General features: G+C 74.9%; 40 protein-coding genes and 1 pseudogene (2 of these 41 running past the window's edge). 21 read left to right on the top strand and 20 right to left on the bottom strand.

What is annotated here, in order from left to right; translation table 11 throughout:
• The 4 genes and pseudogenes from AC07A4_RS15590 to AC07A4_RS15575 all read right to left on the bottom strand — a co-directional run.
• Window positions 1–1030, bottom strand: partial view of a S8 family peptidase gene (locus AC07A4_RS15590; RefSeq protein ID WP_478598149.1) — the 5' portion only. The gene continues 179 nt to the left of window position 1, outside the view; the window shows 1030 of its 1209 coding nt (coding positions 1–1030); its start codon is at window positions 1028–1030; its stop codon lies beyond the left edge, outside the window.
• A gap of 272 nt (window positions 1031–1302) precedes the next feature.
• On the bottom strand, window positions 1303–2427 hold the full coding sequence (locus AC07A4_RS15585) for a CDP-alcohol phosphatidyltransferase family protein (RefSeq protein ID WP_478598146.1): 1125 nt from the start codon (window positions 2425–2427) through the stop codon (window positions 1303–1305).
• A 277-nt stretch (window positions 2428–2704) separates the two neighbouring features.
• A pseudogene (mgt, locus tag AC07A4_RS15580) lies at window positions 2705–4041 on the bottom strand (macrolide-inactivating glycosyltransferase).
• 11 nt (window positions 4042–4052) lie between these two features.
• On the bottom strand, window positions 4053–4472 hold the full coding sequence (locus AC07A4_RS15575) for a MarR family winged helix-turn-helix transcriptional regulator (RefSeq protein ID WP_478598924.1): 420 nt from the start codon (window positions 4470–4472) through the stop codon (window positions 4053–4055).
• A 158-nt stretch (window positions 4473–4630) separates the two neighbouring features.
• On the opposite strand from AC07A4_RS15575, the gene AC07A4_RS15570 reads away from it, so the two are divergent.
• The gene (locus tag AC07A4_RS15570; protein ID WP_478598143.1) at window positions 4631–5680 is read left to right on the top strand and encodes a hypothetical protein; all 1050 of its coding nucleotides are present in this window, start codon (window positions 4631–4633) and stop codon (window positions 5678–5680) included.
• Window positions 5681–5727: 47 nt separating this feature from the next.
• On the opposite strand, the gene AC07A4_RS15565 is transcribed toward AC07A4_RS15570, so the two are convergent.
• From AC07A4_RS15565 to AC07A4_RS15555, 3 genes are read right to left on the bottom strand one after another with little or no spacing between them, the layout of a single operon-like run.
• Window positions 5728–7017 carry an ABC transporter substrate-binding protein gene (locus tag AC07A4_RS15565; protein ID WP_478598141.1) on the bottom strand — a complete coding sequence of 430 codons (1290 nt, stop codon included), beginning with the start codon at window positions 7015–7017 and terminating at the stop codon, window positions 5728–5730.
• Window positions 7017–7856 (bottom strand): carbohydrate ABC transporter permease, encoded by an 840-nt coding sequence (locus tag AC07A4_RS15560; RefSeq protein WP_478598138.1) that lies wholly within the window; start codon window positions 7854–7856, stop codon window positions 7017–7019. Before AC07A4_RS15560 ends, AC07A4_RS15565 begins: the two co-directional genes overlap by 1 nt.
• The gene (locus tag AC07A4_RS15555) at window positions 7853–8698 is read right to left on the bottom strand and encodes a carbohydrate ABC transporter permease (RefSeq protein WP_478598921.1); all 846 of its coding nucleotides are present in this window, start codon (window positions 8696–8698) and stop codon (window positions 7853–7855) included. The genes AC07A4_RS15560 and AC07A4_RS15555 overlap by 4 nt, the downstream gene beginning before the upstream one ends.
• Before the next feature lie 309 nt (window positions 8699–9007).
• Between AC07A4_RS15555 and AC07A4_RS15550 the strand changes: the two genes are divergently transcribed.
• The gene (locus AC07A4_RS15550; RefSeq protein WP_478598136.1) at window positions 9008–9865 is read left to right on the top strand and encodes a phosphotransferase; all 858 of its coding nucleotides are present in this window, start codon (window positions 9008–9010) and stop codon (window positions 9863–9865) included.
• 223 nt (window positions 9866–10088) lie between these two features.
• Here the strand turns inward: AC07A4_RS15550 and AC07A4_RS15545 are convergent, their stop codons facing one another.
• From AC07A4_RS15545 to AC07A4_RS15530, 4 genes are all read right to left on the bottom strand, one after another.
• Window positions 10089–10811, bottom strand: coding sequence for an exonuclease domain-containing protein (locus AC07A4_RS15545; protein ID WP_478598134.1), 723 nt, complete (start codon window positions 10809–10811; stop codon window positions 10089–10091).
• Between the two features lie 114 nt (window positions 10812–10925).
• Window positions 10926–12164, bottom strand: coding sequence for an SAV2148 family HEPN domain-containing protein (locus AC07A4_RS15540; protein ID WP_478598131.1), 1239 nt, complete (start codon window positions 12162–12164; stop codon window positions 10926–10928).
• 128 nt (window positions 12165–12292) lie between these two features.
• Entirely contained in the window at window positions 12293–13618 is a 1326-nt protein-coding gene (locus AC07A4_RS15535) for a copper amine oxidase (RefSeq protein WP_478598129.1), read from the bottom strand.
• 53 nt (window positions 13619–13671) lie between these two features.
• Entirely contained in the window at window positions 13672–14469 is a 798-nt protein-coding gene (locus AC07A4_RS15530; RefSeq protein ID WP_478598127.1) for a Tat pathway signal sequence domain protein, read from the bottom strand.
• Between the two features lie 161 nt (window positions 14470–14630).
• Here AC07A4_RS15530 and glgX point away from each other — a divergent pair, with 161 nt between their 5' ends.
• From glgX to AC07A4_RS15515, 3 genes are all read left to right on the top strand, one after another.
• Window positions 14631–16742, top strand: coding sequence for a glycogen debranching protein GlgX (gene glgX, locus AC07A4_RS15525; RefSeq protein ID WP_478598124.1), 2112 nt, complete (start codon window positions 14631–14633; stop codon window positions 16740–16742).
• Between the two features lie 143 nt (window positions 16743–16885).
• The gene (treY, locus tag AC07A4_RS15520; protein WP_478598121.1) at window positions 16886–19426 is read left to right on the top strand and encodes a malto-oligosyltrehalose synthase; all 2541 of its coding nucleotides are present in this window, start codon (window positions 16886–16888) and stop codon (window positions 19424–19426) included.
• Between the two features lie 146 nt (window positions 19427–19572).
• Window positions 19573–20832, top strand: coding sequence for a M14 family zinc carboxypeptidase (locus AC07A4_RS15515; protein WP_478598119.1), 1260 nt, complete (start codon window positions 19573–19575; stop codon window positions 20830–20832).
• A 21-nt stretch (window positions 20833–20853) separates the two neighbouring features.
• Here AC07A4_RS15515 and AC07A4_RS15510 read toward each other — a convergent pair whose 3' ends face one another.
• Window positions 20854–21414, bottom strand: a complete 561-nt coding sequence (locus AC07A4_RS15510) for an FHA domain-containing protein (protein ID WP_478598116.1) — start codon at window positions 21412–21414, stop codon at window positions 20854–20856.
• Between the two features lie 162 nt (window positions 21415–21576).
• Between AC07A4_RS15510 and treZ the strand changes: the two genes are divergently transcribed.
• Window positions 21577–23331 carry a malto-oligosyltrehalose trehalohydrolase gene (gene treZ, locus AC07A4_RS15505; RefSeq protein ID WP_478598113.1) on the top strand — a complete coding sequence of 585 codons (1755 nt, stop codon included), beginning with the start codon at window positions 21577–21579 and terminating at the stop codon, window positions 23329–23331.
• 29 nt (window positions 23332–23360) lie between these two features.
• Window positions 23361–24338 carry an aldo/keto reductase gene (locus AC07A4_RS15500; RefSeq protein WP_478598110.1) on the top strand — a complete coding sequence of 326 codons (978 nt, stop codon included), beginning with the start codon at window positions 23361–23363 and terminating at the stop codon, window positions 24336–24338.
• A 47-nt stretch (window positions 24339–24385) separates the two neighbouring features.
• On the opposite strand, the gene AC07A4_RS15495 is transcribed toward AC07A4_RS15500, so the two are convergent.
• Window positions 24386–25513 (bottom strand): M24 family metallopeptidase, encoded by a 1128-nt coding sequence (locus AC07A4_RS15495; protein ID WP_478598107.1) that lies wholly within the window; start codon window positions 25511–25513, stop codon window positions 24386–24388.
• A gap of 182 nt (window positions 25514–25695) precedes the next feature.
• Window positions 25696–26316, bottom strand: a complete 621-nt coding sequence (locus tag AC07A4_RS15490) for a LysE family translocator (protein WP_478598105.1) — start codon at window positions 26314–26316, stop codon at window positions 25696–25698.
• Between the two features lie 177 nt (window positions 26317–26493).
• Here AC07A4_RS15490 and AC07A4_RS15485 point away from each other — a divergent pair, with 177 nt between their 5' ends.
• Complete coding sequence (locus AC07A4_RS15485) at window positions 26494–27249, top strand: metallophosphoesterase (RefSeq protein ID WP_478598102.1); 756 nt, start codon at window positions 26494–26496, stop codon at window positions 27247–27249.
• Between the two features lie 130 nt (window positions 27250–27379).
• Here AC07A4_RS15485 and AC07A4_RS15480 read toward each other — a convergent pair whose 3' ends face one another.
• Window positions 27380–28075 (bottom strand): PDZ domain-containing protein, encoded by a 696-nt coding sequence (locus tag AC07A4_RS15480; RefSeq protein WP_478598100.1) that lies wholly within the window; start codon window positions 28073–28075, stop codon window positions 27380–27382.
• A gap of 102 nt (window positions 28076–28177) precedes the next feature.
• On the bottom strand, window positions 28178–29968 hold the full coding sequence (gene phsA / locus AC07A4_RS15475) for an O-aminophenol oxidase PhsA (protein ID WP_478598919.1): 1791 nt from the start codon (window positions 29966–29968) through the stop codon (window positions 28178–28180).
• A 419-nt stretch (window positions 29969–30387) separates the two neighbouring features.
• Here phsA and AC07A4_RS15470 point away from each other — a divergent pair, with 419 nt between their 5' ends.
• From AC07A4_RS15470 to AC07A4_RS15425, 10 genes are all read left to right on the top strand, one after another.
• Window positions 30388–30849 (top strand): hypothetical protein, encoded by a 462-nt coding sequence (locus AC07A4_RS15470; protein WP_478598097.1) that lies wholly within the window; start codon window positions 30388–30390, stop codon window positions 30847–30849.
• 1168 nt (window positions 30850–32017) lie between these two features.
• Window positions 32018–33859 (top strand): hypothetical protein, encoded by a 1842-nt coding sequence (locus AC07A4_RS15465; protein WP_478598094.1) that lies wholly within the window; start codon window positions 32018–32020, stop codon window positions 33857–33859.
• 9 nt (window positions 33860–33868) lie between these two features.
• The gene (locus AC07A4_RS15460; protein WP_478598091.1) at window positions 33869–39379 is read left to right on the top strand and encodes a CHAT domain-containing protein; all 5511 of its coding nucleotides are present in this window, start codon (window positions 33869–33871) and stop codon (window positions 39377–39379) included.
• Complete coding sequence (locus AC07A4_RS15455; RefSeq protein WP_478598088.1) at window positions 39376–39723, top strand: hypothetical protein; 348 nt, start codon at window positions 39376–39378, stop codon at window positions 39721–39723. The genes AC07A4_RS15460 and AC07A4_RS15455 overlap by 4 nt, the downstream gene beginning before the upstream one ends.
• Before the next feature lie 38 nt (window positions 39724–39761).
• On the top strand, window positions 39762–40244 hold the full coding sequence (locus tag AC07A4_RS15450) for a nucleotide exchange factor GrpE (RefSeq protein ID WP_478598085.1): 483 nt from the start codon (window positions 39762–39764) through the stop codon (window positions 40242–40244).
• Complete coding sequence (locus AC07A4_RS15445) at window positions 40241–42382, top strand: Hsp70 family protein (protein WP_478598082.1); 2142 nt, start codon at window positions 40241–40243, stop codon at window positions 42380–42382. Before AC07A4_RS15450 ends, AC07A4_RS15445 begins: the two co-directional genes overlap by 4 nt.
• A complete protein-coding gene (locus AC07A4_RS15440; RefSeq protein ID WP_478598079.1) occupies window positions 42379–44358 on the top strand; it encodes an Hsp70 family protein in 1980 nt (659 codons plus the stop codon). The genes AC07A4_RS15445 and AC07A4_RS15440 overlap by 4 nt, the downstream gene beginning before the upstream one ends.
• Before the next feature lie 170 nt (window positions 44359–44528).
• Entirely contained in the window at window positions 44529–46133 is a 1605-nt protein-coding gene (locus AC07A4_RS15435; RefSeq protein WP_478598077.1) for a hypothetical protein, read from the top strand.
• Window positions 46130–46675 carry a hypothetical protein gene (locus tag AC07A4_RS15430; protein ID WP_478598074.1) on the top strand — a complete coding sequence of 182 codons (546 nt, stop codon included), beginning with the start codon at window positions 46130–46132 and terminating at the stop codon, window positions 46673–46675. Before AC07A4_RS15435 ends, AC07A4_RS15430 begins: the two co-directional genes overlap by 4 nt.
• A gap of 3 nt (window positions 46676–46678) precedes the next feature.
• Window positions 46679–48763: a hypothetical protein gene (locus AC07A4_RS15425; RefSeq protein WP_478598072.1), complete on the top strand. Its 2085-nt coding sequence runs from the start codon at window positions 46679–46681 to the stop codon at window positions 48761–48763.
• Window positions 48764–48783: 20 nt separating this feature from the next.
• Here the strand turns inward: AC07A4_RS15425 and AC07A4_RS15420 are convergent, their stop codons facing one another.
• The 4 genes from AC07A4_RS15420 to AC07A4_RS15405 form a co-directional block, all read right to left on the bottom strand.
• A complete protein-coding gene (locus tag AC07A4_RS15420) occupies window positions 48784–50136 on the bottom strand; it encodes a protein kinase domain-containing protein (protein ID WP_478598069.1) in 1353 nt (450 codons plus the stop codon).
• Between the two features lie 22 nt (window positions 50137–50158).
• Entirely contained in the window at window positions 50159–51079 is a 921-nt protein-coding gene (locus AC07A4_RS15415) for a protein phosphatase 2C domain-containing protein (RefSeq protein WP_478598066.1), read from the bottom strand.
• The gene (locus tag AC07A4_RS15410; RefSeq protein WP_478598917.1) at window positions 51076–51735 is read right to left on the bottom strand and encodes a vWA domain-containing protein; all 660 of its coding nucleotides are present in this window, start codon (window positions 51733–51735) and stop codon (window positions 51076–51078) included. The genes AC07A4_RS15415 and AC07A4_RS15410 overlap by 4 nt, the downstream gene beginning before the upstream one ends.
• A 148-nt stretch (window positions 51736–51883) precedes the next feature.
• Window positions 51884–54373, bottom strand: a complete 2490-nt coding sequence (locus AC07A4_RS15405; RefSeq protein ID WP_478598063.1) for a GTPase-associated protein 1-related protein — start codon at window positions 54371–54373, stop codon at window positions 51884–51886.
• 144 nt (window positions 54374–54517) lie between these two features.
• Here AC07A4_RS15405 and AC07A4_RS15400 point away from each other — a divergent pair, with 144 nt between their 5' ends.
• The 3 genes from AC07A4_RS15400 to AC07A4_RS15390 form a co-directional block, all read left to right on the top strand.
• Window positions 54518–55330, top strand: coding sequence for an alpha/beta fold hydrolase (locus AC07A4_RS15400; RefSeq protein ID WP_478598914.1), 813 nt, complete (start codon window positions 54518–54520; stop codon window positions 55328–55330).
• Window positions 55327–56640, top strand: a complete 1314-nt coding sequence (locus AC07A4_RS15395) for a cytochrome P450 (RefSeq protein ID WP_478598060.1) — start codon at window positions 55327–55329, stop codon at window positions 56638–56640. The genes AC07A4_RS15400 and AC07A4_RS15395 overlap by 4 nt, the downstream gene beginning before the upstream one ends.
• Window positions 56641–56729: 89 nt before the next feature.
• A protein-coding gene (locus AC07A4_RS15390) for a DUF1266 domain-containing protein (protein ID WP_478598057.1) crosses the window boundary here: on the top strand, window positions 56730–57671 show its 5' portion. The gene runs 321 nt beyond the window's last position; only the first 942 of its 1263 coding nucleotides appear in the window; its start codon is at window positions 56730–56732; its stop codon lies off the right edge, out of view.

Here is a 57671-nt window from a genome sequence, read left to right as displayed (position 1 = left end):
TGGTCTTGGTGGCGTCGTCACCGGTGTTCCAGGCGGACGTGATGTCCGAGCCCGGGGCGTAGAGGTCCACCACGGAGCCGAAGTTGGAGAAGTCCGACTGCTGGTCGTCCTTCGTGGAGGAGGCGACGGTGATGGCCTCCTTGACGCGGGCCGGGGAGCCCTGGCCCGCGTCGCTCGACTCGTTGCCCGCGGCCACCGCGTAGGTGACGCCGGAGGCGATGGACTTGCGGACGGCCTCGTCCAGGGCCTCGTCGGCGCCGCCGCCGAGGCTCATGTTGGCGACGGAGGGGCCCTGGTGGTTCTTGGTGACCCAGTCGATGCCCGCGACGACCTGCTCGGTGGTGCCGGAGCCGTTGTCGTCCAGGACGCGCACCGCGACGATCTTCGCCTTCTTGGCGACGCCGTGCGCCGTGCCCGCGATGGTGCCCGCGACGTGGGTGCCGTGGCCGTTGCCGTCGTCGGCGTTGTCGTCGTTGTCGACGGCGTCGAAGCCGGAGACAGCGCGGCCGCCGAAGTCCTTGTGGCTGACGCGGACACCGGTGTCGATGACGTACGCGGTCGCGCCCTCACCGGCCTTGTCCGGGTACGCGTACTTCTTGTCGCCCGCCGTGTCGGCCTGGTCGACGCGGTCCAGGCCCCACGACGGCGGGTTGTCCTGGGTGGCCTTGATGCTGAACTTCTTGTTCTGGACGACCTTGCCGACGGCCGGGTCGGCGGCGAGGTGCTTGGCCTCGGTCTCCGTCAGGCCCTTGGCGGAGAAGCCGTTGACGGCCGAGGAGTAGGTGCGGCTGAGGTCGCCGCCGTACTCCTTCGCGAGGTCGGCCTTGGCGTCGCCGCTCGTCTTCTCGTCGAGGAGCACGATGTAGCTGCCTGCGACCGCGCCCTTGGCGTCGGTGCCGTAGACCTTGCCCTCGGCGGGGGTCGAGGCACCGGCGAAGGCGCCGGTGAAGACGGTCACGCCGACCGCGGTGGCGGTGGTGGCTATCGCCGCGGTGAGCTTCATCGTGCGAGCGCGCTTGTGAGCTGCCATGAAGAGGGGTCTCCTCGTGGTGCGTTGTGGGGGGATGTGGGGGGTTCAAGCTTTTGTTGCCGCGCCCGGGTCGCTCCGGAAGAACTGAAGATCGCCGGGCGTTGGGACGAAACCCTGTCTGAATGACGCGCGCAGATCAACCCCTTCGAGCAGCTGTGACTTGTTCAACAAGGTTCTGTAATAACAAAACGGGCCCCCTTCGACAGTTCGGGCACAGCCCGTTCACACGACGTCCGCGTCCGCCCCCCTCGGAGGGCGGACGCGGGAGGCGGTCAGACCCCGGGCGCCGCGGGCGCGGCCCGGTCGAAGTCGTTGAGCGTGCGCGTGAAGTCCCGTGTCGAGAGGAGCAGCTTGTAGACGATGGCCAGCTCGAAGACGAGCAGCAGCGCCCCGGACACGATCGTCGCCGGAACCACCGCGTCGCACAGCGGCCCGATGATGAACACGCCCATCTGGAACTCGACCCCGCTCACGAGGTGCGTACGGATACGGTGCCGCAGCAGGAAGGAGCGCGCCCGCAGGTACAGCGGGAAGCGGTGCCGGAACTCCTGGTGGAGGTCGATGACCTGAGGGGACCGCCGGGGCCTCGGGGCCCGCGCGCCCGCGCCCACCCCGGCCGGAACGGCCTGTCCGGCCGCCGCCTCGAAGCCCTCGAAGCCCCCGGCCCGCTCGGCCCCGGCGCCCTCGGTGTCGTAGGCGTCGTCGGCGCCTTCGGCGTCCCGGGCGTCCCCCGCCGCTCCGGCCTTCGCCGCCTCCAGGTCGCGCTCCACGTCCGCCTCGGGGTTCTCCCGCAGCAGGTCCTCCATGAAGGCGAGCTCGGCCTGGTTCTCGGCGCGCCGCGCCGCCCGCACCCGCGCCTTGATCTGCTTGCGCATGGTGTGCCGGACCTTGAAGATCTCCAGCGAGTTGATGTACCGCAGCGTGTCGAGCCCGACCACCGCGAGGGCGAGCCAGACGTACACCACGTCCCCGGTGCGCTCGTACTGACCGCCCATCAGGGCGACCCCGCACACCATCACGCGGATGCGGTCGAAGACGAAGTCGAGCCACGCGCCGAACACAGAGCCCTGGCCGGTCAGGCGCGCGACCTTGCCGTCCATGCAGTCCAGGATGAAGCTCAGGTGGTAGATCACGGCGCCGAGCGCCAGCCACTTCCAGTCACCGAAGGCGAAGCACGCCGCGGAGCCGAGCCCGAGCAGGAACGCCCCCCAGGTGATCTGGTTCGGCGTGATGCGGGTGCGCAGCGCGGTCTGGCGGACGAGTGGCGTGGCGACGGGGTCGACGAGCAGCACGGTCCACCACGCGTCCCGCTTCTTCTGGGTGACGCGGCGCACCTCGGCGAGGGGCGGTATCTCCCCGCGGGCGGACGCGTCGCGTGGTGGTGACTGGAGTGGCATGAGGCAACTTCCTGGCGTTGGACTGAAGTTCACCTCACGCTAAGAACACGTTCCCGGAAGGTACAAGAAGCGCCGGGCGCAACCTTTGACCGGGGGTAAAGGTCCAACCAGCGGGCCGGGTCAATGGACTTTCCAGGACACGCGTGCGTTACCTGAGCGTTACCAAATGACCCAGCCGTTACCCAATGGCCTAACGGAGCGTTATGTCACGCCGTGTCGGACAGCTCCCGCTCCGCTCTCAAGCAGTGCCAAATCGCCCTGAAGTACCACCAGCCGGTCACTCCCCCGCACGCCCCGCCTTCACGTTTCCGTCACGCCGGGCGCGCACGATTCCCCCTCGCCCCTCCCTGGTCGCCCGCTCGATCTCCTCCTCGATCAGGTCGGCCGCCATTTTCGTGCCGCCCTCCCCCGCCATGCCCGCGCGCACCTCGTCAAGCCTGCGCGCCACCTCGGGGTCGTCCACGAGCGCGAGCACCGCCGCGCGCAGCGACGCCGCGTCGGCCTCCTCCATCGGCAGGTGGCGGGCGACGCCGAGGGCCTGGAGCAGGTCCGCGTTGCCGAACTGGTCGACGGCCTGCGGCACGGCCACCATCGGCGTCCCGGTGGCGAGTCCCTCCTGGCTGCCACCCGCGCCCGCGTGCGTGATGAACGCGTCGGCCTTCTTCAGGACCGCCAGCTGCGGCACCCAGGAGTGCACCTCGACGTTCGCGGGCACCTCGCCCAGGTCGCCCGCGTCGACGTGCCGGCCGATCTGGAGCACCACGTGCCAGCCAGGCAGCCCGCCGAAGGCCTCGACGCACGCGCGGTAGAACTCAGGACGCTTGGTGAAGGACGAGCCGAGGGACACCAGGAGCACCTTCTCCGCGTCCGCCGGGCGCTCCCAGTCGCCCTGCGCCGCGCGGTCGCCCTGGCAGGCGCCGACGAACGTGTGCACGCCCTCGTCGACCCGGTCGGCGTGCGGCTGGAGCGCCTTGGGGATCAGGACGAGGGAGCGGGGCGGGCGGCCCACGAACGGGTCGGGGTGCTGCTCGATCCCGTTCTCCCGCAGCCAGGACGCGAAGCGCGCGTAGTACGCCCGCCCGCGCTCGGTCGCGCGGGGCTCCGCCCACATCGGTTCGGCGACCTCCTCCTCGTACCCCTCCCAGGCCACCAGGTTCGGCGACAGCGAGATCTCGGGCACGCCCCAGCGGCGGGCGAGGACGCGGGCCGGATACGAGGTGATGTCGTGCAGGACGACGTCGGGCTCGTCGCCCTCGTAGGCGGCGGCGAGCTGCGGCAGCGCGTGGATGGCGTCGTTCAAGAACGGCTCGACGTTGTCCAGGAGGGTCTCACCCCAGGCCGAGGGGTCGTCGTCGGCGCCGGGCAGGGTGGTGGTGTAGAGCACGGGCTCGGCGCCGGTCTCGGCGACCTTGTCGGCGAAGGCGTGCGGGATCGCGTACGTGACGCGGTGGCCGCGGGCGACGAGCTCCCGGATCACCTCGAGGCTCGGGTTCACGTGCCCGTGGGCGGCGATGGAGAACATGGCGATATGGGCACGCTGGCGTGTGGTCATGCCCTGACCTTAGCGAGACGAGACGTCTCGTACAAGTTTTTTCGTCGCCCGCCCCACCTCACGAGCCCGCCCCTTACTCCGCGCGACCAACCCCCGGCCCGTCCGCCTCGTCCGGCGCCCCCGCGTTGTAGCGCAGCAGATACTCCGCGAACCGCTCCAGATCCGGCCCTTCCCAGCCCGCGAGCCGCTCCCGGACCGCGATCCGGCGGCTGTCCCTGACCTGCCCGAGCAGCCCGGCGCCCCGCTCGGTGAGGTGCAGGACCTGGACGCGGTGGTCAGCCGGATCCTGGCGGCGCTCGACCAGGCCCGCCTTCTGCAGGGCGGCGACCTGTCTGCTGATCGTCGACTTGTCCAGCGTGTAGTGCGCGGCCAGGTCCGTGGCCCGGCAGCCCTGCCGGTGCTCCAGATGGCTCAGGAGCGTGAAGGAGACCAGCGAGAGCTCGGGGTGCATGCGCGCGGCGGTGGCGCGCGCCCGCCGGGCGAACGCCGTCATCTCGCGCTGGATCGTCTCGATCGCCTCGTCCCGGTCGGACACGCCGCCCGCCTCCTCGCCCCGTCCGCCCACGGCCGCGTTTCCGTCCGGCCGACCAATAGTTGTAGAGTACAACATGCACTGAGAGTTGTATATGCCAACTATCTGGAGAGGTCCGTATGCCTGCGCCTGCCCGTGGCCCCCTGCGCCACGTCCTCGTCCACCTCCTGACCCCGCTGCTGATGTGCCTCGGCATGGGCCTGGCCTATATGAGCGCCTTCGTCACGCCCGAGCCGCACGACCTGCCGGTCGCCGTCGTCGGCACGGACGCCCGGGCCCAGGGCGCGGCGCACGCCCTGCGGGCCGCCGCGGGCGACGCGCTCGACGTACGGACCCTGGCCTCGCGGGCCGGTGCCGTCGAGGACCTGAAGTCCCTGGAGATATCCGGGGCCTACCTCCCGGACGCGAAAGCACCCGAACTGCTCGTGGCCTCGGCGGGCTCCGACATGAGCGCGCTCGCCGCCGAGAAGGTCTTCACGCGGGTCGCGGCCGCGCAGGGCGCGCCCCTGAAGGTCACCGACGTGGCGCCCCCGGTCGCCGACGACCCCACGGGCCAGGGCCTGTTCTTCCTGCTCGTCGCGGTGAGCATCGGCTCGTACGCCTCCGTCGCGGTGCTCGGCGGCGCGGGCGGCGCCCTGCGCACGCGGGCCCGGGCCGGGCTCGCCGTCGGGGTCTCTTTCGCCGTGAGCCTGATCGGCGCCGCGCTCGCCGGGCCCGTCTTCCACCTCGCGCACCACGGCCTGTGGGGCGTGTGGGCGCTGTCCTGGCTGTACTCGGCGGGCATCCTGCTCATCGGCGTCGGCCTGCACACGTTCCTGAAGCGGTGGACGACGCTCGCGATGATGGTCCTGTTCGTGATGCTCAACTTCACCAGCTCCGGCGGGCTCTTCCGGCCCGAGCTGCAGAACGGCTTCTACGGCTCGCTGCACTCCTTCTGGAACGGCGCCGGATTCGTCGAGGGCGTCCGCGCGCACCTCTACTTCGACGGCCACGGCCTCGGCCGGGCGGCCCTGACCCTGGTGGCGTGGCTGGCCGCGGGCCTGCTGCTCACGGCGGCGGCCGGGCTCGTGGAGCGGCGGCGGGCCGCGCGGGCCACCGCCCCCGCGGCCCCGGACCCGGCCGCCGCCGCGGAGGCCGAGGAGGAGATGGAGGAGTCGGTCGGCGTGTGAGGGACGGCGTGGGTACGGGGGCAGCCCGGGGGGGGCGGGGCGCGGGGTCAGCGCTGGTAGCGGCGCAGGACCAGGTTGCCGTCCTTGACCAGGCGCTCGCGCAGCTCGTCCAGGCCGATCGCGCCGCTGTAGTACTCCTGGAGCGCGGGCGTGGCGACCTTGTCCTTCCACTCCGGGTAGCCGCGCACGGACTGGGCCGGGGCGGGGCAGAGGAAGCGGGCGAGCGCCGTGCCGGTGGCCCAGTCGTCCTTCGCCGTGCGCAGCGCCGGGTCCCCCAGCGCCTGGGTGCCGGTGGGCAGCATCCAGTCGCCGCGGGCGAGCCGCACCATGTTCGCGGGCCGCAGGAAGAAGTCGATGAACGCCGCCGCCTCCTTCTTGTGCGGGCTGTCCTCGGCGATCGACAGGGTCTGCGGGCTGACGCCCTGGACGAGCCCGTCGGCCCCGGCGGGCGCGGGGAGCACCTGCCAGTCGAAGCCCTTCGGCGCCTGCTGGACGATCTGCTGGCGGTAGGAGAAGCCGAGCGGCACCATCGCGTACTTGCCGCCGAAGAAGCCGGGCAGCGTGTCCGAGCCGCCCATGCCGAGCGTCGCCCCGGACGCGCTCCCGTCCACGTTGACCTGGTCGTGGATGGTGCGCGGCACCACCGCGTCGGCGTCCTCGAAGCGGATCTCGGCCTTTCCGTCCGGGCGCCGGTGGAACAGCTGGCCGCCCGCCGAGAGCGACAGGTTGAGCGTCGCCGACACCGGGTCCTTCAGCGGCCAGGCCACCCCGAACCTGCCCTTGCCGCTGCCGAGCTCCCGCGTGATCGAGCGGAACTCCGGCCAGCTCCACGGCTTGTCGGGGGTCGGGACGCGCACCCCTGACTCCCTCAGCCAGGCCGCGTTGGCGATGAGCACGCGCGGCTCCTGGAGGAACGGCACGCCGTACACCTTGCCGCCGAAGGTCGCGGTGTCCCAGCTCGCCCGCGGGATGTCGGCCCTCAGCCGCCGGGGCAGCAGGTCGGTGAGGTCCGCGAGATAGCCGCCGTACGCGAAGTCGGCGAGGTCGTCGGAGGCGTCGTGGATGACGTCCGGGGCCTCGCCGCCCTCGAAGGAGGTGAGCAGCTGGTCGTGGACGCTCGTCCAACTCCCCTGGACGTACTCCACCTTGACGTCCGGGTGGGTGGCGTTCCAGCGGGCCACCAGCTCCTTGTTCGCCGCGACGGACTCCTGTTGCCAGGCGAGGGACTGGAAGCGCAGGGTGATCCTGCCGCCGGAGTCCTCGTCGCCGCCCGAGCAGCCCGCGAGCAGCAGGACGAGCGCGGCGGCCACCGCCCCCACGACGCGCGCCCGCCGCATCAGCTCTTCACCGCCCCGGCCAGCATGCCGCCGGTGATCCGCTTCTGGATGAGGGCGAACACCACGAGCGAGGGCAGGGTCGCGAGGAACGCGGCGGCGGCGAGCGGCCCGAGGTCGGCCACGCCCTCCGCGCCGAGGAAGTGCGTGAGGACGACCGGCAAGGTCTGTTTCTCCGGGGTCTTGAGCAGCACGAGGGCGAAGAAGAACTCGTTCCAGGCGGTGATGAAGGCGAACAGGGCCGTCGCCACGATGCCCGGAGCGAGCAGCGGCGCGGTGACCGACACCAGCGTGCGCAGGCGTCCGGCGCCGTCGACCGCCGCGGCCTCCTCCAGCTCCACCGGCACGGCGCGGACGTACCCGACGAGCATCCACAGCGCGAACGGCAGCGCCCACACCACGTACACCATGATCAGGCCCGGCAGCGAGTTGATCAGGTGCAGGTTCTTCAGGACGAGGAACAGCGGAATGATCACCAGGACGAACGGGAACGCCTGGCTGACGACGACCCAGCCGGTCGCGGCCCGCGCCAGGAGCGTGCGGTGCCGGGCCATCACATAGGCCATCGGGGTCGCGATGACGACGGCGATCGTGGCCGCTCCGAGGGCGGCGACCAGGGAGTTCCCGGCGGCTTCGAGGAGCGGCTGCTCGTCGAAGGCCTGGCGGTAGTTGGCGAGCGTGGGGTCCTTCGGGATCCACGTCGGGTGCAGGCTGCCGAGCTCGCGGGCCGGTTTGAAGGACGTGGAGAGCAGCCACAGGAACGGGAACACGAGGAAGACGAGGTACGCGAGCAGCGCCACGTACTGGCCCACGCGCGCGGGTCTGCTGGTCCGTGCCGTCATCGTTCGTCGGCTCCCCTCAGTCGGCCCACGAGATACACGGCGAGCAGCACCGAGATCACCGCGACCATCACACAGCCCATCGCCGCCGCGTAGCCGAACTGGCCGTAGCGGAACGCCTCCTCGTACGCGAACAGCATCGGAAGGCGGGTGCGGCCGCCCGGGCCGCCGTTGGTGAGCACGTACACCAGGGCGAAGGAGTTGAAGTTCCAGATGAAGTTGAGCGCCGTGATGGCGAGGGCGATGGGCCGCAGGGCGGGCCAGGTGACGGTGGTGAAGCGGCGCCAGGCGCCCGCGCCGTCCATCGCGGCCGCCTCGTGCAGCTCGCGCGGCACGTTCTGCAGCCCGGCGAGCAGCGCCACCGTGGTCTGCGGCATGCCCGCCCACACGCCGACGACGATGACGGCGGGCAGCGCGGTGCCGAGGCCGGTCAGCCAGTCGCGCCCGTCGCCGAACCCGAGGTCGCGCAGCGTCTCGTTGAGGACGCCCGCGTCGGGGTGGTAGACGAGCCGCCACATGATGCCGACGACGACCTCGGGCATCGCCCACGGGATGATCGCGAGGGAGCGGGCCAGCCAGCGGAAGCGCAGGTTCTGGTTGAGCAGGAGCGCGAGGCCGAGCGCGAGCAGGAACTGCGGCACGGTCACGCCGACCGCCCACAGCAGACCGATCCGGAACGAGTCCCAGAAAAGGGTGTCGTGCCGCAGGTCCTGGAAGTTGAGGAGCCCGATCCACTCGGTGGGTTCGGTGCGGCCCGACTGGGAGTCGGTGAAGGCGAGCGCGATGCCGTAGAGCAGCGGGCCGACGCTCAGGACGAGGATCGGGAGCAGCGCGGGAAGGACCAGGAACCAGGCGCCGTGGGCGCCGTGGTCGACGGCCTTGCCGGGGCCCCGGGAGCCGCTGCCAGGCCGCTCCTTCTCCCTCTCCTTCGCCGGGTTCGCCGAGGTCACCACTTCGGCTCCTTTGGGCGGTTGATAACGGTTTGGCCACCCTGGCGGCCTCCGTCATCGTGCTGACCCCGCCGGGCTACGTCAAGCGACCGCGCACGCCGAAAGCCCACCTGGCCTGTATGAATGCGACACTTGCCGCGCGAGCGGCGGCGAAGCGGCCGCCTACGGAGGGCCGGCTCACGGCACGGGCGCGGGAGGCGACGGATGGACGAGGCACGGGCGCGGAAGGTCCTGGAGGCGGTGGACCTCGACGCGGGCGGCGCCGAGCTGCTCGCGCTCGGCGAGAACGCCGTGTTCGCGGCGGGCGGGCTGGTGGTGAAGGTCGGGCGGGACGCGCCGGAGCTCCTTGAGCGGGCGCGGCGCGAACTGGCCGTCGCCGCCTGGCTGCTCGACGCCGGGGTGCCCGCCGTGCGGGCCGCCGAGCCGGAGCCCCGCTCCGCCCTGGGGCATCCGGTGACGCTCTGGCACCGGCTTCCCGCCGCCGCCCGGCCTGCCCGCCCCGCGGACCTGGCCGCGCTCCTGCGCCTGGTGCACGCCCTGCCCGCGCCGCCGTTCGCGCTGCCCCGGCGGGAGCTGCTCGGCGGTGTCGAGCGGTGGCTGCGGCTCGCGGGCGACGCGATCGACCCGGCGGACGCGGCGTACCTCCGGGAGCGGCGTGACGGCTTCGCCGCCGCGGCCGCCGCGCTCGTGCCGCGGCTCGCGCCTGGTCCGCTGCACGGGGACGCGCTGCCGCGCAACGTCCTGGTGGGGCCGGAGGGGCCCGTCCTGGTGGACCTGGAGACGTTCTCCTTCGACCTGCGCGAGCACGATCTCGTGGTGATGGCGCTGTCCCGGGATCGGTACGGGCTCGGGGACGACGCGTATGCCGAGTTCACCCGGGCGTACGGGTGGGACGTGCGGGAGTGGGAGGGGTGTGCGGTGTTGCGGGGGGCGCGGGAGACTGCCAGCTGTGCGTGGGTGGCGCAGCATGCGCCCGGGAACGGGGCGGCGTTGGCCGAGTTCCGGCGGCGGGTGGGGTCGCTGCGCGCGGGCGATGCGGCGGTTCGTTGGCACCCGTTCTAAGCCTCGCGGCACGCCCCAGACCCGCCCCTTCCCGAACCGGGTGCTGCCGCCCCCGTCCCCCCGCTCAAAACCAATCGGCGCTCCGCGCCTCGTCCTCAAACGCCGGACGGGCTGAAACTGGCAGGCTCTAGCCCGTCCGGCGTTTGAGGACGAGCGCGCCAGCGCGATGGAGGGGCGGGTGGGCGGGGAAAAGAGCCCGTCCGGCGAGTGAGGACGAGCCGCGTCAGCGGTGATGGGCCGCCAGCTCCCGCAGGGGCCACGTGCCGTCGACGGTCGCGTCCGCGTCCCCCTTGCGCCGCAAGAAGGCCTGGAAGTCGGCCGCCCACTCGGCGTACCACTCCACCTGGCGGCGGTGGAGCTCCGCGGGGCCGAGGTCGGCGACCTTGGCGTGGCGGTCGGCTATCGCGGTCGCGAGCCGGGCCGCGGCCAGGGCGTCGGCGCGGGCGTCGTGGGCGGTGTCGAGCACCACGCCGTACTCGGCGCAGACCGCTTCCAGGTTGCGCTTGCCGCGGCGGTAGCGGTCCACCGTGCGGTCGATGGCGTACGGGTCGACGACCGGTCCTGGCTCCGCGCCGCCCAGGCGCTCGCGCAGGGACGGCAGGTTGTGGCGGGCCAGCTCGGCGGCGAGCAGGGTCAGGTCGAACGCGGCGTTGTACGCGACGACCGGGACGCCCGACTGCCAGGAGGACACCAGGACGCCCGCGATCGCGTCGGCGACCTCCGCCGCGGGCCGGCCCTCGGCGGCCGCCCGCTCGTCGGTGATGCCGTGCACGGCCACCGCGTCGGCCGGGATCGGCACTCCGGGGTCGGCGAGCCACTCGCGGCGCCCCTGCTCCTGTCCCGCTCTGACCTCGACCACCGCGCCGGTGACGATGCGCGCCTCGCGCGGATCCGTCCCCGTCGTCTCCAGGTCGAAGCCGATCAGCAGCTCTCGGTGCCAGCCCATGGCCGCCCCCTTCGTCGTGGTGCGTTCCCCCAGTGGTCCCCACGATCCCATGCGCCACTGACAACCAGTTGGCCGGATTCCGCTTACCGTCCGGGTGACGGGCTTGCGCTCCGCCTACGACACCGGGCGCGAGTCCGCCCAGGACGTCTCGAACTCCTCCCGGTATATCCCGAAGAGCCCCTGTTCGCCGATGTCGTCCGGCTTGACCACGCGGCCGCCGCCGCGCAGCACCAGGACCGGCGCCTCCATCCCGCGCGTGCGCCGCAGATAGGACTGGACGACCGCGATGCCGTCCGAGCCGTCGCCGTCGACCAGATAGGCGGTGAAGCGCGGGGTCTCGTCGAAGACCTGGATCTCGAAGGCGCCCGGGTCCCGCAGCCGGGCCCGGACCCGCCGCATGTGCAGGATGTTAGCCTCCACGGCCCGGCCGAGCTCCCCGCGCTTGAGGCCGAGCTCCCGCTCGCGGCGCTTGACCGCGCTGCTCGCGGGGTTCAGGAACAGCAGCCTGACCCGGCAGCCGGACTCCGCGAGGCGCACCAGGCGGCGCCCGGAGAAGTTCTGCACCAGCAGGTTCAGGCCGATGCCGATCGCGTCCACGCGCCGGGCGCCCCCGAACAGGTCCTCCGCGGGGAACTGCCGCAGCAGGCGCACCCGGTCCGCGTGCACGCCCACGACGTCCGCGTACCGGTCGCCGACGAGTTCCTCCACGGCGTCCACCGGAAGGCGCCGGGCGGAGGGCACGTCCGAGCCCGCGCCGAGCGTCTCCAACAGGCGCCCGGCGGCCCGCTCGGCCTGGGCCAGGACCATCGGCGACAGGGCGCGGTTGCGGGAGACGACGTTGCGGGTGACCTCCAGTTCGTCCAGGGCCAGCTCGAGATCGCGCCGGTCGTCCAGATACGGCTCGAAGCACGGCCAGTGCTGGACGACCAGCTCGCGCAGCTGGGGCAGGGTCAGAAAGCTCAGGACGTTGTCGTCCGCGGGGTCGAGCAGATAGCCCTTGCGGCGGCTCACCTCGCGGACGGCGACGGCGCGCTGCACCCACTCCTGCCCGGCGGGGCCCGCGGCGGCGACCACCCAGTCGTCCGCGTGGACGGGTTCGTAGACGGGGCGCAGAACAGCGGCCACGACCGCGCGCAGCCGCTGTTCCACGAGGTTCAGCCAGATGTAGGCGCGCCCGGCGCGCTGGGCGCGCGTACGCACCTCGCGCCAGGCGTCGGCGCCCCAGTCCAGCTCGGGTCCGATCTGGGACACCGTTTCCATCGGCCGCGCCAAGGACACCGCCGAGGGGACGTCCACGGAGCTCCCCTCGTGGCCCTCGCCACCAGGGGGCGGCTCCCGCCCCTCCGAGCTCACCCGCGCACCGCCTTCCGCTCCCCCGGACTCTCCCCCAGCCAACGATCAAGGAAGGGTACTCCGGGAGTGGCGGCCGGTGCAGCCGGATGGGCAGGGTCGTCGCCAACTTCGGACGCCGCCGCCCGACTTCAGGTGCGCGGGCGGCCGTTCACTCCGGACAGGTCCTCAGGAGTGAGCGGGTTCATGGCCGTCACGTCGCGCGGCGCCAGCGAGAAGCCCTGCCAGTGGACCGGCATGGGCTGCTGGTCCTCGTCCCGCGCGATGTGGTGGAAGCCGATGTTGACCCAGGAGATGGGGTGCTTCAGGGTCTCGCCGTTCGACCACTTGTCGACGCTGGACGGGTAGCCGTTGGGGCAGCCGATGTTGTTGCTGGCGTACTGCTCGCACTTCTTGTACTGGGTGAAGTACACGTCGTGCTTGGTGAACGGCCGCCCTGCGTGCTTCTGGCTGGCGCCGGGCACGAACTCGTAGCTGCGCGGGTGGCCGTCCTTGTTCTTGCCCGCGGTGCTGACCACGCGCCACCAGCGCATGTCCTTGCGGTCGCCCATGAGTTCCTTGGCGACGGGGGTGCGGGTCGTGCGCGTGGTGGGGCTGCCCTGGCCGCTCGGCGGGGTGACCTTGGAGTCGTACTGCTCGACCTTGGCCTTCGGCGAGCCGTCCAGGCCGAAGTTCAGGCGCCAGAAGACGTTGTGCGAGTGGCTCTCGGCCTTGGCCTGGTCGCCCTTGCCGATGGGCCAGCCGCGGTCGTCGCCGCCGTCGAAGTCGCCGGGCGACAGGCTGCCCGTCGCGCCCACGTTGGAGTGGATGGTGCCGTCTGAGGAGAAGCGCCACTCGGTGATGTACTCGTACCAGGAGGCCTTGTTGACGGTGTAGACGAGCAGGTCCTTGCCCTGGGTGCTGTAGACCTTGCCGGTGCCGCCGGTGCTGGAGTCGTTGTTCAGGCGGTAGGCGTGGCCCCGCGCGCGGGTGGTGACGCACAGGCCGGGAACCTCGCCCGTGTCCGGGATCTTCACCGTCTTGATGGTGCCGCCAGGGCATTCGGTGGTCTTCATCTTCTGCAGCCGCATGCCGAAGTCCGTGCCGGTGACGTCGTCGAACTCGGCGTCGCCGTCGTCGTAGGGCACGTGGATCTGGGCCAGGCGGGCGCTGGTGAGCACCGGGATCGGCTTGGCCTCGCCCTTGGGCTGGTAGCTGATCTTGTCGAGGATGAGGCCGGAGTAGGTGTTGTAGTGCCAGCACATGCGCCAGGTCGTACCGCCGTCGACGGTCTGCTCGATCTTGTACGCGTCGCTGCAGTCGGCCGGAGGCGCGGCGGGCGCCTTCGGGGCGGACCCGGGGGCCGCCGCCGCGGGGCCCGCGGTGGTTATCGCGGCACCCAGGAGCGCGGAGACCGCAAGGGCCGTTCCTGCGACCTTGCGGGCGCGCGGGATTCTGTTGCCGTGCGTGACGTGCATACGAAAGGGCTCCTTCAGGAGGAGAACGTGGGTGGGATGCCCGGTGCGGGCGGTCAGCCGACGCGGCCGACGTGACGGTCGCTGAGGTCGACGACGAAGGCCCTGGTGTCGATCCACGGGCCGCTCTTGACCTTGGCGACGACCTGGAGGCAGCGGTGCGCGCCGCACTCCTTCAGGTCGGACGGGACGCGCTCCAGCGTCTCCTTGCGGAAGATGAAGCCGCTCAGCTCCAGGTCGTCGGGGCCGCCGAGCGTCTTGCCCGTGGCCTTCTTGTAGTCCTCCTTCAGGCCCTTGCCGTGCGCGTCGGCGATGAGCAGCCGGGCCGCCTCGGAGAGTTCCTCGAGGCTCGGCGGCGGCTGGACGTTACGGGCGGTGTTCGTCGACTCGACCTTGCCGGTCGTCAGGTTCACCGTCTTGGAGACGACGGCGTCCTTCTTGTAGTCGTAGTAGACGATCTCGGCGCGGCGGGCGCCGTCGTCCTCGTCCCCGCCGGGCCCGTTCTCCGCCAGGTTCGTGGAGAGCCGCTGCGGGCCGCGGTCGCCGTCGACGTCGCGGGCGCTGCGGCGCAGGTCGTTGCCGTCCAGGGCGATCTTCTGGGCCCGGGTGAGCTCCGCGTCGGTCAGCGGGTCGCTGCCGACGCCCTCGGCGGGCTCGTCGGGCGCCGCCTGGACCTTGCCCTCGGGTGCCACCGCGTCCTTGCGCGACGATCCGACGGTGGTGCCGCGGTCCCCCGACTCCCCGGCACCGGCCTGATCCGGCAGTGTCACGGCCACCATCGCCGCGGTGGCGGCCACGGCGATGGCCCCACCCGCCACGACCTTTCCGAGGTGGCGTCTGACTAGATTGCGCACGTCCTCCCCCTTTTCTCCTCGCATCAGCCCATTTCATGGGCATGTCGAGTATGTGGTCAGTCGGTTAGACGGACTCAACTCCTTTGTGGTTGCCCCACTTTCGAGCACACTCTGGTGCGCGTGACCCATGAGAAGGCGCCAAGCGTGGAAGAGTCAGAGGCATGCAGGTCTGGCCAGGGCAGGCGTATCCGCTCGGCTCCGCGTACGACGGCGCCGGCACCAATTTCGCGGTCTTCTCGGAGGCCGCCGACCGCGTGGAGCTGTGTTTGCTGCACGACGACGGCTCGGAGACGGCGGTGGAACTGCGCGAGTCCGACGGTTTCGTACGGCACGCGTACCTGCCCGGCGTGATGCCGGGCCAGCGGTACGGCTTTCGCGCGCACGGCCCGTACGCCCCCGCGCGCGGGCAGCGCTGCAACTCGGCGAAGCTCCTGCTCGATCCGTACGCGCAGGCGGTGAGCGGCCGGGTGACGTGGGGCGAGGAGGTGTACGGCTACCACTTCGGCGCCCCCGACCGGCGCAACGACCTGGACTCCGCGCCGCACATGATGACGTCCGTGGTGGTCAACCCGTACTTCGACTGGGGCGACGACCGCCCGCCGCGCACCCCGTACAACGAGACCGTGATCTACGAGGCCCATGTGAAGGGCCTGACGATGCTCCACCCGGAGCTGCCCGATGACCTGCGCGGGACCTACGCGGCGCTCGCGCACCCGGCGGTCATCGAGCATCTGACGCGGCTCGGCGTCACCGCCCTGGAGCTGATGCCGGTCCACCAGTTCGTGAACGACCACCGCCTGGTCGACATGGGCCTGAACAACTACTGGGGCTACAACACGATCGGCTTCTTCGCCCCGCACAACGCGTACGCCTCCTGGGGCGACCGGGGCGAGCAGGTCCTGGAGTTCAAGTCGGCGGTCCGGGCGCTGCACGAGGCGGGCATCGAGGTCATCCTCGACGTGGTCTACAACCACACGGCCGAGGGCAACCACCTGGGTCCCACGCTGTCCTTCAGGGGCCTGGACAACGCCTCGTACTACCGCCTGATGGAGGACGACCCCCGCCACTACATGGACACCACGGGGACGGGCAACTCGCTGTTGATGCGCCATCCGCACGTCCTGCAGCTGATCATGGACTCGCTGCGGTACTGGGTCACGGAGCTGCACGTGGACGGGTTCCGCTTCGACCTCGCGGCGACGCTGGCGCGGCAGTTCCACGAGGTGGACCGGCTTTCGTCGTTCTTCGACCTGGTGCAGCAGGACCCGGTGGTGAGCCAGGTGAAGCTGATCGCCGAGCCCTGGGACGTCGGCGAGGGCGGCTATCAGGTGGGGAACTTCCCGCCGCTGTGGACGGAGTGGAACGGCAAGTACCGCGACACCGTACGGGACCTGTGGCGCGGCGAACCGCGCACCCTCGCGGAGTTCGCGTCCCGCCTGACCGGCTCCTCCGACCTCTACCAGGGCGACGGGCGGCGGCCGCTCGCCTCGATCAACTTCGTGACCTGCCACGACGGCTTCACGCTGCACGACCTGGTGGCGTACAACGAGAAGCACAACGAGGCCAACGGCGAGGACAACCAGGACGGGGAGAGCCACAACCGCTCCTGGAACTGCGGCGCCGAGGGCGCCAGCGACGACCCGGACGTCCTCGCGCTGCGCGCCCGGCAGCTGCGCAACTTCATCGCCACGCTGATGCTGTCCCAGGGCGTGCCGATGCTCGGCCACGGCGACGAGTTCGCCCGCACGCAGGGCGGCAACAACAACGCGTACTGCCAGGACAACGAGGTCGCCTGGGTGCGCTGGCCGGACGGCGAGACCACGCTGCTTGAGTTCACGCGGGCGATGACGTGGCTGCGCCGCGACCACCCGGTGTTCCGCAGGCGGCGCTTCTTCCACGGCCGCCCGGTGGAGGGCACGCACGACGATCTTTCGGACATCTCCTGGTTCACTCCGGAGGGCGAGGAGATGGCCCCCGCGGACTGGGGCGCGGCGCAGGCGCGGGCCCTGACGGTGTTCCTCAACGGCAACGCGATCTCCGAGCCGGGGCCGCGCGGCGAGCGGATCACCGATGACTCGTTCCTGCTGATGTTCAACGCCTCGCCGGACCCGCTGGAGTTCGTGGTGCCGGTGAACCAGGGGCGGCAGTGGCAGGTGGTGGTGGACACCGCGCGCGAGGACGGGGTGCCGCCGGGGACGGGGGCGAAGGTGCGGGCGGGCGAGCGCGTGACGCTGACCGACCGGAGCCTCACCGTGCTGCAGCGCCCGGCGTAGCGCACGGCCTGGCGGCGTCGGCCACGCGCCGTTCCCCTGGTTGTCAGCTGCTTGTCAGCCATCGTCGGGCGCTAACGGCGCCGCCGCGGCCACCCGCATGCGTCGAAGGCACGAAAGCCGCCGAGGCGGGTACGTACGTTCGCATGACGTCACCGCGCCCGGCGCCCGCCGTCCCGCAGCCGCCCACCGCCACCTACCGGCTCCAGCTGCGGCCGCGGTTCCCGTTCGCGGCGGCCGCGGCCGCGGTGCCGTACCTGGCCGCGCTCGGGGTCTCGCACCTGCATCTGTCGCCGGTCCTGGAGGCGGTGCCGGGCTCGGAGCACGGGTACGACGTGGTGGACCACGCGCGCGTGCGGGGCGAACTCGGCGGCGAGGCCGGGCTCCGGGAGCTGGCGCGCGCCGCGCGGGCGGCCGGGCTCGGCCTGGTCGTGGACGTCGTGCCGAACCACATGGCGGCGGACCCGGCGCACAACCGCGCCCTGTGGGAGGTGCTGCGCGACGGCCCCGGATCGCCGTACGCGCGCTGGTTCGACATCGACTGGGCGGCGGGCGGCGGCAGGGTGCTCCTGCCGGTGCTCGGGGGCCGGATCGGCGCGGAGCTGGCGGACCTGCGGGTCGACGGCGAGGTGCTGCGGCTGCGCGAGCGGGTGTTCCCGCTGCGGGACGGCACCGCGAGGCTGCCGCTGCCGCGGCTGCTCGACGCGCAGTGGTACCGGCTCGGCTGGTGGCGCCTGGCCCGCACCGAGCTCAACTACCGCCGGTTCTTCACGATCTCGGATCTGATCGGCGTGCGGGTCGAGGACCCCGCGGTGTTCGACGCGACCCACGCGACGCTGCTGCGGCTGCTCGCGGACGGCGTCCTGGAGGGCCTGCGCGTCGACCACCCCGACGGGCTCGCCGACCCGGGCGCCTACCTCCAGCGGCTGCACGAGGCGACGGGCGGGCGCTGGACGGTCGTCGAGAAGATCCTGGCCGACGGGGAGCGGCTGCCCGCCGCGTGGCCGGTGGCGGGCACCACCGGCTACGACGCGCTGCGGTACGTCGACGGGGTGCTCACGGACCCGGCGGGGGCGCGCGGCCTTGGCACCCGCTACCGCCGGTTCGCGGCGCCGCCCGCCGACCGGGGCGGCGACTGGGCGGCGACGGTGCGGCGTGCCGCGTACAAGGTCGTCACGCGGGAGCTGGCCGCCGAGGTGGACCGGCTCACGCGGGAGGCGGGCGCGCTGTGCGCGGCGGATCCGGCGCTGCGCGACCACGCGCCGTGGGCCCTGCGGACGGCCCTGCGGGAGCTCCTCGTGCGCGTCGAGGTCTACCGGCCGTACGCCGCAGGGGGCGCCGATCCCGCGACGGTCCTGACGGCGGGGGCGGCCGCGGCCGCGCGGCGGGTGTTCGCCGTCCCCGAGGAGGCCGAGGCGGTCGACGTGGTGCGGGACCTGGTCCTCGGGCGGCGGTCGGGCGGGGCGCGGCGGGAGGCGTTCCGGGCGCGGTTCGCGCAGACGGCGGCGGCGCTGCGGGCCAAGTCGGCGGAGGACACGGCGTTCTACCGGTACGTGCCGCTGCTGTCGGCGGTCGAGGTGGGCGGGGAGCCGGGGCGGCCCGCCGTGGACGTGGCCGAGTTCCACGCGCACTGCGCGCGCGTGCAGCGCGACTGGCCGTACACGGGCACCGTCCTGACGACCCATGACACCAAGCGCAGCGCGGACGTGCGGGCCGGGCTCTGCGTCCTCACGCAGGCCCCCGAGCGGTGGGCGGACCTGGTCGACGAGGTGACGCGGCAGACCGCGCGCGGGGGCGGCGTCCGCGCGCCTGACCCCCAACTGGCGTGGGCGGCCTGGCAGACGGCCCTCGGCTTCGTCCCGGCCGCGGGGCCGCCGCACGGCTCGGCGGGTACGGGGGCAGACAGCGCGGACGGCGCGGACGGCGCGCCCGGCGCGGACGGCGCGCCCGGCGCGGAACCAGAGGCGGACGCGGCGCCCGGCGCTGATCGCGGCGCGTGGGCCCGGCGGCTTCAGGAGGCCCTGGTGAAGCACGTGCGGGAGGCGGGCCTGCACACCAGCTGGACCGAGCGCGACGAGGGCTACGAGCGGGCCGTGGCGGCGTTCCTGGAGGCGGGGCCGTGCGGGCCGCCGCTGCGCGAGGTCGCCGCGTTCGCCGCCCGGCTCGCCCCGCACGTGCGCGCGCACGTCCTGGGCGCGGCGCTGCTGCACCTGACGATGCCGGGGGTGCCTGACCTCTACCAGGGCACGGAGCGCCCCTTCCACGCGCTGGTCGACCCCGACAACCGCCGTCCCGTCACGTTCGACCCCCGCCTCCTGGAGGGCCTCGAAGCGCGCCGGGACTCCTGGGACGCGGCGGACGAGAAGCTGGCCCTGACGGTGGCGGCGCTGCGGCTGCGCGGGCGCCGCCCCGGGGCGTTCGGCGGCGGGGGCACCTATGAGCCACTCGCGGTGACGGGTCCGGGGGCCGCGCACTGCGTGGCCTACTGCCGCTCGGGAGAGGTGGTGGCGGCGGTGACGAGGCTCTCCCTGCGCCTTGACGGCGAGGGCGGATGGCGGGGCACGGAGCTGACGCTTCCGCCGGGCGAGTGGCGTGAACTGCTCGGTCCCGGGCGGGAGTTCAGCGGCTTCGCACAAGTGTCGGAGCTGTTTACTCCGCTTCCTGTGGCACTTTTGGAGCGCGCTTGAAACCCCGCGCCCGGGGTCCGCACCAGGCGTTTCGCAAAGCGACATGGACGCGTCGCACAGAGGTCACGGGAAGCTGTCGCGCGGAGTCCTTGACACCCGAACCGGCGCGTGGCGTACTGCGGATTGCGTCAGCGGACCAATCGGGGGTGAGTCAACTGGCGGAAAACCGCTATTCCAGCTATCCCAGTGTGCCCGAACTCGTCGTGTCCGCTCGGGAGCTGGCGGCCCACCGCCCCGATCTGTGTGCCCTGCGCCGCGTCGGTTCCTCGCGCGCGGGACGCCCCCTGCACCTGCTGTCCGTCGGACGCTCCCCGCGCGCCGTGCTCGTGGTCGCGGGCGCGCACGCCAACGAGCCCACCGGCGGCTCGACGCTCCTGGCGCTCGCCGACTGGGCCCTGCGCGACGCCGCGTTGCGCGACGGCACCTCCTGGCACTTCCTGCTGTGCGCCGATCCGGACGGCGCGAGCCTGCACCGCACTCCGGCGCCCCGCACCCTCCTGGACTACCACCGGCACTTCTTCCGCCCCGCGGGCCCCGAGCAGCCCGAGTGGTCGCCGTCCGTCCTTCCGCCGGACCGGCTGCCGCCGGAGACCGTGGCGCTCAAGGGAGTCATCGACGAGCTGCGGCCCTACCTCCAGGTGTCGCTGCACTGCACGGACCTCGGCGGCAGCTGGGTGCAGCTGACCCGGGACATCCCCGGGCTAGCCGAGCCGTTCGCCAGGTCGGCGGCGCGGCTGCGCATCCCGGTGGAGGCGGGCGCCTCGGACGCGGCGGGCTGGCCGGTGTCGGGCCCCGGCGTGCACGTGCTGCCGGGGCCAGGATCGGCCGCCGCCTATCCGAGCCTGCCGGAGGACGCCCGGCACACCACCTGGCACCACGCCCACCGCTACGGCGGCGTGACCGCCATCGTCGAGGTGCCCATGTGGGCGAGCGACCTGGTGGACGACGTCGCGGCGCACCCGGCGCCCGGCGCGGCCCTGCGCGGCTTCGCCCGCCGCCTGCGGCACGACGCGGGCCTGGTGGAGGACGTCCTGGACGACGCGCTGCCCCGGCTCGCGGGCGCGGAGGGGCCGCTCCTTCGCGCGGCGCGGTGGGCCCTCGACCTGGTGCCGGGGCTCGCCGACGACTGGGGGCGGCTGCCGCCCGCAGGGACGTCGATGGCGTACATCGGCAGCGTGGACGCCTTCGGGCGACGGCTGCCGCTGCGGGCGGCCGCGATGCTGCGCCGGGTCCTGGAGGAGGCGGGCGACCCGGCGACGGGACGCCTGGAGCGCCTGGTGACGGGCTGGAGCGAGGCCTTCGCGGAGCGGTTCAGGGCCCGTTGGGTGCCGTTGGAGCACCAGGTCGAGCACCAGGCGCGCACCACGGTGGAGGCGGCCCGGCACGCGCGCGTGCGCGGCGGGTGAGCGGCCCCGGCGGGAGCCGGGTCAGGACACCGCCAGGCAGAACGCCATGTGGCCGAAGGAGACCTGGTCTCCGGACTGGACGACGGCGGCGCCGATCACCCGTCGGCCGTTCACGCACGTGCCGTTGGTGGAGCCGAGGTCGCGCAGGACCCACAGGCCGCCCTGATGGGTCAGCTCCGCGTGCACGCGCGAGACCGTGTCGTGGCTCAGCCGCAGGCCGTTGCCCGGGTCGCGGCCGATGCGCAGCGGGTGCGCACCCGGCGCCGGGAGCAGCAGCTTCGGCAGCTTCTCGGACTGCCAGGCCCGGCGCAGCTTGACGCCGAAGCCGGAGACCGCGCCGACGGCCGAGAGGACCACGCGCGTCCAGCGGTTCTCCGCGCGCAGGTCGGCGGTGAGCACGGCCAGTTCCTTGCGCTGGCGGGCCGCGAGCGCCAGCTCCATGCGGCGGATGAACGTGTCGTGGGAGAGGCGGCCGAGCGCGGCGCCCTCCCTGAGCACCTCAAGGGCCCGCTCCCGCTCGGCGTCGGTCACCCGCGCCGCTTGCGTGTCGTACTCGGAGGAAGCCGGGGAAGAGGTGGTCACGCCTCGATTGTCGGGCAGGTCCCGCCGGGTGTCCAGAAAGCGTCGAACGCCGTCGCCGCGATCACTTCTGACGCACCATGGGCGCCCTGGGGGACGCACCATGGAGGGACGGCGGAGCGGGCGCGCGGGCGCGGGCACAGGGGCCGACGAGGGAGGCATCCGGTGAGGTTCGAGGTGTGGGCGCCGCGCGCGGAGCGCGTGGAACTGGCCCTGGACGGCGCGGCGGGGACCTCGCGCGCGATGGCGCGCGACCCGGAGCGCGCCGGGTGGTGGACGGCCGACGCGCCCGCGCGGGACGGCACGCGGTACGGCTTCGCGCTCGACGGCGGCCCCATGCTGCCCGACCCGCGCTCGGCGCGGCAGCCGGACGGGCCCGAGGGGCCGAGCGCGGTCGTCGACCACGAGCGGTTCGCCTGGCGGGCGCCGTGGGCGGGGCGGGCGCTGCGGGACGCGGTCCTGTACGAGCTGCACGTGGGCACGTACACCCGCGAGGGCACCCTGGACGCGGCGGCCGGGCGCCTGGGGCACCTGGTGGACCTGGGCGTCACGCACGTCGAGCTGATGCCGGTGTGCCCGTTCCCGGGGCGGCACGGCTGGGGCTACGAGGGCGTGTCGCTGTGGGCCGTGCACGAGCCGTACGGCGGGCCCGAGGCGCTGAAGCGGTTCGTCGACGCGGCGCACGCCCACGGGCTCGGCGTCGTCCTGGACGTGGTGCACAACCACCTCGGCCCGTCCGGGAACCAGCTGCCCGCGTTCGGCCCGTACTTCACCGAAACCCACCACACGCCGTGGGGCGCCGCCGTGAACCTGGACGCTCCGGGGTCGGACGACGTGCGTGCCTTCCTCGTCGGCAGCGCGCTCGCGTGGCTGCGGGACTACCGGATCGACGCGCTGCGCCTGGACGCCGTGCACGCGCTGTGCGACACCCGGGCGCGCCCGTTCCTGGAGGAGCTGTCCGAGGCCGTGGAGGCGCTCTCCGGGGCGCTCGGGCGGCCGCTCGGGCTCATCGCCGAGTCCGATCTGAACGACCCGCGTCTCATCACCCCGCGCGCGCGGGGCGGACTCGGCGTCGACGCGCAGTGGAACGACGACTTCCACCACGCCCTGCACACCGCGCTCACCGGCGAGGCGCAGGGCTACTACGCGGACTTCGCGCGCGACCCCTTCGCGGCCCTGGCCAAGACCCTGACGCACGGCTACTTCCACGACGGCACGTACTCCGCCTTCCGCGGCCGCACGCACGGCCGCCCCCTGGACCGGCTGCGGACGCCCGGCTACCGCCTGCTCGGGTACGCGCAGACGCACGACCAGATCGGCAACCGCGCGCAGGGCGACCGCCTGAGCGCCTCGCTGCCTCCGGGCCTGCTGGCGTGCGCGGCGGCGCTCACGCTCACGGGCCCGTTCACGCCGATGCTGTTCATGGGCGAGGAGTGGGCGGCGTCGACCCCCTGGCAGTTCTTCACCGACCACACCGACGCGGACCTGGCGGAGGCCGTACGGCGGGGCAGGAAGCGCGAGTTCGCCTCGCACGGCTGGTCGGAGGATGACATTCCCGATCCACAGGACGCCGCGACCCGGGAGCGCTCCTGCCTCGACTGGGCCGAGCGCGACCGGGAGCCCCACGCGCGCGTGCTCGCCTGGTACCGCCAGCTGATCGCGCTGCGCCACGCCCGCCCGGACCTCACCGACCCCGACCTGGCGGCGGTGCGCGTCGCCCACGACCCGGCGGCGCGCTGGTTCGCCGTGCGGCGCGGCGAGACGCGCACGGCGGTGAACCTCGGCGGCGAGGCGGTCGAGATCCCGCTGGGCGTGCCCCACGCGCGCGTGCTCGCCGCCTGGGACGCGGTGGCGGCGCCGGGCGCGGACGGAGTGCTTCGGCTGCCCGGGCGCTCGTGCGCGGTGCTCGCCGCGGAGTAGCCTCGGGCGACTTCTAGGAGGGCACGTCCATGGAACAGCGGTATCTGGGCGGTACGGGGCTACAGGTCAGCGAGTTGTGCTTCGGCGCCATGATGTTCGGCGGCGGCGCCGAGGAGCGCACGGCACACCGGATGCTGGACGCCTTCACGGACGCGGGCGGCACGTTCATCGACACCGCCGACGTGTACGGGCAGGGCGCGTCGGAGGAGATCCTCGGCCAGTGGCTGAAGGGCCGGACGCGGGACGACCTGGTCATCGCCACCAAGGTGTTCCTGCCGATGGGCGAGGGCCCGAACGCGCGCGGCCTGAGCCGCAAGCACGTCCTGTCGGCCGTGGACGCGAGCCTGCGGCGGCTCGGCACCGACCACATCGACCTCTACCAGACCCATGTGTGGGACGCGGCGACGCCCATCGAGGAGACCCTGTCCACGCTCGACACCCTGGTGCGCGCGGGCAAGGTGCGCTACCTCGGCGCGAGCAACCACAGCCCGGGGCAGCTGCAGAAGGTCCTGGACGTGGCGCGGGCGCGGTCCTGGGAGCCGTACGTGTGCCTCCAGCCGATCTACAACCTCCTCGCGCGCGAGGCCGAGTGGGAGCTGCTCCCGCTGTGCCGGGCCGAGGGCGTCGGCGTCATCCCGTACAGCCCGCTGCACGCGGGGTGGCTGTCGGGCAAGTTCCGGCGCGGCGACGCGCCCCCGAAGGAGGCGCGCGGCAGCGGGATGTGGGACGAGCGGGCCACGGAGGAGACCTGGCGGGTCGTCGACACGGTCCTGGCCGTCGCCGAGGAGACGGGGCGCACGCCCGCCCAGGTGGCGCTGCGCTGGCTGCTCCAGCGGCCCGGGGTGACCGCGCCGATCGTCGGCGCGCGGACCGTGGAGCAGCTGAGCGACAACCTCGGCGCGGTGGGCTGGGAGCTCGGCGAGGAGCAGCTGCGGCGGCTCGACGAGGCGAGCGCGCGGCCGCTCCCGCCGCCGTACGACGTGCTCGCGCACTTCACGAAGAGCTGAGCGCGCGCACGCACTTCACGGGGGGCTGAGCGCCCCGGCGCCGGACGTCAGTGGACGATCGCCAGCTCGCGCGGGGTGTTGTTGAGGCGGCGGCCGCCGTCCTCGGTGACCGTGACGATGTCCTCGATGCGCACGCCGAAGCGGCCCGGCAGATAGATGCCGGGCTCCACCGAGAAGCACATGCCGGGCACGAGCGGCTGCTCCTCGCCCTCGATCATGTACGGCGGCTCGTGCGTGGTGACGCCGATGCCGTGGCCGGTGCGGTGGATGAAGTACTCGCCGTACCCGGCCTCGGTGATCACGGCACGGGCCGCGCGGTCGACGTCCTGGCAGGCGATGCCGGGGCGGACCGCGCGGCACGCGGCGTCCTGGGCCGCGCGCACCACGTCGTGCACGCGCCGCTCCTCGGCCGAGGGCTCGCCGACGTGGACGGTGCGGGAGGTGTCGGAGCCGTAGCCGTGCTTGAGGCCGCCGAAGTCGAGGACCACCATGTCGCCGTCCTCGATGACGCGGTCGCCCGCCTCGTGGTGCGGGCTCGCGCCATTGGGCCCGGAGCCGACGACGGTGAAGTCCACCTGCTCGTGCCCGGTCCGCCGCAGCAGGTCCGCGAGGTCACCGGCGACGTCGGTCTCCTTGCGGCCCGCGAAGGGCACCTTCTGGATCTCCTCGTACGTGGCGTCGGCGGCGGCGCCCGCGGCGGCGAGGCGCTCCAGCTCCGCCGCGTCCTTGACCGCGCGCAGCATCGGCAGGGCCTCGGTGAGCGCGACGTAGGAGCTGTCGGGCAACTGCCGCTGGACGCCGAGGAGATGCATGGCCCAGGCGTTGTCGCTGATGCCGAAGCGGCCGTCCTTGGCGAGCAGCGGGGCGGTCACGCCGTACGGGTCGACGCCGTCGGTCCAGTCGCGGAAGGTGAGCGCGGGCGCGCCCGCGGCGCGGGCGGCGTCGGGCGCCTCCAGGGTGGGCACGACCAGGACCGGGTCCTGGCCGGGGGCGAGCACCAGGAGGGTGAGCCGCTCGGTGTCGGCGGGCACGCGGTAGCCGGTCAGCCACACCAGGTCGGGTCCGGGCGCGACGAGGACGCCGGCCAGGCCCGCTTCGGCCGCGGCGCGCGCGGCGCGGTCCATGCGGGCGCGGTAGTCGTCGGCGGTGAACGGCGCGGGCGCGGCCGGGGTCATCGGGCCTCCTGTGTCTTTCGTGGCGATCCGCGGGGTGCGGGCCGCGGTCGGATTCGGTGCGTGCGGTGCGTACGGTGCGTGCGGTGCCTGCGGTGCGTACGGGGGTCCGTGGGGTGGCCACGGGTCTCCCCCAGCATCCTGCCTCGCCGGGCCCGCCCGCGCGATCGGGTTGCCGAATCCGCTCAGCCCTCCACGGCCAGGCGGACGCCGAGCAGCACGAGGACGCCGCCGGAGACCTGCTCCAGACGGCGGCGCACCCCGGCCCGGGAGAGGACGGCCTTCATCCGGCCGACGAACCACACGTACAGGCCGTAGTAGCCCACCTCGAAGACGGCCCACAGCGCGGCGAGGCCCACCATGGCAGGCAGTTGGGGCGCGCCCGCGGGCACGAACTGCGGCAGGAAGGACATCGCGAACACGGCGGCCTTGGGGTTGGCGAGGTTCAGCAGCAGACCGCCCCGGTACGAGGACCACGACGAGCGCGCCTTCGCCTCCTCGGCGACCGCCTCCCCGCCCTTGCCCTTGCGGGCGTTCCACAGCGTCTGGGCGCCGAAGACGAGCAGCACGCCCGCGCCGACCACGCGCATCACGTCGTACGCGAGCTCGGACGCCGCGAGCAGCGCGGTCAGGCCGCAGGCGGCGATGACGCCCCAGAGGAACACGCCGGTCTCGTTGCCGAGGACGGTCATGAATCCGGCGCGTCTGCTGTGCAGCGACTGGCGGATGATCAGGACCGTGCTCGGTCCGGGCGAGGCGGCTATCAGCAGGCAGGCGCCGAGGAAGGCGATCAGGGTCGTCAGCATGCGCCCATCGTGGGTGGCCCTGACGGGAGGGGGCCACCGGTTTTCGGGTGGCCGTTCCCCTCGCGCACCACTAATGGTTAGATGCGTTCCATCCATTAACTCGGCAGCTCGCCGCGGACGGCGGCGCGGGTGCGAGCGACGGCACGGGCGGCACTTCGGTGCGGGAGGGCGTACGACATGCTGGTACTGGCGCAGATCAGTGACCTACACCTGGACGGGACGGCGCGGGCGACGGAGCGGGCCGAGCGCGTCCTTGAGCGGCTGCGGGCGCTGCCCGGGCCCGTGGACGCGCTCCTGGTGACCGGCGACATCGCGGACCACGGCGAGGAGGCCGAGTACAAGGAGGCCGCGCGCCTGCTGTTCACCGACGCGCCCTGGCCCGTCCTGACCTGTCCCGGCAACCACGACCGGCGGGCGCCGTTCCGCACGGCCCTGCTCGGTGAGGACCCGGTGAGCGCGTCACAGGCGCCGGTGAACAGCGCCCATCGCGTCGGCGGCACGGAGATCCTGATGCTGGACTCCAGCGTGCCGGGCAGCGACGACGGGCTCATCGGCGAGGAGACCTACGCCTGGCTGGAGGACCGGCTCGACGGCCTCGACGGGGAGACTCCGGTGCTCCTGGCCTTCCACCACCACCCGGTGCCCGTGCACCATCCGCGCCTGGACTCCGCGTGGCCGCTGCGCGAGCCGCGCCGCCTCGCGGCCCTGGTGGAGCGGCGCCCGGAGATCGCGGGCCTGATCATCGGCCATGCCCACACCCCCGCGGCGACGACCTTCGCGGGGCGGCCGCTGGTCGTGGGGCCCGGCGTGGTCTCGACGCTGCGGCTGCCCTGGGAGGGCGAGGGCCTGGTCGACCTGGACGCCCCCGCGGGGTTCGCCTTCCACGTCCTGGACGACGAGCGGCGGCTGATGTCGCACTTCCGGGTGGTGTGAGGGCGCCTCGCCGCCTGGGGTGTCAGGGACGTCAAGGGCGTCACGAGCATCACGGGCGTCACGGGCGTCACGGGCGTCACGGGCGTCACGGGCGTCACGGGCGTCACGGGCGTCACGGGCGTCACGGGCGTCAGGTGGCGATGCCCGGGGCGGCCGTCAGGACCTGGCGGCTCCCGGCCGCGTGACGGACCGTCAGCGTGACGTTCCTGCCCGGGCGCGCGGCGGCCACCGCGCGGGCGAGGTCGGCCGCCGAGCGGACCCGGGTGGCGCCGAGGGCGACGACGGTGTCACCGCGCACCAGGCCCGCGCTGTGGCCGGGCCCCGGAACGCGCACGCCGACGAGCAGCGCGCCGCCACCGCCCGGGGCGTCGACCGCGTCGACGCCGAGGACGGGGCGGGGGCCCGGGGTGCGCGCGGCCGTCGCCCCGGCCCGTGAGGGGGCGACGGCGGTGGCGGTCGACGGCGCCTTTCCGTCGGCCCGGGCGCCGGACGGCTTGCCGCCGGTGGCCCCCTGCCCCGCGCTCCCCTGCCCGTTGGCCCCCTGCCCGGCGGGCCCCGACGCCCCCGGGCCCTGCCCGGGTGCCCCGGTGCCCGCCTGCCGCTGGGTCTCCGCGAGCCTGCTCATGCCGATGACGGCGGCCCCCACCGTGCCGAGGCCGACCCCGGTGAGGAGCAGGACCGCCGCGCACAGCAGGCCGAGCAGCAGCGTGGTGAGCCGTTTGCCGCGGCGGCGCGCGGCGTGCGGGCGGTGTCCTCGGTCGGGTGCCCGGTCACTGCGGGGCTCGCGTCCCGGCTTGGGCTTCGGACGCAACGCGGTCTGTTCCATGGCTCGCCTCCGGCCACAGCCCTACCCGGAGTGCCCCCGCGCGACGATTCTCGAACGGGTGACGTCCACGCGTACGGCCAGGCCGGGGGCGGTCCTTCGCGGTCAGTGGTCGCCGTGCCCCCCTCCATGGCCGCCGCCGTGGTCGAACTTCAGGGCCTCGGGCGGCAGGACGACGAAGGGGCGCATCATGCCCATGTCCTCGTGTTCCAAGAGGTGGCAGTGGTACATGAAGCGGCCGTACGCCCCGTCGAACTTGCCGATGACGCGCAGCATCTGGCCGCCGGGGACCCGGAACACGTCCTTCCAGCCGCGCTCGTTGGGTGCGAGGGGGACGGGCCTCGCCGGGTCGTGGGTGATCGGGGCGCGGGTGCCGCCCACGGTCACGTCGAAGCCGGAGGCGTCGTAGGTGTCCCGGCCCAGGAGCTGGAAGTCGGCCAGGTGGATGTGCATGGGGTGGGTCACGTTCGGGCGCACCGCGAGGTTCAGGAAGCTCCACTGTTCGTACGTGCCCTCGCCGATGGTGAAGCCCAGGGCGTCGTTGAAGGTGCGGGCGATCCTGCGGTACGTCTTGGTGACGCCGTCCGGGCCGCGCAGCTGGATGACGCCTTCGGAGGGGATCGGGATGCCGCCGGGGTCCTTGACCTCCACCATCTCCCACATCTCCGGGTGTCCGCCGCCGCCCTTCGTGGCGGGCGGCGTCAGGACGACCAGGCGGTGGCCGTGCGGGACGCCGTGCCCGATGGCGCGGAAGGAGCCGGAGAGGACAGCCGGGAGCCGGAACGACTCGGGCGGGCCGCCCCTGCCGACGCGGAACTCCATGACGTGCGGATAGCGCACGTCGCCCGCCGGGTCGGGCACGCCGGGCGCCGCGTTCGGGCCCTTGTTGACCAGGCGGAGCCGCTTGCCCGCGAACGCGCGGAAGTCGACGAGCAGGTCGAACCGCTCGGCGGGCGCGACGGGAAGCGTCGGCAGCGGCCCGGTGAAGTCGACCGGCACCGGGCGCGGAAGCAGGCCGCCGTCGCTGCCGATCTGATACAGCGCGCCGGGGACCGGCTTGCCGTCCTCGTCGATGAGGACGAGGTCGTACGTCCGGGCGTTCGAGGCGTTGACCAGGCGGAAGCGATACCAGCCCGGGGCCACTTCCGCGTACGGCCAGATGCGGCCGTTGACCGTGGTGTACGGGCCGGTGAAGGGGAGGGAGACCGGCTTGCCCGTCTCGGGGTTCTTGGGGTCGACGACGGTGGTCTTGTGCAGCAGCCGTCCGGTCAGGCGGCCGTCCTCGTCCGTGTCCAGATTGCGGTCGGCGATGAGGAGGGGGATCTCCCGCTTCCCGGCGGGGAGTTGGAGCGCGTCCTCCTCGTCGTCGCGGACGAGATAGGTGCCGTACAGGCCCGCGTACACGTTCCAGCGGGTGATGTTCATGGCGTGGTCGTGATACCACCACTGCACGGCCTGGTGGTCGTTCGGATACTCGGAGAGCTGGGCGTCTCCCTCACCTACCGCGTTGTCCGCCCAGCCGTCGTTGCCGCCGCCCGTCTGGGCGCCGTGCACGTGCGTGACCGTCCACGCGGGGAGCGCGGCCACGTCCTTGTTGGGCTCGATGCCGCCGCGGCCCGGGAGCGTGCTGGGCGGCGGCGAGGAGACCGGGGCCTCGACGGCCGTGACCGGGAACTCGCTGTCCTTGGGGACGCGGTTGGTCCACGCGATGCGGACGCGCTCGCCGCGCCGCACCTCGATGGTGGGGCCCGGGACCGAGCCCTCGTACCCCCACATGAGCGTGGGCGGGAGCTGCGGGTGCAGCCGCACCCAGGTCTGGCGGACCGCGATCTCCGTCTCCTCGCGCACGTCGCCGCCCGCGGGGCGGAGGACGGGCGGGACGGTCAGCGGCGCCACGAACGGAACGAGCTCGCGCGCGTCCGCCTCCCCCGTGGCCGCGCCGGTCGTGGCGGTCCCGCTGGCCGCGTTGACCTCTGTGGTCTCTGTGGTCTCTTTGGCCTTGCCGGTCTCGTCCGTCTCGGTGCGGACGTCTAAGTCGATGCCGATGTCGGTCAAGGTCGAACACCCCCGTGTTCAGCCGTGGTTCTGCATTCACTTCATGAGACTCACGGCGTCCGGCGAAAGTTCCATGAATCCCGCATTCCGGATAAATAGGTGCGAGTCCTCCGCTCCGGGGCGCACGGCGGGAGGAGAGATCCGGGTTTCCCGGCACGCGCCGGTGCCGCGCCTCTAGGCTGCGGGTCCGGGCCCGTGGCACCCGTGCTCCACGGGTCTGGCCGTACGCCCCGCGCCTCCCGGCGGAAGGAGACCGCCCCATGCCCGACGCGCCGCTGCGTGCCGAAGTGCTCCTGGACCAGGACGTGCCCGACGACCTCGGCCACGAACTGGTCGCCGCGCTCGGCGGACTCGGCGTCCGCACCGCCCGCGTCCGCCGCGCCGTCGGCCACCGTGGCGCGGGCGACGTCCCCTGGCTCGTCCTCGCCTCGCTGCCGCTCCAGGCGTTCCTCAGCGGCCTGGGCGCGGAGGCCGTGCGGGACGCGTACGGGTCCTTCAAGGCGGCGGTGCGCCGGAGCGCGCGCCGGGACGGCACCACGACGCGCCCCCTCGTCCTGCGGGACGACCGCAGCGGACTCAGCGTCGTCCTGGAACCGGACCTGCCCCCCGAGGCGTTTGAGCAGTTGCTGGGGCTCGACTTGACGGCGTTTCGCGTGGGGCCCCTGCACTACGACCGGCAACAGGCCCGCTGGCGCTCCGAGCTGGACGAGGCCGCGAGCTGACCCGGCACCGGCCGCTGATCGGGGGCTTGTGAGAGTGGGGGCACGAGCGAGAACGGCACACACCGAGGCACGGGCCGAGTCGCGGACCACGTACGCCGAGGCACAGGCCGCGTGCGCCGAGGGCGAGGCCCGGGCGGCGCGCGGGAACGACGGGTGCGCCGAGGAACACTTCCGGCGGGCTCTGGCGCTGCTGGGTTCGGTGGGGGGCGATACGGGGGTGCCGGGGGGTGCGGGGGCTCGGGGCGACACAGAGGCGCCGGAGGGCGCCGGGGCGCGGGAGGGCGCGGAGGCGCGGGGTGGCACGAACGCGCCGAGTGACGCGGAGATGCCGGGCGGTACGAAGACGCTGGGCAGCGCGGACACGCCGGGCGATGCGGCGAGGCCAGGCGATGCGGAGACGCGGGGTGATGCGGAGACGCGGGGCGACGCGAAGGCATGGGGCGACGCGAAGACGCCGAGCGGCACGGCGACGCCAAGCGACACGGAGGCCCGGAGCGACACGCAGGCCCCGGACCACACGAAGACACAAGGTGACGCGGCAGCGCCGGGCGACATGGAGACGCCGGGCTGCACGCACGCGCGGGGCCACACGAAGACGCAGGGCGGCACCCAAACGCAGGGCCACACACAGGCACAAGGCGACACCGGCACGCCGAGCGACACGCGGGTGCAGGGCCGCGACCCGCGGGCTCAGGGCCACACGCAGGCCCCGGACCGCACGAAGCCACGAGGTGACGCGGCAGCGCCGAACTGCCCAGAGACACCCCGCGCCCCGCAGGCACAGCGCCACACGAAGACACGGGGCGGCGCGGAGAAGCCGGACGACACGCAAGCGCAGGGCTCCACGGAGACACAGGGCGGTACCCAAACGCAGGGCCACACGCCGGCACAGGGCGACACGGACACGCCGAGCGACACGCGGGCGCAGGACCACACGCGGGCGCTGGACCGCACGAAGCCACGAGGTGACGCGGCAGCGCCGAACTGCCCAGAGACACCCCGCGCCCCGCAGGCACAGGGCCACGCGAAGGCACGGGGCGACGGGGAGACGCCGAGCGACCCGCGGGCGCAGGACCACACGCAGGCCCCGGGTGGCACGCAAGCGCAAGGCGGCACGGAGACGCAAGGCAACACGGACACCCCAAGCAGCGCGGAGGCGTCAGGTGGCGTGCGGGGGATCGGCGGTGCCCCCGCTCGGCTCGCCGCCCGGGCCCGTGTCGGGCTGGGGCGCGTCCGGCTGCGCGCGGGGGACGTTGAGCTGGCCTTAGGGGAGTTCCGCGCGGCCGGTGATCTGGACCCCGGCTGGGCCCACGTGCCGTACTGGATCGGGTGTGCGCTCGCGCGGCATGGGGACCTCGCGGCGGCCGAGGAGCGGTTCACCGAAGCCCTCGGGCACGAGCGGCCGCATCCGCGGGCCGCCGTGCAGCGCGCCTACGTACGCGCCCTGTCGGGACGGCACGCCCACGCCCTCGCCGATCTGGAGCGCGCGGGCCCCGACGACGAGGCCGCCTGGGTCGCGGCGGCGCTCGGCGGCAGCGGCGCCCGCGCCGTCGCGCTGCGGCTGCGGAAGGCCGCCCTCGCCGCGCTCGGCGGCGACCCGCCCGGCCAGCGGCGGGCGGCCGCGCTCCTCGCCGCCGCCTGGAGGCTGCGCCGCGAACACGGCACCCACACGCCGCTGTACGCCACGGCGCTGGTCACCGGCGGCCGCCGCGAGGTCGCCGTCGACCTCCTCGACGCCGCCACCCGGCAGGCCCCCGACGACCACCGCGTCACCCACACCCTGGCCCTCGCCCTGGTCCACGTACCACAGACGGCGCTTGAGCGATGCGTGGGCTCCTGGGGCGCGCTGCTGTACGACGACGGCTTCTGGGAGCGGCTGCGGCGCCGGGCCGCACAGCGGTACGGCGTCGAGGTGCCCCAGGCCCTCGTGCCCGGCCTGCGGACCGCGCTGTGCGAGCACCTGGAGCGGCGCCTGACGCACCCCGACACCGGGGAGAGCGGTTCCCGGGTGCCGCCCGGCCCGCTGCTCCAGCGCGAGGCGGAGGCCGCGCGCCTGCTCGGCGCGGCGGGCGGCGCGCCGGCGCGCGGGGGGCCGCTGCGGATCGCCGCGCTCGGCGCCGTACGGGAGTTCGGCGCGTTCGCCGCCGCCCGCCCGGAGGACAGCCTCATCCAGGCCTTCTCCGAACTCGGCTTCGCCCGCGCGCACCTGGCCCAGGGCCTGCCCGGCGACGCCCTCGCCGCGCTCGCCGAGCTGCGCTGCCGCGACTGCCGGGCGCGGGCCCGCGCGGCGGGCGCCGCCGCCGCGCCCGTGTGCGAGGCGGACTGCGCCCGCTTCGACGAGCTGAACCCGGGCTACGCGGGCCTGCCCGACCCCCGCGAGCGGCTCGCGCGAGACGCCAGGGACCTCGCCCTGCACGCCCGGATCACCCTCGGCCACGACGCGCTCACCGCCGGGCGGCCGGACTTCGACGGCGCCGCCGCGTGCTGGCGCCGCGCCCTGGTGCACGCGCGCGAGCTCGGGCGCTACCGCGCCGCCCAGGCCCGCATCACCGGCCTCGCCCTCGCCACCGCGAAGGCCGCCCACCGCGCCCGGCGGCCCACCCACGCCATCGCCGTCCTGGAGACCGCGCGCTCGGTGCTCGGCGCCAACGAACGGCCGCGCGTCGACGGACAGTTGGCCCGCGTCCTGGCCGACCGCGGCATCGCCGAGGCCAATCGCGAGGACTCCGTCCTGGACGCGCCCGCGGCCGACCTGCGCCGCTCGGTGGCCCTGAGCCCGCACGCGCACCGGGCGCAGATCAGCCTCGGCGTCGTCCTGCGGGGCCTGGCCCTCCAGCGGTGGGGGTCCGGCAGCCTGTCCGGCGCGCGCGGCGTCCTGGAGGAGGCCGTCGAGGCGCTCACCGCCGCGCTCGCCCACTTCCCCGACGACCCCGAGCTCACCGAGGAGCGCCGCCGGGCCCAGAGCGAACTCGACTTCGTACGCGAGCAGTTCGACGAGAGCGGGAGGTGAGCCGCGGCCGTGCTCCAGTACGAGGAACTGCGCATCCGCGTCCGCCCGTTCGGCCCGTCCCACTTCCTCGTGGCGGTGAGCGGCCCCTCCTGCGCGGCCGACGTGATCGCCGTGGACGGCGAGCCCGCAGCGTTCCGCGCCCGGTGGGACCGCCTCGTCGAGGCCGACCTCGGGTACGCGCCCATGGGCGAGCGGCACACCGTCGAGCAGCTGCGGGAGCTCGGACGCGGGGTGTACGAGCTGCTGTTCGGGGCCGCGCGGGGCGGGCGCGGGGCGGCGGGCGCGAGCGGCACGCCGGGAGCGCACACGGCGCCGCACGCCGGGCCCCACGCCGCACCGCACGCCGCGCCGGGCCGGGACGCGGGCCCGGTCGGCGGCCCCGGCTACGGCCACGCCCCCGGCCCGCACGGCTTCCCGCACCCCCCTGGCCCACCCGCCGCCCCTAGCCCCGGAACCGGCACCGGCACCGGCACCGGCACCGGCCCTTGCCTCTCCGCCGCCTTCGACCTCGCCCAGCGCATGGCCCCCGCGCGCGGCCTGCGGCTGCGCTTCGACCTGCCGCCCCGGCTGCGGGAACTGCCGCTGGAGACCCTGTGCGCGCCGCCCGACCGGCCGGAGCAGTCACTGGCCCTGCACCCCCACTACTCCCTGGTCCGCTCGCTTCCGGGCGGATCGCTCGGCGGGCGCCTCCCCGGGCCCGCCGACGAGCCCAGCCTGATCCGCCTGGTCGTCGCCTGCGCGTCGCCGCCCGCCGCGGGCCCGCCGCTGCGCCTGGACACGGAGGTCGCCGCGCTGCGCCTGGAGCTGCCCGAGGTGGCCGTGCGCACCACCGTCGTGGAGGCGGCGACGCGCGAGCGCCTGGAGTCGGCCCTCGGGGCGCACGGCGATCTGCCCACGGTCGTGCTGCTGATCGCGCACGGCGCGTACGACGAGGAGCTCGGCAAGGGCGTCGTCTGCCTGGAGACCCGTTCCGGCGGCGTGGACGAGGTGCCCGCCGACCTGCTCAGCGCCATCCTGCTCAAGGCGCCGCGGCTGCGCCTCGCGGTGCTCAACCTCTGCTCGGGCGCGGACAGTTCGGGCCCCGACGGGGTGCACGCCGAGCCGTTCTCGGGCCTCGCGCAGGCGCTGATCGGCGGGGGTCTGCCCGCCGTGGTGGCGATGCGCGGGCGGGTCAGCGACGTGTCGGCGGGCCGCTTCAGCCCCGAGCTCCTGAAGGGGCTCGCGGCCAACCGCACCCTCGACGAGTCGGTGTCCGCCGCCCGCCGCCGCATGTCGCACCTGCCCCGGCACACGGCCGTGGAGTGGGCGACGCCCGCGCTGTTCCTGCACGCGGACTACCGGCACGGATGGCTGTTCAAGGCGCGGGAGGTGCGCGACGACGGCGGGGCTGTGGCCGACCCGCTGCGCGAGGGCGCCGACGCCCTTGAGGCCTTCCAGAACCCCTTCGGGCACGTGGACGCGACCACCCTGATCGGCGCCGCCCGCTTCGCCCGCGACCAGGGCCGGTGGGCGCAGGTCCAGCGCATCCTGGGGACGCCGACGCGGCAGTACGAGGACGAGCAGCGCCGCCTGCGCACCGAGGCCGCCTACGAACTGGCCTGGCCCGATCTGGAGAAGCTGTGCGCGCTGCTCGCCACGGACCACGACGGCGCCGCCGCGGCCGCGCGGCTCGCCGTGGTCCACGAGGCGCTGCCGCACCCGCTGCCGGGACCGCTCGTGGCCCGCGCGGAGCGGCTGCGGATCGCCGCCGGGCTCCTGGAGCGGGCGCGGGCCGCGGAGGCCGCCGCCGACTGGGAGGGCGCGATCGCCCTGTACGAGGAGGTGGCCGCCGCCGGCCTCGGGTTCCCCGAGGCGCCCGCCCGGCTCGCCGCGGCCCGCGCGGCCCTGCGCGCCGCCACCGCCCTCGCCGCCGCCGAACGGGCCCACCAGGAGGCCGACTGGGACACCGCGGCCCGCGCCTACGCCGACGTCCTCGCCCTGCGCCCGGACACCCCGGGGGCCGCGGTCCAAGCGGCGTACGCGCGGGGCCGCGCGGCGGAGTCGGCCGGGGACTGGCCCGGGGCGATCGAGGCATACGGAGCGTGCGGGGCGTGCGGGCGGCGCGCGCGGGACACGGGTCTCGAAGCCGGCGACGCCGCCCTGCGGTTGTCGTACGCGCGCGGGCGCGCGGCCGCCGACGCCGGGGACTGGGCGGGCGCCGCCACGGCCTTCGCCGCGTGCCGGGTACCCGACGGCGCGCCGCCCGGCGGCGCCGCGCCCGGCGCCCACCTCGACGCCGACGGCCGCCACGCCTACGCCCGGGCCCGGCTCTGCCGCGAGGAGGCCGACTGGGACGGGGCGCTCGCCTGGCTCGGCGGTCTGTCGAACGGCTTCGGCGACGTGGCCGACCAGGCCCTGTACGCGCGGGGGCGGGCCGCCGACGCCCGGGGCGCGTGGGCGGACGCCATCGACGGCTTCGGGCGGCTGCCGGACGCGTACGCGGACGGCGACGTGGGCGTGCGCCGCCGCTACGCCCGCGCCCGCATCGCCGCCGACGTGCACCGCGACTGGGCGGCGGCCCGCGCGCTGCTCGAGGGCGTGCCGGACGCCGCCCGCGACGCCACGGTCGGCCCGCTGCGCCGCAAGGCGGAGGGCCGCGGCGCCGAGGAGCGGGACGGCTGGACCGAGGCGTGCGCCATCCACGCGCGGGCGTTCCAGGACGGCGCGGTGCCCCCCGGCGCGGCGCCGCGCCTGGCCCCCGGCTCCGCCGAGCCCCTGCACCTGTACCTCTACGCCCTCGCCCGCACCCACGAGGCCGCCGCCCGCTGGCCCGACGCGCTGCGCGTGTACCGCGTCCTGCCCGACGCCTGGGCGGACGTGCCGTCGCGGCGGCGGTACGCGCGCGCCCGCGCCGCCGAAGAGGACGCCGCCGACGCCGCCAGCGCCGCGACCACCGGGGCCGCCGCGGCCTGGCGCGCGGTCGCCGAGGCGTACGAGGCCTACGAGCGGGACGGGGCCGACGGCACCCCCGCGGACTGCGCCGCGCGCGGCCGGTACGCGCGGCTGCGGGCCGCCGACGCCGACGGCGAGTGGGCCGCGGTCGTGGCGGGCGCCGGGGCCCTGGGCACCCAGCGGGACGCCCCCGCCCTCGCCGCGTACGCGCGCGGGCGCATCGCCGACGCCCACCAGGAGTGGGCGAAGGCGGCCGACGCCTTCCGCGGCTGCCCGGGCCACCGGGACGCCGCCGCCCATCTCGCCTACGCCGAGGGCCGGTTGCTGGAGGCGGACGGGCGGTGGAGCGAGGCCGTGGCCGCCTATGAGCGGGCGGCGGGCGGCCTGGACCGGGCCGAGGTGCGCCGCCGCAGGCTGCGGCGGCTGCTCGACCTGCTGCCGTGGGCCGACGGCCTGACCCACGCGCCGCTGGCCGCCGACCCGTTCGCGCTGCGCGACGCGACGTTCCCGTATCTGGCGCTGCGCGACGCGGGTGTGCACCCCGGCGTGTCCATGGCCGCCGTCAGCGACGCCCCGTACACGCTCCTGGAGCGCGGCGGCATGTCCTGGCACGAGCGGGTCGCCCTGGACCGGCTGCGGCTGCCGGGCGGGCGGCTCCAGCTGGACGCGCTGCTGTACCGCTGGCACGCGCCCGACGCGGTGCGCGAAGCGCTCGCCTCGCTCTCGCCGGACGACGAGCACGCGGGCCCCGGCCTCGGCCGCCTCGTCGACGTGCTGTGCGAGCGGTTCCCCGCGGACGCCCCGCTGCTGCTGCTCCTCGCGCGCGGCCGGGACGCGGCCGCCGCCGAGTGGGAGCGGCGCCTGGCCGCCGCGCCCGGCGACATGGCCGTCGCGCACGGGCTCGCCGTGGCCCGCCTGTGGCAGGCGCAGGAGCTGGAGCAGAGCGGCGCGTGGGAGCACGCCGTACGGACGTGGAAGTCGGCGCTCGCGTACTGGGCGACGCTGCTCAGCGACGACGCGTACTGGGACGAGTGGCGGGCCGAGCGGGCCGCCTGCTACGAACGGGAGCTGACGGCGCAGGACATGACGCGGCTGCGCTGGGAGCTCAGCCGCCATCTGTCCGCGCTGCTTTCCACCTACGAGCAGCGCCACACCGAGGAGGGACGGCCGGGGCAGGCGGAGGAGTACGAGGAGCTGGCGGCCTTCCTGGAGGCGGAGCTGGGTGGCGCGCGGGTCCTGAAGGACGTCGGGGGTCTGCCGGGGGTGCCGGGCGCGGGCGGCGCGTTCGCCTGCGGGCCCCACTACGTGCGGCTGCTCGACCTCCAGCTGCCGCTCGCGGCGCTCGCCGCGGACCTGGACGCCGCCGCCAAGGACGGCAAGGACCCGGGCGAGTACGCGGCGCGGGAGCTGCGCTGGGCGTTCTCGGGCCTCGCGCGGGCGCTCGCGCTGTGCGCGGTCCGCAAGTTCCCCGGCGCCCTGCGCGCCCTGCCCGCCTTCCCCACCCTGACCACGCTCCCCGACGACTGCGCGGGCCCGGGCCAGGGCGCGCACGTCGAAGGGTGCCCGCACTGCCAGGACTTCCTGCGCCGCGACCCGGCGTACCTGCGCCTGGCGCACCGCCGCGCGCGGCTGCTCCAGGACGGCGTGGAACTCGCCGTGCGCGTCCGCCTGGAGCTGTCCCGGACGGCCCTCAGCGAGGGCGGGGACGGGCTGAGCCGGGCGCTCGAACAGTGGGAGCGGCTTGTGGGGGCGGCCCGCAGGGCGGGCATGTCGGCCCGCGCGAAGAAGGCCGTCGTCCGCACGGTGCTCGGCCGGGTGGAGGCGCTCGTCAACGAGCCGCAGGCGCGCCGCGGCGGCGTGCTCGACGAGGCGATCGCCCTCATCGAGGCCGTGCCGCCGCTGCTGCACCCGCTGGACCGCGAGGACCGCGACCAGCTCGACGGCCGGCTCTCCGCGCTGTACTCGATGCGGGGCGTGTGGCGCGGCTACACCCGCACCAAGCACGGCATGCGCTCCGACGTGTACGGCGCCGAGGCCGACCTGCGCCGCGCCCTCGCCCTCAACCCGGCCTCCAACCACGCCCGCGACAACCTGGCCCGCGCGCTCGTCTTCACCCTGGACGAGCGCGGCGACGCGCTCCCGCCCCGCCTTCGGCTCCTGCACGAGGCGCTCGGCCTCCTTGACGTCGGCCTCGGCCAGGCCCTCACGCACAACTACCGCGAGACCCTCGGCGAGAGCCTGGAGGAGCTCGACCGGCTGCTCGCCACCGACCTGGGCGTCGCGGGCATGGGCGAGCTGATCCGCAGCGACGGCGCGGAGCCGCCGCCCGACGAGGACGACCTGCCCGCCTGGGCGGCCGAGCTGACGGACCGCGCGGAGGCCGAGCTCGCCCGCGGCGACGTCCGCAAGGCCCTGCACCACCTGATCCGCGCGACCCGCGCGGACCCCATGAACCCGCGGGTGCGGCGGGCGCTCCTCGACGCCCTGTGGCACTGGCTCACGCTGCTGGCACCACCGCCACCGCCACCGCCACCGCCCGACCAACCCGACGCCCCCGACGCCCCCGACGAGGAAGGCGATGCCCCGTGATCCGGGACCCCGACGGCCCGCCGAGCCCCTACGACGCCCTCGCGCGGGCCGGTGTCACCCCGTGGACCACCCAGGCCGAGCTGCGGGACGTGCCGTTCGAGCTGCTCGCCCGGCGCCTGATGACACCGCTCGCGCAGACCGCGTGGGACGACCTGCGCACGGTGCCGGGACGGCTGCTCGTCGACCTGTTCCTGTACGACGTGGACGTCGCCGCCGAACTGCCGGGCGCCGCCGGGGAGATCGACGCGCTCCTCGCGGCTTTGAGCGGCCCGGACGCCGGGGAGCCGCTGTCCGGCGAGGACCTCGCCCGGCTGCTGCGCGAGCTGATCCGGTTCGACGCGTGACGCCCGCCGACGAACCGCCGCGCCCCCAGGAGGCCGCTGTGACCGAGCAGGATTCCCCTTCGGAGGCGGCGCGCGTCGCGTACGAGGGGGCGCGGGCGCTCGCGGCCCGTGACGCCGCGCACCGCGCGCACACCGAGCGGCTGCTCCTGGCGTGCGCCGACGCCCTCGACGCGTGCGACCGGCTGCTCGCGGGCGGCCCGGGCGCGGACCCGGCGGCGTACCACCGCAGTGTGCGACTCATCGCGCGCCAGCTGGAGTCGGCCGCGACGGGCGCGGGCCTGGAGCCGCTCGGCGCGGTCGGCGAGCGCGCCGAACCGGCCACGCACCACGTCGTGGCCGTGCGCCCGGCGCCCCCGGGAACGGCCGACGACGAGGTCCTTGAGGTCGCGCGGCGCGGGTATCGATACCGGGGGCGGGTGCTGCGCGCCGCCCGGGTCGTGGTCGCCGCGGGCGACGCCGCCGAGGACGTGCCCCCGGGCGGGACAGGCCAGGCAGCACAGGAAGGGACAGCACAGGGATGAAGGCCATCGGGATCGACCTCGGCACCACGAACAGCGCCGTCGCCGCCCACGATCCGCACCGCGACGACATCGCGGTCCTCACCAACAGCAAGGGCGACCGGCTCACGCCGTCGGTGGTCGGCCTCGCGCGCCGCGACGGCAAGGACCAGACCCTCGTCGGCGAGGACGCGCTGCGCTGGGCGGTGCGCCAGCCCAAGGAGACCATCGTGTCCGTGAAGCGGCTCATGGGCCGCGACTTCGCGGACCACCCGGTGGCGCAGGCCCGCGAGCGCCTGTCGTACGAGATCGTGCCCGGGCCCGACGACGACCCGCGCGCCCATGTGATGCTCGGCGGCCGCACCCGCGCCCCCGCCGAGATCTCCAGCGTGATCCTGGACAAGCTGGTGCGGGACGCGGCGCGCACCCTCGGCGAGCAGGTGACGCACGCGGTGATCACCGTGCCCGCGTACTTCCGCGACGCGCAGCGCGCGGCGACCCGGGAGGCGGCGCAGCGCGCGGGCCTGGTGGTGAAGAAGATCGTGGACGAGCCGACGGCGGCGGCGGTCGCGTTCGGCCTGCACAAGCCGGGCGGGGCGCGCAGCCGGGTCCTCGTCTACGACCTGGGCGGCGGCACGTTCGACATCTCCGTCCTGAACACCGTCAAGGACCACGAGGGCAACAGCCAGTTCCAGGTGCTCCGCTCCGCCGGGGACATCTGGCTCGGCGGCGACGACTTCGACCTGACGATCGTGGAGCGGATCATCGCCTGGATGCGGGACGAGCGGGGCGTCGACCCGTCCGGCGACAAGGAGTTCCTGTTCCAGGCGAAGAAGGCCGCCGAGGCCGCCAAGCGGGAGCTGAACGAGCTGTCGGAGACGTACATCGTGATCCCGGCGGCTTACCACGGCCCCGAGGGCATCGTCGATGTCGAGATGGCGCTCACCCGCGAGGAGTTCCAGGAGATGATCGCGCCCCTGGTGACCCGCACCATGGACCTCGTCAAGGACACCCTCAGCGGCTACGAGCTGACGCCCGCCGACATCTCGGACGTGCTGCTCGTCGGCGGCGGCACGCTGACCCGCCCTGTGTACGAGGCGGTGGAGGCGTACTTCGGCGGCGACAAGGTGCGCCGCAACATCAACCCGATGGAGTGCGTGGCCTACGGCGCGGGCGTCCTCGCCGAGACCCTGAACGGCGTGGAGTGCCCGGCCCCGCAGTGCCAGAAAGTCAACGAGGACGCCGCCGAGGTGTGCGCGGACTGCGGCCAGAGCCTGGTCAACGCCCGCCCGGTCGGCTCCACGGGCCTGTTCGAGTCGACGCCGATGGCGATGGGCATCGCCGCGGTCAAGGGCGCGCGGCGGGACGTGTTCGTGCCGATCATCCCGGCGGGCTCGCCGTTCCCGCTGCCCGAGCCGCGCCAGCGCACGTTCCACGCGACGGACAGCCGGCTGATCCGGGTGCCGGTGTACGAGGGCGACAGCCATGTGGCGAGCGAGAACCACGAACAGGGCGTGGTCGAGTTCGAGCTGCCGCAGGAGATCGAGATCAACCGCCACGTCGACGTGTCGTTCAACTACTCGGCGGACCGGATCATCACCGTCCGGATCAGTGTGCGCGGCACCGACATGGCGCTTGAGGCGACCCCGCGGCGCGACAAGCCGCGCACGCCGCCGCCCGAGACCGAGCGGGAGGTCGACAGCGCGGTCCTGCGCGAGGAACTGGGGCTCGCCGAGCGGGAGGCCAGACACTTCCTGAAGCGGTACGGCCCCTACGTCGAGCACACTCAGGAGATGAAGGTGCGCCGCGACATCACGCAGGCGCAGCGGGCGGTGGAGATGGGCGACAGCGGCGAGTACCAGCGCCTCACCGAGCTGCTCCTGGACGACATGTACCACCAGTGCGGGCTCGCCAGCCAGTTCCGGCAGGCCGAACTGGCCTCGGAGGGCGCGCCGCTGGAGACGGTGAAGGCGATCAGCGAGGCCGTGGAGCAGGTCAAGGCCGCCCACCGGCAGGGCAACAGCATCCAGACGGCGGAGCAGGCCAAGAACCTGCGCGGCATGATCGCGGTGGCGTACTCGGAGCGCGCGGTGCCGTCGCTGCCGAACAAGCGGGACTACGACGGCTTCCTCCAAGTCCCGGACGACCTGGCGGGCGGATGACGAAAGCGGGGGGCGGGGCGGTGACGGCGGGGGGCGCCGAGGGCCAGGTCAGCCTCGGTGTGGACTTCGGCGCGACGGGGGTGCGGGCGCTGTTCGCGGTGCCCGGGCGGCCCGCGCGCCGCCTGGACCTGCCCGGCGACGACTGGCCGTGGCTGCTGTGCGCGCCCGCGGCCGCCGGGGTCCTTCCGGTGGTGTTCCCGAGCCTGAAGTCCCTCCTGGGCAGCGGCCGTCCGGTGCCGTGGCGGGACGCGGCGGGCGGGGAGCCGATGAGGGCCGGGGAGAGCGCGGCGGACGCGGCGGCGGTGGCAGACGCGGAGACGCTGGTGACGCGGGCCCTGCGGGCGCTGCGCGAGCGCGTCGAGGCCCGGGCGGGCGCCGTCGCGCAGACGGTGATCAGCGTGCCCGCGGCGTTCCAGTCGGCGCAGCGGCAGGCGCTGCGCGACGCGGCCGGGGCCGCCGGGCTCGTGCCGGTGCGGCTCATCAGCGACTCACTCGCCGCGGTCATGGGGCACACCACGGACCGCGACAGCGGCACGTTCCTGGTGTACGGCATGGGGTACGAGGGCTTCGAGATCGGCCTGGTGCGCGGCGTGCGCGGCCACTACCGCGCGCTCGGCTACGACGGCGCGGCCAGCTCCGGGGGCCGCGTCTTCGACGAGGCGGCGCTGGCGTCGGCGGTGCGGCTGCTGCGGACGCACCGGGGGCCCGCGGCCGTGACGGGCGGCGGCCCGCGGGTGTGGCTCGGCCACCGGGAGCGGGCGCAGGCGGCGCGCGAGGAGCTGGGCACGGCCACCGGGTCGGCGTCCGACTCCGCCGCGTTCACCCTGGACCTCGGCAACGGCCCGCCGCTGCGGATGCGGATCACCCGGCCGCACCTGGACGCCTTTCTCGAACCGCATGTGCGCCGCACCGTGCGGCGCGCCCACGCCCTCCTCAACGAGTCGGCGCTCGGCCGCCCGGACGTGGACACGCTGCTGCTCGTGGGCGGCGGCACCCGTCTTGAGCAGGTGCGGGCGGGCGTCGCGGAGCTGGGGCGGAGCATGGCACGCGGCTCCGCGGACCTGCTCGCGCTCGGCGCCCTGAAGCACGCGGTGCGGCTCGCGGGCGGCGCGTCCGCGTCCGGCTCGGCGGCCCTGGAGGAGGGGCCCCTGGAGCTCGCGGACCCAGGCCGGGACACCCTCGCCGACGCCCCCTCGCTCACCGCGACGCTGCTCGCCGCGGACGACGCCCCGGGGCCCGCCCGCCGCGACCTCGCCCAGGCCAGGGAGCTGGCCGGGCAGGGGCGGCGGCGGGAGGCGGTGGCGCTCCTTCGGGACATCGTGGCCGAGGCGCGGGAGCTGCTGGAGGGGCTGACGGGGGCGGCGGAGGAGGAGCGTGGGGGCGGTGCGGAACCGCAGGGCCCAGAGCCGGGAGCGGGCCCCGCCGTGGGCGCGGAGCCCGAAGCGTCCGGGCGGGACGCCGGGCCCCCGGAGGTCCCCGAGCCCCGCCCCCCGGCGCCCGCTGTCCTCACCGACGACTCGCCGCGCACCCTGAGCCATGCCGCCCTGCGCCAACTCGCCCGCGCCCGCGTGCTGCTGGACCTCGGCCACCACGAGCACGCCGTGCAGGCCTCCCATCTGGCCTGGCAGGAGGCCACCTCGCATCCGGCGCGGGCCGACGTGCTCGACGAGATGATCGAGGTGCACTGCGCGGCCGCGATGGCCGACATGTCCCCCGACCGCTTCCCCGAGGCGGAGCGGTGGCTGCGCTGCGCGTACGGCCACGACCCGACGAGCGAGCGGGTGCGGGGGCTGCTCGCGCACCGCACGTTCCGGCACGCGCAGGAGCTGCATCGGCGCGGAGCGAGGGATGAGGCGATTGAGGCCCTTGGCAAGTGCCTCACGTGGGACCCTGAACACCCCGAGGCCGAGGCGCTGTTGGCCCGGCTGAGCCATGCCGGCAGGAACCGGCGCGGCAGGGGTGACGTCCTCGACTGACGAGGGCCTCGTGGGCGAGGCGCTCCTCGGTCCCGGACCGGTCCGGGACGGGTCCCGGACCGGTCCCGGAGGACATCCTGGAGCATGTCCGGGACACGCCCCGACGCACGTCCCGACATCCGTCCCGCTACACGTCCCGCCACACGTCCCGAAGAGCAGGGAGTACGCGCTTGAGGCCCGCACAGCTGCTGAACAAATCGGATCTCGTCCAGCGACTTCAGGACCTGTCGGGAAAGCCGGAGCTCAGCCCGCGGGCCGCCGAACTCGACGTCCTCGCGCACGACGTGACCCACGACAACCGCCTGGACCGCTGGGCCGAGCTGGACCTGGTCCACGTCTTCGTCCGCCCGGAGAGCGTCACCACCCGCGGCACCCGGCGGTCGGCGCGGCGCGACACGCTCCTGGAAGCCGCGCTCGGCACGCTGGTCTTCGTGCCGCTCCTGGTGACGTGGTTCGGTCTGCGCGAGGCCGTGCACGCGTACGGGGAGCTGAGCGAGGTCGACCGCAAGGAGGCCACGCGGCCCTTCCTGCAGCTCTGGCAGTCCGGCTTCGGCGGCCATCTCTCGCCGCTCGGCCGGTTCGAGAACGTGGCGCTGATGGCGGTCGTCCTGATCGCCTTACTCGTCCTGCTGTCCGTGGTGCACGCGCGCGTACGGGCGCGTGCCGAGCGCGAGGAGGACGAGCGGGACGCCGAGCGCGAGCGGCTCCTGGCCGAGCTCGCCTCGCTTCTGACGCGTCTTCAGATGCTGCTCGCCCCGCACCGCAGCGCCTCGCCGAAGCAGTTCACGTCCGAACTCACCAAGGCCGCGGGCGAGATGCGGTCCCTGGCCGCCGAGGCGGACAAGAACCACAAGGCGCTCGTCCGCGCCACCGGCGCCATGACGGGCGCGACGACCTCGCTGCGGGACGCGGCGGGCAAGCTCACCGCCGAGGTGCCGAAGCTGGGGGCGGCGGCGGACCGCATCGAGACGGCCCTGCGGGAAGGCCAGCGCGCGGCCACGCAGGCGGGCACCGCGAGCACGAACGCGGCGCGGCTGATCGCCGACCAGGTGAAGGCGTCGGGCGCGACGGTGGACACCTCGCTGCGCGCCCTGGTCACCGCCCAGACGGAGCTCGTCGCCAAGACGGAGGCGGTGGCCCGGACCACCGACCAGGCCTGCAAGGCCCTGGTGTCCAGCACGAGCCGTACGAACGACGCCGTGGAGGGCATGCGCGAGGCCACCGAGCGCTGGGACGCGGCGGCCGCGCACTGGCAGGACGCGGCGGCCCGCGTGGAGACCGGCGTGCGCTCCTTCGCGGGGGCGCCGTCGCGCAACGGGGCGGAGGCCCCCCGGTCGGGCGGTGGCCTGTACGGCTCCGGAAACGGGTACGCGGCACCGGGCAGCTCCGGATACGGCGCGGGCGGCTCCGGATACGGCGCGACGGTGCCGATGGCGCCCCGGCCGGAGGGAAACGGCAACCCCGTCCCCGCCCCGCGCACCTCGCCCCCGGCGGACGGCGGCCAGGACCTCACCCCACCGCCCACCCGCCCGGGCCCCACCCCCGCCTCGGCCGCCCCCGGAGCGGCCACCCCAGAGGCGCCCCCAGAGGCACCCCCGGAGCCGGACGTCCAGGACGACCCGTCCCTCAGCGGCGGCACGCCCCGCGACGCCACCGGTTCCGGCCCGTACGCCGACGCCCCGCACCCCGACTCCGACCTGTACTCCGCCCGCACCCGCGCCCTGCGCCCGCCGCTGAGGCGGCGGCCGCCGTCGTCGCCCGGCGGTGACACGTGACCCGGCGCGGACGGCGCGGGGGCCGGATCGCCGGGGTCGTCCTCGCGGGCTGGCTCTTCGCCGACCTGCTGCTCGTCCTCGCGCTCGTGTCGATGGCCGACCGGCCCGACCCGCTGGCCGACCGCCCGAAGGAGTCCGGCGGCGCGACCTCGTCCACGAAGCCGCCGAAGGAGCCATCGGGGCCGCCCTCGGTGGAGCGCAAGCCCCGGGAGTTCGACGTCAAGGGCACCGATAAGAAGTCACTGGCCGGGCAGATCAACCGGGCCACCCGCGAGTGGCGGGGGCGCAGGGCCGCGCTGGTGCTGACCTTCGGCGGGGGCGGCGAAGGGCAGGCGTACGCGCGCCGCGTCAACTCCGCGCTCGTCGCGGGCCGTCCCGGCATGTTCACGAAGGCCACGGCGGCCAATGACTTCCACGACCTGAACAGCACGCCGGAGACGGCCGTGGTCCGCGTGTACTTCTTCACGGAGCCCACGCCCACCGCGTCCGCGTCCAGCGCGTCCGCGTCCACCGCCCCCACGTCCTCGGCGACCGGAGGCTGACCGGTGGCGACGACGTGGCGGCCCGGCGTCCGGGCCACGGGCACCAGCGCGCTGCCCCCGCTGCCCGTCCTGCCCGAGTTCCCCGGCATGCGCGGCTACGGCGAACTCCGCGCCGCCATCGCCGACCTGGGCTTCAGGCACGCGGCCGACCTGCTGCGCGAACCGGCGCGGCGGCGCGCGGCGGCCGGTGTCTTCGGCACGCTGCCCCAGGCCGAGACCGACGACGGCTTCCGCGTCCTGGACGGCCTGTGGTTCCCCGGCCGCGGCGGGCTGTGGAGCCGCGTGGACGTGCCCTACGTCCGGGGGGCCCACGACGCCTGGCGGGCATCGGCGGACCCGCGCGCGCTGACGGCGGCGGCCGTCGTGGACACCCTGGAGACCCTCGCCCGCGACGACCCGATGGGCCTGCGCCACATCGTCCTGTGGGAGGTGTGCTGTCTGCTCAAGGACCGGCAGGGCGCCCGGGCGACCACGGCCGACGACGTCACCGCGCTCGGCGTGCACAGCAGCGAGGCCCGGCTGCTCGCCGCCGCCGTCGACGCCCGCTTCCCCGCCGCCGGGGCCCGGCGGCGCGCCGCGGAGACCGTCAACGACCTCTGGCCAGGACCCCGGCTGCGGGCGGCCGAGCGCGCGGCGGCGCCGCTGCCGAAGGCCCCCGAGGACCACGTCCTGGCCCGGCTGCTCGGCACGCTGCGGGACCGCTCGGCCGCCGTGGCGCGGCACGCCGAGCGGGCGGCCGCCTTGGAGGAGCGCGGCGCGTGGCGGGCCGCGGCCGCCGCCTGGCTCACCGCGCTGCGGCAGGCCACCGACGCGCCCGAGCTCCGTACGGGTCTGCTGCGCGCCGCCGCGGCCCTGGCCGACGCGCCGGACACGCCCGCCGACGCGGCGGTGACGGCGGCCGTCGACGATGGCAGCGTCCGTCTTTCCTGGCGGCCGCCGCGCTCGGCGGCCTCGGTGACGTACCACGTCCTGCGCTTCCCCGACGGCGCGCCGGAGCAGGCCGTCGAACTGGCCGGGCCCGGCGGCGCGGTGACGGCCGTGGACGACGGGGTCCCGCTGGGCGTCGCCCTGCGCTACGCCGTCGTGCCGCTGCGCGGCTCCCGCGTCGCCGGGGTGCCGCGCGTCACCGCGCCGACGCTGATCGCCCCGGACCCCGCGGAGCTCGCGGCGGTGCCCGTGCCCGACGGCGTCCGCCTGCGCTGGCAGCCGCACCCGGCGGCCACCGCCGTGCGGGTGCTGCGCTCGCGGGTGGACGGCGGTGGCAGCCCGCCGGTGCCCGTCCCCTGCGAGCGCGACCGCCTCCTGGACGTGCCGCTGCCGCTCGGGACGTACGCGTACGAGGTCAGCTGCGGCTATCCGGGCGGCGACGCGCTGCGCTGGTCGCCGGGGGTGCGCGTGACGGCCCGCGCCGAGGAGTGGCCCTCGCGGGTCACGGAGGTCACCGCGCACCGCGACGGGCACCGGGTGCGGCTCGCCTGGCGGGCCCCGGAGCGCGGCGAGAGCACGCTGGTGCCGTGGCCCGCAGGGCCCGTCGCCCCTGGCACCGACGTCTCGCGGCGGATCGGGGAGCTCACCGGGACGCGCGCCGCGTCCGGCGGGGAGACGTTGCGCATGGACGTGTCGCCGCCGCCCCGGCAGCGGCTGCGGATGACGGCGGTGAGCGCGCTCGGCGACCTCGTGGTCGCCGGGCCGAGCGTCGTCGTCGAACACCCCGAGCCCGTCACGGACGTGCGGGTGCTGCGGCTCGACGCCGGGTGGGCCCAGGTGCGCTTCACCTGGCCGGAGCCCGCGGTGCTCACGCTGATCGCCTGGGACGACGGGGTGCGCCGCGAGGAGCGGCGGGTGCCCCGCAGCGCGCACCGGGCCGCCGGGGGCGCGGTCACCGTCGCCGTGCCGGACACGGCGTGCACCGTCACCCTCGTGCCGCTGCCCCGCCCGGACGCGGTGGCGCTCCCGGCCGCGCCCGTGCACGTCGCGCTGCCCGCGTCCCCGCCGCCCCCGCCCCCGCCGCTGCCGGTCCGGTGGGCGTGGTGGCGCCGCTGGCTGCGCCGCCCGGCCGCCCGCACCCAGGCGGCCGGGCAGCCCTAAGGCCCTAAGGCCCTAGGCCCCTAGTCCTTGACCTCCGCCTCGGCTCCCCCGCCGAACTCCAGGAGCAGCCCCGTCTGGAGGGCGACGGTGCGGCCCGGGTCGACGTCCAGGACCGTGCCGTCCTGCTTGCGGGCGGTCCACACGCTGCTGGTGCGGTTGGTGAGGCCGAACCGGCCGCGCTGCTTGGGGTGTTCGGTGACCTCGCCGACCACGGCCCGGAAGTCGTGCCGGTCCGGGTCGCCGTCCAGGTGGTGGGCGTACAGGCGCGCGTTCGGGTCGAGGCGGATGCCGCGCCGGGTGCGCAGTGTGGTGCCGGTGGCGGTGACCAGCTCCAGGCGCGGCGGCAGCTGGAGCGGCGTGCCGCACTTCCAGCAGTTCGGCGGCGCGCCATCGGGCTGCGTCAGGTTCTGCTTGCCGCACCGCCCGCACTGGGTGATGGCGTCGAGGACCTGGCTGAGGGCGTCCCGCCACTGCGTCTCGCGCACGCGCCGCGAGGGCGTGCGCAGCCCGTCGGTGAAGGTCTGCACGAACAGGTCGCGCAGGATCGGCGGGAGCGCGGCCCAGGTGGCGATGACGGTGGGCTGCTCCCCGGCCAGCGGGCGGTTGCGGGTGTCCTTGGGGTCGTACACGAACACGGGGTCCGTGCCGTACAGCTTGCGCTTGGCGGACTCGCCCATGCAGTGGATGCTCATGGCGAGCGCGCCGTTGAAGGGGTGGTCGTTCATCAGGAGCAGGAACAGGAGCACGGCCAGCGAGTGCAGGTCGGTCTGGGTGCCGGGCTGTGCGCCGCGGTCGCCGCGCACCAGCTCGGGCGCCATGAAGTCCATGGTGCCCGCGACCCCGGCGAGCGCGCCCTCCACGACGGCGTTGTCGTTGTCGCACACCAGGACGTCGCCGGTGCGCGGGTCGAAGAAGATGTTGCCCCAGTTGATGTCGCGGTAGGCGATGCCCTTGGAGTGCAGCGCGCGGTAGGCCTCCACGGTGTGCAGGGCGACCGTCACGAGCGTGCGCATCGTGGCGTCCTTGACGGACGGGTCGCGCCGGAACAGCGCGGGCAGGTCCTGGAAGCGCGCGGGCCGCACGTCCATCAGATAGCCGAAGCCGGGCTCCTTGCCCTCGGGGTCCATCACGATGGAGCGCGGCCACAGGAAGCGGTCGTCGTTCCAGCCCTTCTCGATGAGCCCTTCGAGGATGTGCCGCTGCCGGGCGTCGGCCAGCTGCGGGTAGTACCACTTCACGGCCTGGTCGCCGTTCGCCGTCGTGACGCGGTACACCTCGCCCTGGCCGCCCGAGCCGAACAGCTCGGCGACCGTGAGCCGTTCACCGGTCTCGGCCACCAGTTTCTTCCCGCTGGCGAGCATGCCGTTGCTCATGCCGGGCTCCCCGTTCCCTCACTCATGCCGTTGCCGTTCCCTCACTCGTGCGTGCCGCTTCAGGTGCCTCGTGCGGGGCGCCGAACGCCCCGACGAGGGTCGTGTCGTCCCCCGAGTACGTCGCCGCCCGCCCCAGCCAGTCCGCCAGCTGTCCTTGCACCGCCGCCACGCCGTGTTCGGCGGCCCGTTCGCGCACGCCGGTGGCGAAGTCCAGGAAGCCCTGGTGGTCGGCGAAGCTCTTGGAGAGGCCGTCGGTGGACAGCAGCACCGTGGGCGGCGGGCCGCCGGTGATGGGCTGCCAGTACGTGCGGGTCTTGCGCCAGGGCTCCGGCTCGCACAGCGAGTCGGTCTCGTCGCCCAGGTCGGGGCCGCTGGACAGCGGGGTGTGCGGGACGCCGCCGTCGTCCACGAGGACGATGTCGCCGTCGCCCAGCTGCCAGCACAGCAGGGTGTGTGCGGTCAGGACCGCGCCGAGCAGCGTGCTGCCGTAGGCGGCGAGGTCCGGGGTGCCCCGGCCGCGGGCCTCCTTGCGGGCCGCCGCGCGCTGGGCGGGGGACGCGCCGCGGGCGGGCGCGTTGCTGTCGTGCAGCAGCGCGCGCCGGTGCCAGCGGTGGCCGACGGCCTGCGGCAGGAGCCGGGCCTCGGCCCGCAGGCCCGGCCAGCCCGCCGCGTGCTCGCCGACGCGCACCGCCTCGTGCGCGAAGGCCTCCGCGCACGCGGTGAACTCCTCGACGGCCCAGCGGGCGCCCAGGTCGCTGCGGAAGTGCGCGGCGGAGCCGTGGCCGTCGGCGACCGTGAGGACGACGGCGCACCCGTCCGCGGTGACCTTGGCGGCCCAGCTGTCCTGGCTGTACTTCTTGCCGACGCCCTTGACGGCGCCGGTGAGCAGCGTCCAGCGGGCCTCGGGCCCGTGGCCGCCGTCCGCGTCCGGCGCGGCGCTCACCAGATGTCGGCCCCGCCGTCGTCCTTGGTCAGCGGCGGGCCAAGGGGCGTCGCGGGCTTGGCGTCCTCGACCTTGGGCGTGGAGGCGTCCTTGACGACCGCCGTGGACATCCAGCGGATGGCGGCGGCGAGCTGGCGCGGGTTCTTCGCCTGGAGCGGCTCCAGTTCGGGGTTGGCGAGGAACTCCTTGAGCATGCTCTTGTCCGCGTCGTCGCCGATGGCGACGGCGACGCGCACGGCCCGCTTGCCCCAGGGGGTGCTGTCGATGGCGCGCAGGCCCGCGCGCCAGTCGTCGGTGGGCTGCCCGTCGGAGGCGAGCGCGAGCACCGGCGGGAGCGCCCGCTGCGGCATCGGCGGCGTCTGCAGGGCGCCCGCGGCGAGCTTGAAGGCCGCGCCCATGTCGGTGCCGCCGTAGGTGTGGACGTCCTCCCAGGAGAAGCTGTCCACCGGGGTGGGGTCGCTGACGTGCCAGCTGGCGCCGCTGGCGAAGGAGATGGCGCGCACGAGGAGCGAGGCCGCCGGGTTGGCGTTGGCGGCCTGCTGCATCTCCGGGATGGCCTCGCGGATGGCGAAGTTCAGCTGTCCGATCTTGCCGTTGACGCTCATCGAACCCGAGCAGTCGAGCATCCAGATGAAGTGCACGGGGCGGCTCGCCATGGAGCCGCCCGGGAAGTTGTCGGCCGTCTCACTGGTCGTTGTGCTGTGCTGGGGTCGGCTCACGCTGGTCCTCTCCAGGTGGATCAGTCGGTACGTAGGGACGCGCCCGCGCGGGCGTGCGGTTTCACCGGTGGGGGCGGCCGCCGGGCTAGTGGGCGCGCAGGCTGTTGCGCCAGGCGTTCCACTCCTGGACGCGGCTCACGCCTCCCTGACCTTTGGTCATGAGGTCGGCCACGTCCGAGAGTTGGGGGTGGTTGAGCCCGGCGGCGACGGGCGCGAGTATCCCGGCGAGCAGCTCGGCGGCGACGTCGCGCCACGCCTGGCTCATGCCGGGGCGCCTGCTGGGGCGCCACAGGCTGTAGCAGGCGGCGATCTCGTCGGGCCGCAGGGGAAGTTCATGGGCGAGCTGCTCGCGCCTGCCCTCGTCGAGCATGAACGCGCGGTACGGGGTGAGGAGTTCGGGCCCGGCCGCGATGAGGTGGTCGTACACCGGGGGGCGGGCCTGCTGGCCCGCGTCGGCGCGGGCCAGGGCGCGGGCGACGAGCCGGAACACGCCGCGGCGCACCGTCACGTCGAGGGGCGCGGCGTCCACGTACAGCGCCTCGAATCGGCGTATGCCCTGGTGGAGGGCCTTGCGCCGGTCGACGAGGTCCTGGGCGAGCACGAGGAGTTCGGCGGTGGCGCGCTGCCGGGGCGAGAGGCGCTTCTCGTGCAGCAGGTCGCGGGCGAAGGCGACGAGTTCGCGGTCGACGCCGTCCGGGGCGCTCAGCAGGCCCGTGACGCGCTTGCCGAAGTCGGCCTCGATGAGCAGCCGTACGGTGCAGGTGCGGGCGACCCAGGACAGTTCCGCCGGGTCGGGGCAGCCGCTGCCCCACACCAGCCACCACATCTGCCGCAGGGTGTCCGCGGAGGTCACCATGCGGCTGGGCAGGACCTCGGTGAGCTTGGCGAACAGTTCGATGCCGCGCGGCCCTCGGCCGCCGTCGCGCCAGCGGGCGGCGGCCTCGGCGAGGCGCAGCGGCACCGGGGAGCGCTCGTCGAGGTTGCGGCGCAGCCAGTCGCCGTCCGGTGATTCGGCGAGCTCCCGCAGCAGGTCGAGGCGGCGCGGGTGCGGGTTGGCGGCGAGCGCCTGGAGGACGCGGCGGGTCAGCGGGGCGCTGTCGACGTCGTCGAGGACGCGCACGGCGGCGGTGCGTCCTTGGGGGTCGCGCAGGAGGCGGGAGAGCTTCTCGACGGCTTCCGCGGTGGCGCTCTCGTCGTCGCCGGTGGCCAGGGCGCGGCGCAGCGGTTCGGTCCAGGTGTCGACGGGGTCGCGCAGGGCGCGCCGCAGCGCCACGTCGGCGCCGCCGCCGAACTCGCCGCGCAGCAGGCGCTCGCCCTCGGCGTCCAGGGGCAGCGCGGCGAGGGCCGCGCCGAGTTCGGCGGGCCGCTCCTCGGGGAGCGCGGCGGCGACGCGGTGCCGGGCCAGGGCGAGCGCGAGCGGGGCCGCGGTGGACGGGGCGTGGGCGTGCAGGTCGTGGCAGACGGCGGTGAGCCCGGCCGGGTCGGCGCGGCCGAGGTCCAGGGCGGTGACGAGGACGTCGACGGCGGCCCGCGAGGCGTCGCCGCCGAGCCCGGCGAGCTCCGCCCCTGAGAGGTGGCCGCCGCGCACCAGGCGCGAGACGAGCGGTCCCGCGGCGAAGGGTTCGGCGTCGGTCCTCGGCAGCGGCTCCCCGGCGAGCCACAGGCGGGCCGCCCAGGTGGCCCAGGTGTCGGGGCGGGGCGGGCTGCCGGGTCCGCCGAGGCCGTCGTGGACGCGGTAGAAGTGCTCGAGGGCGGTGGCGTCGCGGCGGTCGAAGGCGGCGTCGGGGCCGATGCCGACGATGTGCTGCGGGGCGCGGGCGGGGTCGGCGGCGCGAGTGGTGAACGTCAGCGAGGGCACATAGGCGGCGGGCAGCGAGGCGCAGGCCAGCGCGATCCAGCGGGCGACGGTGTCCGGGTGCTCCTCGGCAACGATCAGCTGCCGTCCCGCGGGGTCGTCGAACAGCCGCCGCACGTCGGCGAGGAAGGGCGCGAGGCGGTTCGCGTGCGCCCGGGCGAAGGCGACGAGTTCACCGCGCCCCACACCGCCGAGCGCGGCGATCTCGTCCCCCGGCCCGGCGTCCCCGGACTCTCCGCTCTCCCGCGCGCCGCTCACGCCCGCGTCGCCCGCCGCCGTCGGCCCGGACACGGTCGGCCCGAACGCGGTCGAATCGGACACGGTCGGCCCGGACGAGGTCGGCCCGGACACGGTCGAGTCAGACGCAGTCGAATCGGACGCGGTCGACCAGGACGCGATCGGCCATCTCTCGGCGAGGCGGGCGGTGTCGGTGCCGGTGTAGTGGACGGCCTCGACGCCGGGGCCCTCGGTGGCCGTGGCGCACAGCAGGCTGCCGCCGTCCGGCAGCCTGCTGTAGCTGAGGCCGTGTCCGTCGCCGTCGCGGTCGTGCCCCGTGCCGATGGCCAGTTCCACCCACTCCAGCCACTCCCGGACCTGCCGTCGGCCCCCGGGCCCCGACGGGTCCGCCACGGCGGACCCGGACGCGGGAACGGGAATCAGCCGGACGGCACCGGTGACCGGCTCCTCGGCGAGCCGGTAGCTGAGACGGCGGATGGCCATGCCACATTCTGACCACCGAGGGCCGCCTCCCGCAGGCGCTCGGCCAACTTGCCGTGCCGGATGGGGAATCCGATGCCCCCCGAGCCGGGCGGGACCGCCGCCGCACCCTTGCGCACCACCGCCGCCACGGCCATCGTGGCGGTCGTGACCACCTTCACGCTGCCTCATGACCTCGTGGGCGAAGGCCCGCACAAAGTGATCGCCGTGCACGGCTGGTTCGCGGACCGGTCGGCGTACGCTCCGGTCCTCGCCGACCTCGACGCGGGCGCCTTCCAGTACGCGGTGGTGGACCTGCGCGGGTACGGCGAGGCGCGGGACGCCCCCGGCCCGTACACGACCGCCGAGGCGGCCGCCGACGTGCTGCGTCTCGCGGACCACCTCGGCTGGGAGCGGTTCTCCGTCGTCGGGCACTCCATGGGCGGCGGCGTGGCGCAGCACGTGCTCGCGGACGCCCCCGCGCGGGTCCGCAGGATCGTGGGCATCTCGCCGGTGCCCGCTTCGGGCGTGCCGCTGGGGCCACAGGAGCGGGAGCTGTTCGAGTCGGCCGGGCAGGAGGCGGACAGCAGGCGGGCGATCATCGACCGGACGACGGGCGGCGGCCGCCCGGCGGCCTGGCTGCGCCGGATGGTGGAGCGCTCCTTCGCGCGCAGCGACGCCAAGGCGTTCCGCGCCTGGCTCGACGGCTGGGCGGGCAACGACTTCCAGGAGCGCGTGGCGGGCTCCCCGGTGCCCGCGCTCGCCGTGGTCGGCGCCCTCGACCCGGTGCTCTCGGCCGAGGCGATGCGGCACACCTGGCTGCCCTGCTTCCCGCGGGCCGAGTTGGTGGAGCTCGCGGGCGCCGGGCACTACGCGATGGACGAGGCGCCGCTCGACCTGGTCCGGGTGGTGGAGGACTTCCTGCGGGCGGACGACGCCACACCGGAGACGGGCGGCGCCCCCGCCGCCGACGGCGCGTGACACCGCGCCCGCCCGCCGCCGCGCGCGCGGAGCCCGGCACTCCGGAGGTGGTCCCCGACGTCTTCGACCCGCGCCTGTACGCGCGCGGGGTGCCGTACGACCGCTACCGCGTCCTGCGCGAGAGCCACCCGGTCGCCTGGCAGGAGGAGCCCGCGGTGCTCGGCTGGCCCGCGGGCCCCGGCTTCTGGGCGGTGACGCGGCACGCGGACGTGACGGCGGTCCTGCGGGACTGTGCGGCGTACTCCTCGCGCCTCGGCGCCACGCAGATCCGCGACCCGGACCCGGACGACCTGCCGTTCATCCGGCGCATGATGCTCAACCAGGACCCGGCGCCGGGCACCGGCGCCGGGCACGGCAGGCTGCGGGGCCTGGTCAGCCGGGCGTTCACGCCGCGCCGCGTCGCCCGCTTCGAGGCCCTCGCGCGCCGCCGGGCGCGGGCGCTGCTCACCGACGCGGTGGCCCGGGCCCGCGCCGGGGACGGCACCTGCGACGTGGTGGCCGCCGTGACCGACGACTACGCCCTGGTGAACCTCGCGGACCTGCTGGGCGTGCCGGACTCCGACCGGGGCCTCCTTCTGGACTGGACCCGGCGCGTCATCGGCTACCAGGACCCGGACGAGGCGGGCGATCCTGTGCTCGGCGCGGACGGGCGGCCGGTGAACCCGCGCTCGCCCGCGCTGCTGCGGGACATGTTCGCGTACGCGGGCGACCTGGCCGCGCACAAGCGCGCGCACCCGGGCGACGACATCATGACGACGCTCGCCACCACGCCCGAAGTGACCGCGCCCGAGCTGGAGATGTTCTTCTTCCTGCTCACGGTCGCGGGCAACGACACCGTGCGCGCCGCCGCGCCCGGCGGGCTGCTCGCCCTGGCCGAGCACCCGGCACAGCAGCGCAGGCTGTGGGCGGGCGCGGCGCCGGTGCCGGGCGCCGTGGAGGAGCTGCTGCGCTGGCATCCGCCGGTCCTTTCGTTCCGGCGCACGGCCGCGCGCGACACCGAGCTGTCCGGGCAGCGCCTTCGCCGCGGCGACAAGGTGGTCGTCTTCCACGCGGCGGCCAACCGCGACGAGCGCGTCTTCGCCGCCCCGGACCGCCTCGACCTGACCCGCGCCCCGAACCCGCACGTGTCGTTCGGAGACGGCCCGCACGTCTGCCTCGGCGCGCACTTCGCGCGCCTCCAACTACGGGTGCTCTACGAGGAGTTGATCGATGTCGTGCCCGCGCTGCGGCTGGCGGCGCCGCCCGACCGCCTGGTCTCGCACTTCATCAACGGCCTGAAGTCCCTGCGCCTGACGCTGACGGCGGACTGAACGGACTGAGCGGACCGGGCCGGGTTACGGTTCCGTGGAAGATCATCCCGACCGGGCAGCGTCCCGACCACGGAAGCGAGCAGACGGCCATGTACGCGGCAGCCGAAGACGAGTACCACGACGACGTGTTCCCCGTCGTCCCGGCGCCCGAGGACGGCTCGCCCTGGCGGGCGCCCGCCGACCTGGAGGAGCACCTGTACGAGCTGGCGGAGGCCGACGACGGATACACGTATCTGCGTGCCCTTGCCGTGGCGGGCGTCTACCGCCCGGTCCCGCTCACCGACGTCGCCGCGCGGCCGGACGCGCCCGCCCTGTTCAGCGTCGAGGTGCCGGACGGCCGCCGGGTCGCGCAGGTCTACACGGCGGGCCTGCTGCCGCGCCCGCACCCCGACCTCGTCTACGAGTACGTGACCCTCGGCACGCTCGCCGCCGCCTGGCCCGACGACGTCGACGTCCTGGTCGTCAACACGCAGACGCCCTGCGAGCAGTACTTCCTGACCACCGGCGAGGAGCGGCGGGTCTGGGCCGACCTGCACGACGCGCACCACCGCCCGGGCCGGCTCGGCGACCGCGTCGAGACCCGCCGCACCGGCGCCCCCGCACCGGGCCCGCTGCTGCACGGCCTGGCCTGCGGCGCCCACCTCTGCTACGCCAACGGCGACCCGTGGAACACCCTCGACTGGCACGGCGCGGGCTACAGCAACGAGGTGTCGCGCCTGGAGGAGTGGTGGGGCGTGCGCGACCGCGAGGAGTGGCGCGAGACGCAGGAGCGCCTCCTGAACCGCGAAGTCAGCCCCTGGTACTGGGACTTCGTGCTCGGCGTCCGCGCCGAGGCCGCCGCGGGCGCGGGACCGGCGGCGGACCCCGAGCGGTGGCGCGGCCGTGTGGAGGCGGCGCTGCGGGACCGGGTGGCGGCGACGGGCGGCCCCGGGGCCGCGCACCGCCCCGGCGAGGACCCGGAGCTCGACCAGTTCGCGGCGGCGCTGCGCGCCCTGGTCGGCAAGGTCCTGCGCTACGAGGCCCGCTTCCGC

It is taken from the genome of Streptomyces sp. NPDC043996 (genome assembly GCF_056435225.1).
Note: the sequence above shows the minus strand (reverse complement) of the source record. Positions and strands in the feature narration are given on the sequence as shown.

Bases quoted from the DNA above. Each gene is read 5' to 3' on its own strand.
- AC07A4_RS15440 (WP_478598079.1), top strand. From the start codon at position 42,379: ATGACGAAAGCGGGGGGCGGGGCGGTGACGGCGGGGGGCGCCGAGGGC.
- AC07A4_RS15575 (WP_478598924.1), bottom strand. From the start codon at position 4,472: ATGACGGCGTTCGCCCGGCGGGCGCGCGCCACCGCCGCGCGCATGCAC.
- AC07A4_RS15570 (WP_478598143.1), top strand. From the start codon at position 4,631: ATGCCTGCGCCTGCCCGTGGCCCCCTGCGCCACGTCCTCGTCCACCTC.
- AC07A4_RS15480 (WP_478598100.1), bottom strand. From the start codon at position 28,075: ATGGAACAGACCGCGTTGCGTCCGAAGCCCAAGCCGGGACGCGAGCCC.
- glgX (WP_478598124.1), top strand. From the start codon at position 14,631: ATGCAGGTCTGGCCAGGGCAGGCGTATCCGCTCGGCTCCGCGTACGAC.
- AC07A4_RS15410 (WP_478598917.1), bottom strand. From the start codon at position 51,735: ATGGCGAGCCGCCCCGTGCACTTCATCTGGATGCTCGACTGCTCGGGT.
- AC07A4_RS15445 (WP_478598082.1), top strand. From the start codon at position 40,241: ATGAAGGCCATCGGGATCGACCTCGGCACCACGAACAGCGCCGTCGCC.
- AC07A4_RS15490 (WP_478598105.1), bottom strand. From the start codon at position 26,316: ATGCTGACGACCCTGATCGCCTTCCTCGGCGCCTGCCTGCTGATAGCC.
- AC07A4_RS15565 (WP_478598141.1), bottom strand. From the start codon at position 7,017: ATGCGGCGGGCGCGCGTCGTGGGGGCGGTGGCCGCCGCGCTCGTCCTG.
- AC07A4_RS15535 (WP_478598129.1), bottom strand. From the start codon at position 13,618: ATGCACGTCACGCACGGCAACAGAATCCCGCGCGCCCGCAAGGTCGCA.
- AC07A4_RS15500 (WP_478598110.1), top strand. From the start codon at position 23,361: ATGGAACAGCGGTATCTGGGCGGTACGGGGCTACAGGTCAGCGAGTTG.
- AC07A4_RS15585 (WP_478598146.1), bottom strand. From the start codon at position 2,427: ATGCCACTCCAGTCACCACCACGCGACGCGTCCGCCCGCGGGGAGATA.
- AC07A4_RS15470 (WP_478598097.1), top strand. From the start codon at position 30,388: ATGCCCGACGCGCCGCTGCGTGCCGAAGTGCTCCTGGACCAGGACGTG.
- AC07A4_RS15560 (WP_478598138.1), bottom strand. From the start codon at position 7,856: ATGACGGCACGGACCAGCAGACCCGCGCGCGTGGGCCAGTACGTGGCG.
- AC07A4_RS15405 (WP_478598063.1), bottom strand. From the start codon at position 54,373: ATGGCCATCCGCCGTCTCAGCTACCGGCTCGCCGAGGAGCCGGTCACC.
- AC07A4_RS15550 (WP_478598136.1), top strand. From the start codon at position 9,008: ATGGACGAGGCACGGGCGCGGAAGGTCCTGGAGGCGGTGGACCTCGAC.
- AC07A4_RS15495 (WP_478598107.1), bottom strand. From the start codon at position 25,513: ATGACCCCGGCCGCGCCCGCGCCGTTCACCGCCGACGACTACCGCGCC.
- AC07A4_RS15485 (WP_478598102.1), top strand. From the start codon at position 26,494: ATGCTGGTACTGGCGCAGATCAGTGACCTACACCTGGACGGGACGGCG.
- AC07A4_RS15420 (WP_478598069.1), bottom strand. From the start codon at position 50,136: ATGAGCAACGGCATGCTCGCCAGCGGGAAGAAACTGGTGGCCGAGACC.
- treY (WP_478598121.1), top strand. From the start codon at position 16,886: ATGACGTCACCGCGCCCGGCGCCCGCCGTCCCGCAGCCGCCCACCGCC.
- AC07A4_RS15545 (WP_478598134.1), bottom strand. From the start codon at position 10,811: ATGGGCTGGCACCGAGAGCTGCTGATCGGCTTCGACCTGGAGACGACG.